Below are 57,671 nucleotides of genomic sequence, written 5' to 3'. Positions count from 1 at the left end.
TCAGCCATGCGTTCGCCGATCAGCGAGAAGAATTCGCGGGTGAGATAGGGCCGCCCCCATTTGCGGCTGCCGGTGTCCATGTAGAAGGCAAAGAAATCGTCCCAGGCCTTTTCGGTCAGGTCCTTGCCGGTCAGCCAGTCGATCGAGATGCCGTCGGCCAGCGCCTCGCGCCGCTCTTTCTTCATCGCCTTGCGCTTGCGCGAAGCCAGCGTGGCGAGAAAGTCGTCATAGGTCGAAAAGCCTTCGTTGAAGAAGTGGAACTGCTGGTCGGTACGGTGCAGGAATCCTGCCCCCTCCAGGGCTTCGACATCGCCCTCCGGCGCGAAGGTGACATGGGCGGAAGACACGCCGAGCTTTTCCGTCACCGCCTTCAGGCCGGTCGCCAGGCCGGCTTTGACGGTGCGGCTGTCCTCGCCCTTGCTGACCAGCAGGCGCGGGCCGGTAACCGGCGTGAACGGCACGGCGCATTGCAGCTTTGGATAATAGCGCCCGCCGGCGCGCTCGAATGCATCCGACCAGCCATGGTCGAACACATATTCGCCCTGGCTGTGCGATTTCAGATAGCAGGGCACCGCGCCGAGCAGCTTGCCGTGCGCCGTCTCCAGCCTGAGGTGATGGCCTTGCCAGCCGGTGCGCCGCGCGGCGCAGCCGGAATCTTCAAGCGCACTCAGAAAAGCGAATGAAACGAGAGGGTTGTAGCCGTTTTCTGTGTCACCGCGCGTGGTCCCGCCAAAACCATTCCATTCGTCGCAGGTAAAGGCGCCGATGCCCGCGGCGACGCGGATCGAATACTCTGCATCCACCGCTTGCCCGTCGCCTTCATCACCTTGATCCATGAGGCTTATTTAAGCTCCGCGCGGGTCCGTACAAGCCCGGCTTCAGGCAACTTTGACGTGATCGGGCTCGAAGCCCTCGAACGTCATCTGGTCGGCATATTTGAAGGTCAGGTCCACCGCCGGCTGGTCGTGCACGGTCCAGGTGATCACCGGCATCTTGAGCTTTTCGCGCACGAAGGAGACGAACTGGTTCGGCAAGTCGCCCGCCGCATAGGAGGTGAAGGCAATCTCGTTCGCCAGCATGGCGAAATGCGCCTCGATCAGCTTGACGTCCTTGCCATAGGCGGTCAGTCCGCCGGGGATGCCAGGCGCGTATTTGGGAAAATCGCGGATCAGCCAATGGTCGAACGACATGATCGCCGCCTTGCCCTTGTAGCGCTTGAGCAGCTTGCCGACGCTTGCCACCAGGCCTTCGTCGTGGCCGGCAACCCCTTTCAGCTCGACCACCATCGGCACGCGGCCATCGACCAGGTCGAGCGCCTCCTGCAGCGTCGGCAAATGATCTGATGTGCCGCCGACCTTGAGCGCCGTCATCTCCGCTGCCGTGCGCTGCCAGACGAAGCCGTCCTGGCCAGTCAGCCGCTGCAGATCGCCATCGTGGATGATGACCGGAATGCCGTCCGACGACAGGTGCACGTCGCACTCGATCGCGTAGCCGCGTTCGGCGGCCGCGGCAAAGGCCGAAAGCGTGTTCTCCCAGCGCGTCTTGTTCATGTCGTGAAAGCCGCGATGGGCGACGGGGCGGGCGGTGAGCCAGGAAAGGTCTGTCATGTCAGGCTCATTCGACTTCGAAGATCGCTTCGATTTCCACTGCGGCATTAAGCGGCAGCGAGGCGGTACCGACGGCGGAGCGGGCATGCTTGCCGCGGTCGCCGAGTGCGGTGACGAGAAAATCGGAGGCGCCGTTGGCAACCAGATGCTGCTCGACGAAATCGGTCGCCGAGGCCACGAAGACGGTGATCTTCACGAGGCGGCGGATTTTTTCGAGATCGCCAAGGGCCGCCTTGGCTTGCGCCAATATATTGATTGCGCAGTATTTTGCCGCTTCCTTGCCGCCCGCCGTGTCGACGTCGCGGCCGAGCAGGCCGCTCGCCTGCAGCTTGCCGTCCTTCAGCGGCAACTGTCCGGCGGTGAACAGCAGATTGCCGGTCCGGCAATAGGGCACATAGTTGGCGGCGGGCGCGGCGGCGACCGGAAGCGTCACGCCGAGATCGCTTAGCCGCTTTTCGATTGTTTCACTCATGGTATTTCCTTATTGCTTGATGACGCCGCTCAGGCCGGGCCGAAATTGCTATTTTTGCCTCGCTTCCGCCACGACTTTTTTTAAGCTGGACCATCTTTCCCTGCGGCCTGCCATCAGCCGCGATGATCGGAGCACCTCATGCGCGCAACGCGCCTCGCATTCCACGCCGTTCTGCTGCCTGCGGTTTTCTCGATGGCTCCCGCCTTCGCCGTGCCGGCGCTGCAGGCGCATCGCGCCGTCTATGATCTGACCCTCGACAAGGCATCCGATCGCTCCGGCATTACAGGCATTTCGGGCCGCATGGTCTATGAGTTCAACGGCTCGCCTTGTGAAGGCTATACGGTGAAATTCCGCTTCGTCACCCAGATCGCCACCAGTGACAACACAAGGCTGACCGACCAGCAGACGACCACTTTCGAGGACGCCGAAGGCAAGACCTTCTCTTTCGTGACAAAGTCCTTCGTCGACCAGAACCTCGACAAGGAGGTCAAGGGCATCGCCACGAAAGAGACCAAGGGGCTCAAGGTCGATATCGACAAGCCTGAGAAGAGCAGCCTTGAACTGGCGGCCACCCAGTTTCCGACCCAGCATCTGGTCGAATTGATCGGCAGGGCCGAAAAGGGCGAAAGCTTCTACGAAACCAACCTGTTCGACGGCTCGGAAGACGCCAACAAGGTGATGACCACCACCGTCGTCGTCGGCAAGAAGACGGATGCCGACAAGGCCGATCCGGAAGCGCCGGCGCTGGCCAAGCTCGCCGGCGACAAATACTGGCCGGTCGACATCGCCTATTTCGACGAAACCGACAAGTCAGGCGAAGAGGTGCCGGAATACCGGATCAGCTTCAAGTTGCACGAGAACGGCATCACGCGCGACCTCGTCATGGACTATGGCGACTTCTCGATGACCGGCAAGCTGGTCAACCTGTCGCTGTTCGATCAGTCGAAGCCCTGTCCGGCGAAATAGCGCCGCCAAGCCGTCATGGCGGTCTATGTCGACGCGGCGATCTGGAAATGGGTCGGGCATCGCTGGTGCCATCTGATGGCCGACGACACCGACGAACTGCATCGTTTCGCAGCGCAGCTTGGCGTCAAACGCTCGTCCTATCAGGGTCCGCCGAAGACATCGGCGCCGCACTATGACATAACCGGTTTTGAACGCGACCGCGCGGTACGGCTCGGCGCGATCCAATGCAGCCGCGAGGAGATCGTCGCGATTTTCCGGCGCGTGCGGGTGCCGAAAGGGAAGATACGGTCATGACATTGACGGCTTTTGTCGCCTATTGCATCGCGATCACGCTCGCCGCCGCCACGCCTGGCCCGGCGATGTTTGCCGTCATCACCAACGGCGTCTCGCGCGGCTTTGTCAGAGCTTTCATGGCCGGCCTCGGCGTCGCCGCCGGTGACGCGGTGCTGGTCACTTTGGCGCTGCTTGGCCTGGTGGCGCTGGCCCAGACCTTCGAATGGGTGTTTCTCGCCCTGAAATATGCAGGCGCCGCCTATCTGGTTTTTCTCGGTATCAGGATGTGGCGGTCGGCCGGCGCGCAATCGGATGGATCGCCAGCAGAGCAGGCAAGGCTGTCGCGATCGTTTTTCCTCGGCGCCTCGATAGCGCTGGGCAACCCCAAGGCGATCCTGTTCCACGCCTCCATCATGCCGCTGATCCTCGATCTCAACACCATCACCTTCGCTGACGGGCTGCTGGTGATTGCGGTGGTGATCAGCGTCAACATTGTCACCATGGGCGCCTATGCGGCACTTGCAGGCAGAGCCTCGGGCTGGTTCAGGACGCCGCGGCGCATGCGGCTGATGAACAGGTTTGCCGGCGGCGCCATGATCGGCACCGGTGCACTGATCGCCGCACGCTGAATGCTGAGGCGCCACAGCGCTTGCCTTTATCGCGCATCCCCTCTATATGCGCGCTCATTCCACACACGGACTTTGGTGTCTGCCCGGGAGAAATCCGGCTGAAACCTCCGGTGGCGTTCGAGGACAAAGTCCAAAAATGCCTGTGTCCGTGGAGGCTAACCGGAAAGGAACTAAGAATGGCACTGCCTGATTTCAGCATGCGCCAGCTTTTGGAAGCTGGCATTCACTTCGGCCACCAGACCCACCGCTGGAACCCGAAGATGGCGCCTTACATCTACGGCGCCCGCAACAACATCCACATCATCGACCTCTCGCAGACGGTGCCTTTGCTGCACCAGGCGCTGAAGCAGGTTTCCGACACCGTCGCCAAGGGCGGCCGCGTGCTGTTCGTCGGCACCAAGCGCCAGGCGTCCGACATCGTCGCCGATGCCGCACAGCGTTCGGCCCAGTATTATGTCAACTCCCGCTGGCTCGGCGGCATGATGACCAACTGGAAGACGATCTCGAATTCGATCTCGCGCCTGCGCAAGCTCGATGAGATGCTGGCTGGCGAGGCCCAGGGCCTCACCAAGAAGGAGCGCCTCAACCTCGATCGCGAGCGCGAGAAGCTCAACAAGGCGCTCGGCGGCATCAAGGACATGGGCTCGACGCCCGACCTGATGTTCGTCATCGACACCAACAAGGAAGCGATTGCCATCCTCGAGGCCAAGCGCCTCGGCATCCCGGTCGTCGCCATCATCGATTCCAACTGCGATCCGGACAAGATCGACTTCCCGATCCCGGGCAATGACGACGCGGCTCGCGCCATCCAGCTCTATTGCGACCTGATTGCCAAGGCGGCGCTTGACGGCATCGCCCGCCAGCAGGGCGCGCTCGGTGTCGACATCGGCGCCTCGGTCGAAGCTCCGGTCGAGCCGGCGCTCGATCCGGCTCCGGCATCGGAAGCCCCCGAGGCTTGATAATCGAAGGCCGGTCCCGGCCTTCATCTTTCTAATATTTTGGCACGCTAAACGGACGCACCATCGAGAACCGATGGTGCGTCGGTGCATTTAAACAAAGAGGCGACAATGAGCATTTCGGCTGCACAGGTCAAAGAACTCCGCGACTTGACCGGCGCGGGCATGATGGACTGCAAGGCGGCGTTGACCGAGACCAACGGCAACATGGAAGAAGCCGTCGACTGGCTGCGCAAGAAGGGCATTTCCAAGGCCGACAAGAAGGCCGGCCGCACCGCTGCCGAAGGCTTGATCGGCGTCGACAACGGCGTGCGTGAAGCCGCTGTCGTCGAGGTCAATTCCGAGACCGACTTCGTTGCCCGCAACGCCGCTTTCCAGGAAATCGTCGCCAACGTCGCCAAGGTGGCGCTCGCCTATGGCGCGACTGAGGCCGTTGCTGCCGCAAAGTATCCCGGTTCCGACAAGTCGGTTACCGACACCATCAAGGACGCTGTCGGCACCATTGGCGAGAATTTGGGCTTCCGCCGCTCGGCCAAGCTGACCGTCCCGCACGGCGCGGTTGCTACCTACGTCCACAACGCTGTTGCCGACGGTCTTGGCAAGCTCGGCGTTCTGGTCGCGATCGAAACCACTGGCAACGCACAGGCAGCCAACGCCTTTGGGCGCCAGGTCGCCATGCATGTCGCCGCCACCAACCCGCTGGCGCTGACCGCAGAGCAGATCGATCCGGCAGCCATCGAGCGCGAGATGGCGATCTTCTCCGACCAGGCGCGCCAGTCCGGCAAGCCGGAAGCGATCATCGAGAAGATGGTCGAGGGCCGTATGCGCAAGTTCTACGAAGAGGTTGTGCTCTTGAAGCAGGCTTTCGTGCTCAATCCCGACATCACCGTCGAGAAGGCGCTGAAGGATGCCGAGAAGGACATCGGCGCTCCGGCCAAGATCACCGCCTATCTGCGCTTCGCGCTCGGCGAGGGCATCGAGAAGGAAGAGACCGATTTCGCGGCGGAAGTCGCGGCTGCGGTGAAGAAATAATCCTTTAGAAACAGCCCTGAAAGGGGCTTCTCAGCTCAGGCAACTCGGTCGGGTGTCCGCAAGGATGTCCGGCCGATTTCTTGTGCGGTATCGATGAAGGCCCGCAGCTTCGGCGCCATCGCCGCCCGGCGCGGGAAGTAGAGGAACAGGCCGGGCTCCTCGATCGCCGTTTGCGGCAGGATCTGAACCAGCCGGCCGGCGGCCAGCTCCGCGCGCACCAGCGGCTCGAACACATAGGCAAGGCCGACACCTGCAAGTGCCAGGTCGATCGCGGCCAGCGAATCCGTGACGATGACCGTACCTTTCGTCTCCACGACGACATCCTTGCCGTCCTCGGTCAGGTCCCAGCGGTAGAGCGCACCGGAGCGGACGAGCCGGTAGCCGATGCAATTGTGGTTGGCGAGATCGGCCACATCGCGCGGACGGCCATGCCGGCCGATATAGGCGGGGCTGGCAACGATGACGGCGTGAAACGGCGGCGTCAGCCGGACCGTGACCATATCCTGCGCGATCATTTCGCCCAGCCGGATGCCGGCGTCGAAACCCTCGCCGACAATGTCGACCAGCCCCTGGTCGGTAAGCAATTCAACTGTCACATCCGGATAGCGCACCGCCATCGCCGCGATCACCGGCGTCACCGCCAGCGGAACAGCGATGTTGGGAACATTGAGCCTGAGCAGGCCCGAAGGCCGGCCCTTGATGGCACGGATCCGGTCCATCCGCTCGGTAATGTCCTGAAGGGCAGGGGCCGCCGTCTCAACCAGTGCCTTGCCGGCTTCCGTCAATGAGACGCTGCGCGTCGTGCGCGCGAACAGAGGCTGGCCAATGCGCTCCTCGACAAGGCGCACCGCATGGCTGACGGCGGATGGGCTCATGCCGAGTTCGGCCGCGGCAAGCGCAAAGCCGCCGCGCCGGGCAACGGCGATGACGACTGGCAGATGGTTGAGCAGGTCGCGACCCATTCATGAGCAATATCGCATAGTCACTACGAATAATGCAATCTTATCGCCACCTGCGCGTTGGCCCACATTGTCGCCAACACATCGGCAGTGGGCCGATGCGCAAAGGAGATGAGAGATGAATGCGTTGAAGGACGTTACCTCAGCGGCGAGCCTTGCGCTGGCGCCGTTCGATGCCGGCGGGGCCGAACCGTCTAAGGAAATGGCGCTCGCCGACGAGCGTGCCGTCATCAGCATCGCCGATGCCATCGATCGCGCCGTCGATGCCCAGGATTGGCGGCTCGCCCGCAGCTTTTTCGCCGACCGCGTCACCGTCGACTTCAGCAGCCTGAGCGGACAGCCTGCGGCCACCATCGCCTCGGACGACCTGATCGGAACCTGGGCAGCGAATCTCAGAGGCAGCAAGACCAGCCTGCATCTGCGCACCAACCATCAGGTCGTCATCGACGCCGAAGCTGCGACCGTCTTCTCCAACGCGTATGCCTGGAACCGGATGGAAGGCAATGGCGACCCGCTCTGGGAAGTCTGGGGCACATACGAACACCATCTGGTCCGTTCCGGCGCAGGCTGGAAGGTGGATGGCTTCACCTTCCGAATGACGCACGAGCGCGGCAACTCGTGGGTGAAGACGACTCCAGGACAGGATCGGCGCTGAACATCGGATCAGGATCGGAGCGACATCATGACCATGGCCTACTACACCCTTGGCAACAGCGGCCTCAGGGTCAGCCGGCTGGCGCTGGGCACGATGACCTTCGGCACCGAATGGGGCTGGGGCGCGGACAGAGAAACCGCGCGCGCCATGTTCGACGCCTATGTCGAGGCTGGCGGCAATTTCTTCGACACCGCGGACCTATACACCGGCGGCACCAGCGAGACCTGGCTGGGGGAATTCATCGCCGAGCGCGGTCTGCGCGACAGCGCGGTCATCGCCACCAAGTTCACCTTCAACACCGAGCCCGGCAACCCAAATGGCGGCGGCAACGGCCGCAAGAACATCTTGCGCGCCGTGGACGCCTCGCTGAAGCGGCTGGGCACCGATTATATCGACCTCTATCTCCTGCATGTCTGGGACAGGTTGACGCCGGCCGAGGAGGTCTTGCGCACGCTGGACGACCTGGTCCGCATGGGCAAGGTGCGCCATATCGGCCTGTCCGACGTGCCGGCCTGGTATGCCGGCCGGGCGCAGGCGATCGCCGAACTGCGCGGCTATGAGCCGATCTCGGCCCTGCAGCTCGAATACTCCCTCGCCGAGCGCACCATCGAGCATGAATTCGTGCCCTTCGGTACGCGCCATGGCGCCGGCATCATGGTGTGGAGCCCGCTGGCCAGCGGCCTGCTCAGCGGCAAATACCGACCGACGCAGGTCGGAAACGTTGGCCGGCTCGATGGTTTTCGCAACACCACCCATCCGGGGTTCCAGAAATTCAGCGAGCGCAACTGGGCGATCGTGGCCGAACTCGAAAAAGTCGCCGCCGAGCTCGGCCGCAGCATGCCCCAGGTCGCACTCAACTGGGTGGCGACGCAACCGGGCATCGCCTCCGTCATCTTGGGGGCAACGAAGCTTGCTCAGTTGCAGGACAATCTCGCGGCGCTGGACTTCTCGCTTCCCCCTGACCTTCGCGATCGGCTGGATGCGGTCAGCCGCGCTCCGGCGCCATTCCCCCATTCATATTTCGGTTCCGAGATACAGGCCAGGGTTAGCGGCGGCACCGTGACCGGCGACAAGCCTTCCGGCTATGCACCACCGGTGGTTGTCGAAGGTGAGGCGGTCAGCATCAGCAGCAACTGATCGGCTGCAAGCCAAACGGCTGGGAATTTGCGACAGGGCGCGGCGTGACATCGCCGCGCCCTTCGTGTATCGGGTCAACGCATCGTGACAGCACCGCCGGGCGAAGCGGGGTCGGTTTTGCCTCCCGAATTCCCGCGCCGAGATTTTCGAGGAACCAGATGACGGCCAAGCCTCTCTTTCGACGTGTCTTGCTGAAAGCATCAGGCGAAGCGTTGATGGGGGAACAGCATTTCGGCATCGACGTGTCGGTGGTCGATCGCATCGCCGCCGACATCGCCGAGGCCCGCGCTTTGGGCATCGAGGTCGGCGTCGTCATAGGCGGCGGCAACATCTTTCGCGGCGTGGCCGTAGCCTCCAAGGGTGGCGACCGCGTCACCGGCGACCACATGGGCATGCTCGCCACCGTCATCAACTCGCTGGCGCTGCGCACGTCGCTGAACAAGATCGGCGTCGACGCCGTGGTGCTGTCGGCAATCGCCATGCCCGAGCTTTGCGAGAGCTTTTCGCAACGCCAGGCGACCGCTTATATGAACCAGGGCAAGGTCGTCATTTTCGCCGGCGGCACCGGCAATCCGTTCTTCACCACCGATTCGGCCGCAGCCCTTCGCGCCGCGGAAATCGGCGCCGACGCACTGTTCAAGGGCACCCAGGTCGACGGTGTCTATTCGGCCGATCCCAAGAAGGATCCGCACGCGACGCGCTTCGAGCGCATCAGCCATGCCGAAGTGATCAACAAAGGCCTTTCCATCATGGATACCGCCGCGATTGCACTTGCGCGCGAAAACAACATTCCGATAATCGTCTATTCGATCCACGAAAAGGGTGGTTTTGGCGACATTCTGAGGGGCGGCGGCCGTTGTACGGTCGTTGCCGACGATTGATCCGGAGCACAATCCCGAAAACCGGGGTTTTCGGAGTGAGGCTCGAACACAAGTAGTGAACCCGGGCAAACGGGTCGAGGAGACAATGATGAGTGGTGAGTTCGACGATCTCAAGCGGCGCATGGATGGCGCGATCGCCGCATTCAGGCACGACCTGGCTTCGCTGCGCACCGGCCGCGCCTCTGGCAACCTGCTCGACGCCATCCAGGTCCAGGCTTACGGCACCACCATGCCGATCAATCAGGTGGCGAATGTGTCGGTGCCGGAGCCGCGCATGATCTCGGTTTCGGTCTGGGACAAGTCGATGGTCGGCGCCGTCGACCGTGCCATCCGCGAATCCAATCTCGGCTTCAACCCGATCGTCGACGGCACCAATCTCAGGATTCCACTGCCAGAGCTCAACGAGCAGCGCCGCAAGGAGCTGGTCAAGATCTCGCATGGTTATGCCGAGAATGCTCGCGTCGCCGTGCGCCACGTGCGCCGCGACGGCATGGATTTCCTGAAGAAGGCGGAAAAGGACGGCGACATCAGCGAGGACGATCATCGCAAGCGCTCCGATCAGGTCCAGAAGCTGACCGATGAGACGATCAGCACCATCGACCACCTGCTTTCCGATAAGGAAGCTGAAATCATGCAGGTTTAGGGTCTGGCCATCGGCTGGCCCGAAAGCGAGAACATGGCAACGCCCGCGCATGTCGCGATCATCATGGATGGAAACGGACGCTGGGCCAAGGCGCGCGGCATGCCGCGGCTCGCCGGTCATCGCGCCGGTGTCGAGGCGCTGCGCAAGACCGTACGCGCAGCACCCGGTCTCGGCATCTCCTTCCTGACCGTCTATGCCTTCTCGTCGGAAAACTGGTCGCGGCCGAAAGCCGAAGTCAGCGACCTGATGGGTCTGTTGAAGCTGTTCATCCGCCGCGACCTTGCCGAGCTGCACCAGAGCGGCGTGCGGGTGAGGATCATCGGTGACAGGGCAGGGCTGCAGCCCGACATCAGGGGCCTGCTCGAAGAGGCCGAATCGCTGACCGCTGGCAACGAGTCGCTGACCCTGGTCATCGCTTTCAACTATGGCGGACGCGACGAGATCGTGCGCGCGGCGCGCAAGCTCGCCGAGGCTGTGGCGCGCGGCGAAATCGCCAGCGAGGCGATATCAGCCGAATCCTTTGCCGGCTCCCTCGACACGCAAGGCATTCCCGATCCGGAGCTGGTCATCCGCACCAGCGGCGAGCTTCGGCTGTCGAACTTCCTTTTGTGGCAGGCAGCCTACAGCGAACTTGTCTTCCTGCCTTGCTACTGGCCTGACTTCAGTCGTGAGCATCTGGCTGATGCATTGCGCGATTTCGCCGGCCGCGAGCGCCGTTTTGGCGGACTTGCCGCCCAAGACGTCGCTTCGTGACCGGCGCCGGCATGAGCAATCTCCAGCTTCGAGTCGTCTCGGCAGTCGTTCTGGCTGTGATTGCCCTTGGCCTGACCTGGCTCGGCGGGTTGTCGTTCCGTTTGCTTTGCGCCGCCATGGCGGCGGTGATCTTCTATGAATGGACGCGCATGTCGCGTCCGGCCGCCGTTGCGGGCCTCGGCTTTCTGCCGGAAGCGCTGCTTCTGGTTTTCGTTGGCGCCTTGATCGCCGGCCTGCCGGCGTCTTGGCTGCTGCCTCTTGTCGCAGCCTTGGTTGTCGTCACGGCTGTCGCCGCACGGATTCGCGGAACAACCCAGTGGGATTCGTCCGGCATTGCCTACGCCGCTGTTTCCGGTCTTTCGCTGGCACTGTTGCGCGACGGCGACCATTCCGGCCTGGTGGCGATCCTGTTTCTGTTCGCGGTGGTATGGGCGACCGACATTTTTGCCTATTTCGTCGGCCGCGCTGTCGGCGGCCCGAAGCTGGCGCCGTCGATTTCACCTGGCAAGACGCAGAGCGGCGCGCTCGGCGGCGCTATCGGCGGCGTTGTTGCGGGGGTGCTTTTGGCTGCTGCGGCCGGTGCCGGCAATCTTGGTGTCCTTGGCCTGGTTGCGCTGGTGCTGTCGATCGTCGCCCAGGCCGGCGACCTTTTCGAATCATGGGTCAAGCGCCGCCACGGGCGCAAGGATTCCAGCGCGCTGATACCGGGCCATGGCGGCGTCATGGACAGGGTCGACGGGCTTGTCGCGGCGGCCTTCGCCCTGTACGTCATCGGCTGGATTTCGGCGACCGCCGATCATCCGGCGCAGGGGTTGTTTCCGGCTTGAGCAGCATTTTCAGGGCGAAGAATGGCGCGCGCCACGGATTCGCCCGCATTGATGTCACAGTCGCGGCGCGAGCTGCGCTGCGGATGAATTTGAGGGCATGACTTGAACGAGATTCTTCACGCGGTTTTCAGCACGCAGGGCTTTGTCCTCGGCACGTTGGTGCCTTTCCTGTTCGTGCTGACCGTGGTCGTGTTCGTCCACGAAATGGGCCACTACCTCGTCGGCCGCTGGTGCGGCATCGGCGTAAAAGCCTTTTCGATCGGCTTTGGCCCCGAACTTTTCGGCTTCAACGACAGCCACGGCACGCGCTGGAAACTCTGCGCCATACCGCTCGGCGGCTATGTCAAATTTGTCGGCGACATGAACGCCACGTCGAGCCAGCCCAGCGCGGAAGATCTGGAAACGCTGACCGATGCGGAACGCAAGATTGCTTTCCACACCCAGCCGATCTGGAAGCGCGCGGCCACCGTGGTGGCCGGGCCACTGTTCAATTTCCTGCTGACGATCGCCGTCTTCGCAGTGTTGTTTTCCGCCTACGGCCGCCCTGTGATGGAGCCGATGGTGGCGCAAGTCACTGCCGGCAGTCCGGCGGAGAGGGCCGGCATTCTGCCTGGCGACCGATTCGTTGCTGTCGACGGCAGCAAGGTCGAGAGCTTCGCCGACGTCCAGCGCCTGGTTTCAGGCCGCGCCGGCGATGCCATCACCTTCATCATGCTGCGAGACGGCAAGGAGGTCACCGTTACGGCGACGCCGGAACCGATGGAGCAGCAGGACGCGCTGGGCAACAAGGTCAAGGTGGCCGTCATTGGCGTCGTCAACAACAAGGAACTCGGCCAACCCAGGCTGATCACCTACAGCCCTGTCGGAGCGGTAGGCGCCGCGGTCGAGGAGACGGGGCACGTCATTCAGCGCACCGGCCAGTTCCTGCAGCGATTCGTCGTCGGCCGCGAAGACAAATGCCAGCTGGGCGGCCCGATTAAGATCGCGAAGATGTCGGGGCAGGCGGCAAAACTGGGCTTCCTGTGGCTGGTGCAACTCGTTGCCGGGCTGTCGGTCGGGATAGGGTTTCTCAACCTTCTGCCGATTCCCCCCCTCGACGGCGGCCATCTCTTGTTCTACGGCGTGGAGGCTGTCATCCGGCGGCCGGTGTCGGAACGGATGATGGAAATGGTCTACAGGGCCGGCCTGCTTCTGGTGCTCGGCTTCACGGTGTTCGTTTTCTGGAACGATCTGTTTGGGTGCTGAAATCATGAAGGAATTTGACTTCGGCACGACCAACGTTGAGACGCCGTTTACCATGCAGGGGGGTATGAGTGACGCGAAAGCCACGCACCAGGGTTAAGTAATTACAAATTAACCAGAAGCCTTGCGTGTAGGGAAAATCCGGTTAATACGGTAGGAGAAATTACCGCACGTCCGGTTTTCTCGCCGTGGGGACTTCGAGAAAAGGTACAAAAGCCCGATGAAGGCAGCATCCAAGTTTCTGAGCGCCGCGTCCGCGGTGGCCTTGTCCGCCGCTCTGGTTTTGCCAGGCGCGCTCGCAGTGCAGTTCGTTGCCACATCCGCGGCTGAGGCTGCTGTTGTCAGCAGAGTGGAAGTCAGCGGCAACCAGCGTGTCGACGCCGACACCATCCGCAACTACGTCACCATCAAGCCCGGCAAGGCCTTTTCCAGCGCCGATATCGATGAAGCGGTCAAGGCTCTGTTCGGCACCGGACTGTTCTCGGACGTCCAGATCAATCAGGTCGGTTCCACGCTGGTCATCAAGGTTTCCGAATACCAGGTCGTCAACCAGGTACTGTTCCAGGGCAACAAGAAGCTCAAGGACAACGCCCTGGCGGTCGCGGTCCAACTGAAGCCGCGCGGCACCTTCTCGCAAGCAGCGCTCGATGCCGACGTCGAGGCAGTCAAGGCTGCCTACAAGCGAATCGGCCGCGACGACGCCGCTGTCACCACGCAGATCATGGACCTCGGCGACAACCGCGTGAACGTGGTCTTCAACATCAATGAAGGCGGCCGCACCCAGATCGCTTCGATCAATTTCGTCGGCAACAGCGCCTATTCGAGCCGCCGTCTGTCCGATGTCATCGCCACCAAGCGCTCGACTTTCCTGTCGTTCGTGCTGCGTGACGACGTCTATGACGAGGACAAGCTGCGCGCCGACCAGGAATTGCTGCGTCGCTTCTACTACAATCACGGCTATGCCGACTTCCAGGTTGTTTCCGCCGTCGGCGAACTCGATGACACGACAAACAAGTACACGGTGACCATCACCGTGCAGGAAGGCGACCGCTACAATTTCGGTGACGTCAGCGTCGAGAGCACGATCCCCGAAGTCGACTCGAAGTCGCTGGAGTCGGTGGTTCAGACCCATAAGGGCGACGTCTACAACGCCAAGGATGTCGAGGACTCGATCATTGCGCTGACCGAGAAGGTCGCGGGTTCCGGTTATGCCTTTGCCCAGGTGACGCCGCGTGGCGATCGCAACTTCGAGAACCACACCATTTCGGTCGTCTACACGGTCGACCAGGGCACCAAGGCCTATATCGAGCGCATCGAGATCCGCGGCAACGATCGCACGCGTGACTATGTCATCCGTCGCGAATTCGACGTCAGCGAAGGCGACGCCTTCAACCAGGTTCTCATCCAGCGCGCGAAGAAGCGGCTGGAAAACCTCAATTACTTTGACAAAGTCGACATCTCGACGGTGCCCGGCTCCGAACCTGACCAGGTTGTGCTGGTGGTCGACGTGGTCGAGAAGTCGACGGGTGAGTTCTCGATCGGTGCCGGCTATTCGACCGGTGGCGACACGGCAGGCCCATCGGTCGAAGGATCGATCACCGAGCGCAACTTCCTCGGCCGCGGCCAGTTCATCAAGCTCTCGGCTGGTGGCGGCAAGAATTCGCGTGACTACAGCCTCTCCTTCACCGAGCCCTATTTCCTCGGACGGCGCATTGCCGCCGGCTTCGACATCTTCCAGCAGACCCGGAACTACGACCACTATGATAGCGAGACGTTGGGAGCGACGGTTCGCTTCGGCCTGCCGATCACCGACAGCATCTCGACCCAGCTGGCGTATAACATCGCGCAAGAAAAATACTCGATCGCAGACAATTGCTTGGATGCAGGTGGGGTTTACGATCCCAGCAAATGCACTATCTCCACCGCGATCCTGGATGGCGTGGCTCAAAGCCCATGGATCAAGTCGTCGGTCAGTCTGGGTCTGCTCTACAACACCATCGACGACATGAAGAATCCGCATGAAGGCATCTATGCCAATGTCACCACGGAAGTGGCCGGCCTTGGTGGTGACGCGAAATTCGTCAAGGTCACCGGTCGCACCAGTGTCTACCAGACCCTTTCGGAGCAACTGGATCTGGTGGGGCTTGTCTCAGGCGGTGCCGGCTATGTCTATGGCTACGGCGATGGCAATTTGCGCGTCTTCGATCATTTCCAGAGCAGCGACCGCATGATCCGCGGCTTTGCCTATGGCGGTATCGGCCCGGTGGCCCTGGGTACCAGCGGCGACCATCTCGGCGGCACCACCTATTTCAATGCCTCGGCCGAAGCCCAGTTTCCGCTGCCTGTGATCCCGGAAAGCTTCGGCCTGCGCGGCGCAGTCTTTGCTGATGCGGCGACGCTCTATGACAACAAGGTTACCGGTGTCGACCCAGCGTCAACCGGCATGAAGCTGCGCGCTTCGGTCGGTGTCGGTCTGATGTGGGCGTCGCCCTTTGGCCCGATCCGCATCGACTACGCGATCCCGGTCAAGAAGCAAGCGACCGACGACGTGCAGGAATTCAACTTCGGCATATCGACCCGCTTCTGATTCGCGGGTAACGATGCTTCCGGGCCGTTGGGGCCCGGAAGAGAGTGATCCGACCTAGCTGGATATTGCTTTTGGAATGACCGATCCGGTGTTCTTCGCGCCCTCACGCCGATATACGGCTGGCGAAGTCGCGAATCTGACCGGCGCTATGCTGGTCGATTCCGGCCAATCTCAAATATCGATCTCGGCCTTGGCACCGGCTAACGAGGGCGGCGAGGATGCGCTCGTCTTCGTCGACGGCAAGCGCAACTTTGCGCTGATGCAGTCCCTGAAGGCTGCGGCGGTTCTCTGTCCCGCCGAATTTGCCGTCAAGGCGCCGGCGGGCGTTGCGGTTCTGGTCCATCCGCGTCCGCAACAGGCTTTCGCAATGGTCGGACGCCTGCTTTTCCCGGCGGCTGCCACGCCGGGGCCGATGACCAGCGAAACCGGTGTCTCGGCGCATGCCCATGTCGACCCGACGGCACATGTCGAGGCCGGTGCGATCATCGAGGCCGGTGCCGTCATCGGACCTCGCGCTTCCATCGGCAGCGGAACCGTCGTTGCTCCCCATGCGGTGATCGGTCCTTCCTGCCAGATCGGCCGCGACGGCTATATCGGCCCGGGCACCAGCATCCAGTATGCGCTGATCGGCAACCGCGTCATCATCCATGGCGGCGCCCGCGTCGGACAGGATGGCTTTGGTTTCGTGGGTGGCGCCAAGGGGCCGGAGCGTGTCCCGCAGATCGGCCGTGTCATCATCCAGGACGATGTTGAGATCGGCTCGAACACAACGGTCGATCGCGGCGCCATGTCCGACACCATCATCGGCCAGGGCACCAAGATCGACAATCTGGTGCAGATCGCCCATAACGTTCGCATCGGCCGCAATTGCATTATAGCCGGGCTTTCGGGTATTTCCGGTTCCGTAACTGTAGGCGACAACGTCACTATGGGTGGCGGTGTCGGTCTTGCGGATCATTTGACCATAGGGGCAGGGGCCAAGCTTGCTGCGAGAAGTGGATTTATGAGCAACGTGCCTGCCGGCGAGATCTGGGGGGGCTATCCGGCCCAGCCGATGGCGGAAGCCATGCGCGAGATTGCCATGCTGCGCAAGCTGGCTAGGACGCGCAAGCAGGGCGACGGGGGGAATGGCTGAGATGACGGCGGCGACTACGCTGGAGGCGGTCGACATATTGGGGCTGATGAAGCTGCTGCCGCATCGCTATCCCTTTCTGATGATCGATCGCATAATCGACATCGATGGCGATGACTCCGCCGTCGGCATCAAGAACGTCACCATAAACGAGCCGCATTTCCAAGGTCATTTCCCGGACCAACCGGTGATGCCGGGTGTGCTGATCGTCGAGGCAATGGCGCAAACTGCCGGCGCCATCTGCATCCGCAGCCTCGCCGCCGAAAAACCATCCCTGGTCTATTTCCTGACCATCGACAATGCCAAATTCCGCAAGCCGGTCGTCCCCGGCGACCAGTTGAAAATCTATGTCAAGAAAATCAAGAAACGTGGCAATCTGCTCAAATTCGCCTGCGAAGCTCTCGTCGACGGCGCCAAGGCCGCTGAAGCCGAGATTTCGGCGATGATGGTCACCAGCGGCTGACGATCGAATGCTCATGAAAATCCAGACATCCATCCATCCCTCGTCGGTCATCGAGGAAGGCGCTCAAATCGGCGAAGGCGCCCGCATCGGGCCTTTCTGTCACATCAGTGCCGACGCCGTGATCGGTGATCGCGTTGAACTGGTCAGCCACGTCTCGGTGATGGGCGCGACCACCATCGGCGCCTCGACCAAGGTCTATCCGATGGCGGTGCTGGGCGGACCGCCGCAGAACACCAAGCACAAGGGCGGCCGCACCACCCTGATTGTCGGCGAGAACTGCACGATCCGCGAAGGCGTCACCATGCATCTCGGCACCGACTCCAGCCGTGGCGAGACGGCGGTCGGAAACAACGGCAATTTCCTTGCCTATGCCCACATTGCCCATGATTGCGTCGTCGGCAACAACGCCACCTTCGCCAATGGTGCGACGCTGGGCGGCCATTGCGAGGTGGGCGACAATGTCTATATCGGTGGCCTTACCGCCGTGCACCAGTTTGTCCGCATCGGCGACAACGCCTTTCTCGGCGGTTGCTCGGCAATCGTCGGCGACGTCATTCCCTACGCCATCGCCGTTGGCAATCGCGCCAGCCTGCGCGGCCTCAACATCATTGGCCTGAAGCGCGCCGGCCTGGCGCGCTCGGAAATCCATGTGCTGCGCAAGGCTTACCGGACGATCTTCGATCGCTCCCGTACCGTCGGCGAGAACATCGAATTCGCCAAGGCCGAGTTCGCCGCGTCGCCGACCGCCATGAAAATCATCGATTTCATCGCCAGTCGCGGCAAGCGGCACTACGCCGTCCCGTCGCTCAAGGGTGGCGACGGCGATACCGATGACGAAGACTGAGGTCAGCGGAACGAAGCTAGATCTCGCGCCAGGCTCCAGGGTCGGCATTATTGCCGGCGGCGGTAGCCTGCCGGTCGAAGTGGCCGTCGGCCTGGCGGAGCGGGGATATCCGCCTGTCATCATCCTGATGGAAGGCGAAGTCGACCGTATACCGGACCTCGCGAAGTACGAGCAGGAAACCCTTGCGCTGGAAGACATCGGCTCCCTTGTGCCGTTGCTGAAGCGACGCCGAATTACCCATCTGGTGCTCGCAGGAGAGATCAGGCGTCGGCCAAGGCTGACCAGTCTGCGACCAAGTCTCAGCCTGATCGCCGTGATTCCCGTGGTAATCAGGGCACTGGCCCGCGGTGACGACGGCCTGTTGAAGGTTGTGGCGCGAGGTCTGCAAGCGCGAGGCATCAAGCTTGTCGGCGCTCACGAGGTCGTCCCCGAATTGGCCGCGGCCGAGGGCTCGCTGACCAAGGCAGAGCCGCGAAAATCCGACTGGCGCGACATCGAGGCTGCCCGCGCGGCGGCAAAAGCCATCGGCGCCCTGGACATCGGCCAGGCCGCCGTCGCGATCGGTGGCCGGGTGATTGCCCTGGAAGGCATCGAGGGAACCAACGGGCTGCTTGAGCGAACGGCGCAATTGCGCGGTCATGGCAGGCTCGCCGGCAAGACCCGCGGTGTCCTAGTCAAATGCGCCAAGCCCGGTCAGGAACTGCGTGCCGACTTGCCATCCATCGGCCTGCAGACCGTCGCCGCAGCGCATGCCGCCGGGCTTGCCGGCATCGCCGTCGAGGCCGGGCGCTCGCTGGTTCTGGAAGGCCCCGCCACCATTGCCAGCGCCAATGCGCTGGGCCTGTTCATTGTCGGTTTGCCTGCGGCGGAGCTGGCGCATGGCCATTGAGAAACCGCTGAAGATCGCCATCGTCGCCGGAGAAGAATCCGGCGATTTGCTCGGCGCCGACATCGTACAGGGGCTCAGGCGCGCGACCGGCCGCGAAGTCCAACTGGTCGGCATTGGCGGCCGCCATTTGCAGGCTCTAGGGCTTAACTCCCTCTTCGACGGCAGTGAAATCGCGCTGATGGGGTTCAGCGCCATCCTGCGTGATCTGCCACGGCTGATCCGGCGGATCGGCCAGACGGCAAATGCCATCGCGGCTCAAAAACCCGACTGTCTCATCACCATCGACAGCCCGGATTTCTCGCTGCGTGTGGCCAAGAAGGTGCGCGCCGCCAATCCGGCGATCCCGATCGTCCACTATGTCTGCCCGAGCGTCTGGGCGTGGCGGCCGGGCAGGGCGGTGGCGATGAAGCCCTATGTCGACCACATCCTATGCATCCTGCCATTCGAGGTGAAGGCGCTCTCCCGCCTTGGCGGCCCGCCCGGCACCTATGTCGGGCATCGCCTCACCCATGATGCGGGCCTGGCAGGTGCTGCCAGGGCGCAAGGCCTGCCGCGCGACCTGTCCAATGACCGGGTGAAGACGCTGCTCGTGCTGCCCGGTTCGCGCCGTGGCGAAGTGCGCCGGCTGATCGAACCATTTGGCAAGACAGTGTCGGCACTGCGCGCGCGGGGGCATCGCTTGCGCCTGCTGTTGCCAACGGTGCCGCATGTCGCCGACCTGGTCAGGGCCTCGGTGGCGCGCTGGGACGAGACGCCGGAGATCATCCTCGACCCCGAACGCAAATGGCAGGCTTTCGGCAAGGCCGATGCGGCGCTGATCGCTTCGGGAACGGTGTCGCTGGAGCTGGCACTGTCCGGCGTTCCGATGGTGTCCTGCTACAAGCTCGACCCCATCGCGCGTCTGATCGCGCAGCATGTGATTGCCGTCTGGTCGGCGCTGTTGCCCAATTTGATCGCGGACCGCGCGCTGATTTCAGAGTTCTACGACCAGTATGTCAGGCCCGACAATTTGGCCCACCAGCTGGAAGCCCTTTTCGGCGAGACTGGCATGCGGGCCTGGCAAAAGGACGGATTCGCCGAAATCGCACGGCGCATGACGACCGACAAGCCGTCTGGCGACATCGCCGCCGACGTCGTGCTCCGCCACATCAAACCCGGCCACCACAAATAAAAAGCGCCCTTGCGGGCGCCTTTTGATGGTTCGGGTCCAGCGCTGCTCAGCGCTTGGCGATCGGCACGTAGTCGCGTTCCGGCGCACCCGTATAGAGCTGGCGCGGACGGCCGATCTTCTGGTGCGGATCCTCGATCATTTCCTTCCACTGCGCGATCCAGCCGACGGTGCGGGCGACCGCGAACAGCACTGTGAACATGGTGGTGGGGAAGCCCAGCGCCTTCAAGGTGATGCCCGAGTAGAAGTCGACGTTCGGATAGAGCTTCTTCTCGATGAAATAGGAATCGGTCAGCGCGATCTTTTCCAGCTCCATGGCGATATCGAGCAGCGGATCGTCCTTGATGCCAAGTTCGCCCAGCACCTCATGCGCGGTCTTCTGCATGATCTTGGCGCGCGGATCATAGTTCTTGTAAACGCGGTGGCCAAAGCCCATCAGCCGGAACGGGTCGTTCTTGTCCTTGGCACGGGCGATGAATTCCGGGATGTGGTCGACATGGCCGATTTCGCCCAGCATGTTCAGCGCCGCCTCATTGGCGCCGCCATGCGCGGGACCCCACAGGCAAGCGATGCCGGCGGCAATGCAAGCGAACGGATTGGCGCCCGACGAGCCGGCGAGGCGCACGGTCGAGGTCGAGGCGTTCTGCTCGTGATCGGCGTGCAGGATGAAGATACGCTCCATCGCGCGCGCCAGCACCGGGTTGATCTTGTATTCCTCGCACGGCACCGCAAAGCACATATGCAGGAAGTTGGCGGCGAAGTTCAGCTCGTTCTTCGGGTAAATGAAGGGCTGGCCGATATGGTATTTGTAGGCCATCGCCGCAATCGTCGGCATCTTGGCGATCAGCCGCATCGAGGCGACCATGCGCTGGTACGGGTCCGAGATGTCGGTGGAGTCGTGATAGAAGGCCGACAGCGCACCGACCACGCCGCACATCACCGCCATCGGGTGCGCGTCGCGGCGGAAGCCGGTGAAAAAGCGCGACATCTGCTCATGCACCATGGTGTGGCGCGTCACCCGGTAGTCGAAGTCGTCCTTCTGCGCCTTGGTCGGCAGTTCGCCGTAGAGCAGGAGATAGCAGACCTCGAGGAAGTCGCCATGTTCGGCCAGCTGGTCGATCGGGTAGCCGCGATGCAGCAGGATGCCGGCGTCGCCGTCGATGAAGGTGATTTCCGACTCGCAGCTTGCCGTCGAGGTGAAGCCGGGGTCATAGGTGAAGGCGCCGGTGGTGCTGTACAGCGAGCCGATGTCGATCACATCTGGCCCGACGGAGCCGCTTCGCACCTTGAATTCGTGCGTTTTGCCGCCGAGTTCCAGCGTTGCCGTCGACGTGTGCGGTTTGCCGCCAAATTCCAGTTTTGTCGCAGCTTCGGTCATTGCAAGCTCCTTTTGTTTCGTCATGCCGGCAAAGGCAAATATCTGCAACGCAACACGTCGAAGGCATCGGACTGCGCGCTGGCGCCCGCAGGGGGATTTCCGTGCCAGATTGGGCCAAGACCTAATGTTGCACTGCGAAACGTACCTTTCAATGCCAATCTTCTTGGGCCAGATCTCTCCTAATCGATTTGATCGGCGATGCGCGCCAGGCTTTCCTCGCGGCCAAGCACGGCAAGCACGTCGAAAACGCCGGGCGACGTGCTCTTGCCGGTCAGGGCTGCCCGCAGCGGCTGGGCCACGGCGCCGAGCTTGTGGCCACCGGCCAGCGCGTAGTCGCGGATAGCGGCTTCCGCATGGGCGGCCGTCCAGTCGCCTGAAACCGCCTGCAGCGCTGCGTGAGCGCCGCGCAGGACCGCGCGCGCTTCGGCATTGAGCACCAGCGATGCCTTCTCGTCGACCGGCAACGGCCGCTCGACGAACAGGAAAGCGGCGCCGTCGAGCAGCTCAACCAGCGTCTTGGCACGCTCCTTCAGGCCGGGCAGGGCGGCAAGCAACTGCGTCTTGCGCTTGTCGTCGAGACGCGCAGCCAGCGCCGGCCCGCCTTCGAGATAGGGCAGAGTGGCGATGAAGATGTCGAAGAGCGCCTTGTCGTCCATCTTGCGCATATGCGCGCCGTTGATCGACTCGAGCTTGGCGAAGTCGAAACGGGCCGCACCCTTGTTGACGTCGCCAATGTCGAACCAGGCAACCATATCCTTGATCGACATGATCTCGTCGTCGCCATGGCTCCAGCCGAGCCGCGCCAGGTAATTGAGCAATGCCTCGGGCAGGTAGCCCATGGCGCGATAGGCCTCGACGCCGAGCGCGCCGTGTCGCTTCGACAGTTTGGCGCCATCGGCACCATGGATCAGCGGGATGTGCGACATCGACGGCACGTCCCAGCCCATGGCGTTGTAGATCACCGTCTGGCGGGCGGCGTTGGTCAGGTGATCGTCGCCACGGATGATGTGGGTGACGCCCATGTCGTGATCGTCGACGACGACGGCATGCATATAGGTCGGGTTGCCGTCCGAGCGCAGGATGATGAAGTCGTCGAGATCCTTGTTGGGAAAGCGCACCTCGCCCTGCACGCGGTCGTGCACCACGGTCTCGCCCTCGGTCGGCGCCTTGATGCGGATGGCGCCCTTGACGCCCACAGGCGCCGCGGAGGGGTCGCGATCGCGCCACTGGCCGTTGTAGCGCGGCGGCAGGCCCTTGGCTCTAGCTGCCTCGCGCATCGCCTCCAGCTCGGCCGGCGTCTCGTAGCTGTAATAGGCCTTGCCCATGCGCACCAGCTCCTCGGCCACCTCGCGGTGGCGCGGCGCGCGCTCGAACTGCGATATGGCCTCGCCGTCCCAGGAAAGCCCGAGCCAGGTCAGCCCATCCAGAATGGCCTGGGTAGCCGCCTCGTTGAAGCGCTCGCGATCGGTGTCCTCGATGCGCAGCACCATCGTGCCGCCGGTGTGCTTGGCGTAGAGCCAATTGAACAGCGCCGTGCGCGCGCCACCGATGTGCAGGTAGCCGGTGGGCGAGGGGGCAAAACGGGTGACGACCTTGTCGGACATGGAACTCTCGGGGAACGTGGGAAGCGGGTGTGGTTTCGCGGACTTTCGCGCGTTGCGCGTTCATGTAGCATAGGAGGTCTAGGGCGCAAGGGGCAGACCCGATGGCAGGACGTGGCCGGGGCGCGGACGACAGCGAGGACGCGACCGCAAGCGTCAGCGAACGATCGCTGTTTGCCGATGGTCCCTATGCCGAGCCGCTGCCCGTCTCGCTGCCTGAGCTGCGACCCAGCATCCTGCCCGTGCCGCCGGATCAAGCCACGCCGATACCGGTCGCTACGCCCGGATCGGTCACCCGTCTGCGCAAACTCGTCCGCCGTTCGTCATGGCCGGCAATCCGCCGCAGCGTCGCTTCGGCCGCCGGCACGGAACTCGACCGCGGCGTTGCCTTCCTGCTGGTGCCGGTTTTCCTGGCCGCAGGCGTGACCTTCTACTTCTCGTTGGCCAATGAGCCGGGGTTTGCGCAGCCCATTGCCGTCGTGGTGCTGATGGCATTGTGTGCCGTTGTCTCACGGTCGTGGCCGAGGACGCATCTGTGTTTCATCGTGGTGATGCTGTGCGCGCTCGGCGTGCTTGCCGCCAAGGTCGAAACCTGGCGCGCGGGAACGCAGATGCTCGGTTCGGAAATCCAGACGCAACTGACCGGACGTGTCATTGGCCTCGATGAGATGTCGAATGGCCGCGTCAGGCTGACCATCGACGTGATCTCCACCGCCCGGCCAAAGCTGCGCTATGCGCCCGAGCGCGTCAGGCTTTCGGCACGGGAAATTCCCGCCGGGATGACCGCCGGCACGATAGCGACCGGCTATGTCCGGCTGTTGCCGCCAACCGGTCCTGTGCGGCCCGAAAGCTATGATTTCTCCTTTGACAGTTATTTCACCGGCATCGGCGCCAGCGGCTTCTTTCTCGGCAATCCGAAAATCGTAGCCTCCGGAGGCCCACCGCCGCTGAGCGCGCGCCTGTCTTCCTCCATCGAAAACGCGCGCGAGAGCATTGCAGACCACATTCGCGGCCAAATCGGCGGCGCCGAAGGCGAGATTGCCGCGGCATTGATTGTCGGCGTGCGCGCCGGCATCCCGGAAGAGATCAACGAGGCGATGCGGCGCACCGGCATTTACCACATCATCTCCATTTCCGGTCTGCACATGGCGCTGGTCGCGGGCACCATCATGGCGCTGCTGCGCGGCGCCTTTGCCCTGTTCCCGGATTTTTCCTCGCGCCGGCCGGTGAAGAAATATGCCGCGGCGGCGGCACTGTTTTCGATCGCGGCCTACCTCGTCTTTTCCGGCATCGTGGTCGCGGCCGAGCGCAGCTTCATCATGCTGGCGGTGATGCTGATCGCCGTGCTGTTCGACAGGGCGGCACTCACCATGCGCAATCTGGCGATCTCGGCCATCGCCGTCATCCTGGTGTCGCCGCACGAAGTGGTCGGCCCGAGTTTCCAGATGTCGTTTGCCGCCACCGCGGCCCTGGTCGGCGCCTATGCAGGCTGGTCCGACTACCGCGCGGGTAAGGCGACGTCGCCACCGCCGCGCCGCTCACCGCTTGCCTTCCTCAGCCGGAAATTCCTGTTGGCGACGGGCGGTCTGGCCATGACCTCGATTATCGCCGGCAGCGCCACAGCGCTGTTCGCCATCTGGCATTTCCAGCGTGTGTCGCCGCTCAGCCTGTTTGCCAATCTGGCCATCATGCCGATCGTCTCGCTGGTTGTCATGCCTTTCGCGGTTCTTAGTGCGTTGGCGATGCCGTTCGGCGCCGACGGGCCGTTCCTCTATGTCATGGGCAAGGGGCTGACAGCGATGATTGCCTTGTCGGCATGGATCTCGGAGCGCTCGCCGGTCGATGCGGTCGGGTTGATTTCGCTCAAGTCGGTGTTGTTGACAACCATCGCGCTGATCATCGCCACCATGGCAACGACATGGCTCAGGCTGGCTGCACTTCCTTTCGCGATCGCCGGACTGTTGACGATTTCCGACACACGCACGCCCGATGTGCTGATCTCGGAAGACGCCCGTCTGGTCGCGCTGCCGATCGGCGGCGGTGAGCTGGCCCTCAACCGGGCGCGTTCGAACGAATTCACGACCGACAATTGGAAGCGCGCCCTAAAATCCGAAACCATCGTCGAGCCCGAGACATTCGACGACAGCGGCGAGCAATTCGACATCGCCGACCCGGCTGAGCTGCCGCCGGGGTCGCCCTTCTATTGCAAGGCCGGGCTGTGCCTTGCACGGCATCCGTCCGGCGCCATCGTCGCCTATGTCGAAGACCGCAAGGAGGCGTGGAAAGCCTGTTCCTTTGCGACCCTGATCATCATCGACGACGCGACCGCCTACGACCCTTGCCGCAATCCGCTGGTCCTTGTCGTCAACAAGCGGCAGCTTGCCCGTCTGGGCAGCGCCGCAATCTTCTTCGACCCGCAATCGGCAACCAGGCCGCCGGAGATCGACTTTGCCGTCGACAAGCCATACCGCCTCTGGCATGTCCAACGAAAGTTCTCGCGCGAGGCGAGGGGCATGTCGCCCTACAAGAAGCCCGACAGATCAGCCGCCGAGCCGGCTCAGTAGCGCCGTATCAGCCCGACCAGCTTGCCTTGCACCTTGACCCGGTCCGGACCGAAAATGCGTGTTTCATAGGCCGGGTTGGCGGCTTCGAGGGCGATCGAGGCGCCCTTGCGGCGGAACCGCTTCAGTGTCGCTTCCTCGTCATCGACCAGCGCCACGATGATCTCGCCCGGGCTGGCGGTATTGGCATTGCGGATGATGACCGTGTCGCCGTCGAAAATGCCAGCCTCAATCATCGAATCGCCCTTGACCTCCAGCGCGTAGTGCTCGCCGCCCATGATCATGTCCGGCGGCACCGAGATCGAATGCGTCTGGTGCTGGATGGCGTCGATCGGCACACCGGCGGCGATGCGTCCCATCACCGGGATCGACACGGCGGCGACCACGTCGTCGTCATTGCCGGCCGAGGGCATACGGGACGGTCCTGGCTTGATTTGCCGCCCGAGGCCGCCGCCCTGGCCAAGACTGCCCTGGATAACGCTCGGCGAAAATTTACGGGCCGCATTGAGACCGGGCGCGATCGAGTCCGGCAAGCGCAGCACTTCCAGGGCGCGAGCGCGATTGGGTAGCCGACGAATGAAGCCGCGTTCTTCCAGCGCCGTGATCAGCCGGTGGATGCCGGATTTGGATGCGAGGTCGAGCGCTTCCTTCATCTCGTCGAATGAGGGCGGAATGCCGCTCTCCTTCAGCCGCTCATGGATGAACATCAGAAGTTCATGTTGCTTGCGCGTCAGCATGGCGGGCCCCCAGGGATTTCGAACCAGAATCGGAAAAACAAACCCAGAACAAACACTATCTGTTCCAGTTGTGTTCCGCAACCGTTTAAAGTTTAATGAATGTGTTAGGGCTCTGGAAATGATACCGCTGCGCCAGCGGCGCAGCCCCGCTTTCACCGGATCGCGCCTCATCGCCTTGATTCTGCTTTCGTTTGCCGCCTCTGGGTTACAACAAGGCGGCATTGGAATCGGCCGTCAGCCGGCAAAGAGGACACGGAACTGAAGCCATATCGACGGGGCGGTTTGGTTAGTGAACCGTGAACGAAACGAAGTCAAAACGCCAACCTTGGGTTGGCTTGGCTCCTGGTTTTCCACGTCTGGTCGGACAGCTTGTCATCGGTGGAACCTTGCCGCGCGATGCCAGGTGGTGGAAAAGCGCTCGTGACCGATGGATGCCGTCGTTCCAGCGTTGCGTCGAATCTTGGGGGAGCAGACAGACCATGACAGGAATTCCCGATCTCGTGGCCATCGAGGCGATGGATGCCGCGGATCCGTTGCGCGCCATGCGCGACCGCTTTGTGCTGCCGCAAGGGGTGATCTATCTCGACGGCAATTCTCTGGGGGCTGCCTCGCATGCCGCTTTCGATGAATTGCGCAAGGCAGCGACCGAGGAATGGGCGAACGACCTGATCCGCGCCTGGAACACGGCCGGCTGGTTCGATATGCCGCTCGAACTCGGCGACCAGCTCGGGCGCCTGATCGGCGCCTCGGCCGGCCAGACGGTGGTCTGCGACACGACCTCGGTCAACATCTACAAGCTTTTGCATGCCGCGATGGCGATGCGGCCGGAGCGGCCGGTCATCGTCGCCGAGGGCGACAGTTTTCCGACCGACCTCTACATGGCTGAAGGCGTGCTCTCGACAAGAAAAAACACTCAGCTACGCCTCTCGGGTTTCGACGCGCCTGATATCGAAGAGCTGATCGACGAACGCACCGCCGTGGTTCTGGTCAACCACGTCAACTACAAGTCCGGCGAGCTGCGCGACATGGCGGCGCTAACGCGCAAGGCCCAGGACGCCGGGGCGCTGATCGTCTGGGATCTTTGCCACACCGCCGGCGCGATGCCGGTCGAGCTCGACAAGGCAAACGCCGACTTCGCTGTCGGCTGTACCTACAAATATCTGAATGGCGGCCCGGGCGCCCCTGCCTTCATCTATGCGGCCGAGCGCCATCTTGCCGACATCCAGCAGCCGCTCACCGGCTGGTGGGGCCATGCCCGCCCCTTCGCCTTCGAGCCCGGTTATGCCGCGGGCATCGGCATCCGCCGGTTTTTGTGCGGCACGCAGCCGGTGCTGTCGATGCGCACGCTGAAGGGCGCGCTCGACATCTGGAACGATGTCGACATGACGGCAGTGCGAAGCAAGAGCATCGCGCTGGCCGACCTGTTCATCGAACTCGTCGAGGCCAAGTGCGGCGCTTACGGGCTGACGCTCGAAAGCACCCGCGACGGCGCCAAACGCGGCAGCCAGATTTCATTCATGCACGAACATGGCTACCAGATCATGCGGGCGCTGATCGAGTGTGGTGTGATCGGCGATTTCCGCGCGCCGTCGACCATGCGCTTCGGCTTCACGCCGCTCTATGTCGGCTACGCCGATGTCTGGCACGCGGTCGAAGTGCTCGAAGACATCTTGCGCAGCGGCGCCTGGAAGGATGCGCGCTTCGCCGTCAAGACAGCCGTCACTTGATCGGAAGCGCCGGTCTCGTCAAACGGTTTTCGGCGCGCGCAGCCGAAAACGCTGGATCTTGCCGGTCTGCGTCTTGGGCAGCGCGTCGACGAACTTGACCGACCGCGGGTATTTGTAGGGAGCGATTGTCGCCTTGACGTGGTCCTGCAGGCGTTTGACGGTTTCCTGGTTTGCCGCGACGCCTTGCACCAGCACGATATGGGCTTCGACGATCTGGCCGCGTTCGCTGTCCTCGGCGCCGATCACCGCGCATTCGGCGACGTCGGCATGCGAAAGCAGCGCCGCCTCGACCTCCGGCCCGGCAATGTTGTAGCCGGCGCTGACGATCATGTCGTCAGAGCGGGCGGCAAAGTGGAAGAAGCCGTCTTCGTCCTGCAGAAAAGTGTCGCCGGTGAGGTTCCAGCCGTCGCGGACATACTCCTTCTGCCTGACATCGGCCATGTAGCGGCAGCCTGTTGGGCCGCGCACCGCGAGCCTGCCCGTCGTGCCGCGCGGCACCTCGCGCATCTGGTCGTCGACGATGCGCGCTTCGTAGCCGCCCACCGGTTTGCCGGTCGACGCCGGCTTCATGTCATCAAAACGGTTGGAGATAAAAATGTGCAGCATTTCGGTGGCGCCGATGCCGTCGAGGATCGGCTTGCCAGTCTTTTTCGTCCATTCCTCGAAGACCGGCGCCGGCAATGTTTCGCCGGCCGAAACGGCAACGCGCAGCGATGACAGGTCGGCGCCTTCGTCCATCGCCTTCAGCATCGCCCGATAGGCGGTCGGCGCGGTGAACGAGATGGTCGCCCTGTAGGTCTCGATAATGTTGACCATGTTGGGCGGCGTCGCCTGTTCCAGCAAGGTCGCCGCGGCACCGAAGCGCAGTGGGAAGATGGCAAGACCACCGAGACCGAAGGTGAAGGCGAGCGGTGGTGAGCCGACAAAGATGTCGTCCGGCGTCACCTGGAGGATTTCGCGCGCATAGGCGTCGGCGATGATCAGCAGGTCGCGGTGAAAATGCATCGTCGCCTTCGGCATGCCGGTGGTGCCGGAAGTGAAGCCGAGCAGGGCGACGTCGTCGCGGCCGGTTTTCACCGCCGAAAAAACGACCGGCTTGTCGAGCGCCGCGCGATCGAGTTCGGCGTCATGATTGGCGGTGCCGTCGAAGCCCACGACCTGTTTGAGGAACTGGCTGTCGTTGGCGCAAGCCGCCATCTCGTCCATCAGCCTGACATCGCACAGCGCCAGCGTGATTTCCGCCTTGTCGACGATCTTGGCCAGTTCGCCGGCGCGCAGCATCGGCATGGTGTTGACGACGACCGCGCCCGCCTTGGTGGCGGCCAACCAGCAGGCGACCATTGCCGGATTGTTGGCCGAGCGGATCAACACGCGGTTGCCAGGTCTGACGCCGAAATTCTCGACCAGCGCATGCGCCAGCCGGTTCGTCCAGTCGGACAGTTCCTTGTAGGTGCGGCGGCGGCCATTGCCGATCAGCGCCGTATGGTCGCCAAAGCCTTTTTCGACCAGCCTGTCGGTCAGTTCGACCCCGGCATTGAGAAAATCGGGATAGGCAAAGCCGTCGAGCAGGAAGTCAGGCCATTGGTCCTGCGGCGGAAGATTGTCGCGCGTGAAGGTGTCGGTATGGGCTGTCGGTCCAAGCATTTCGCGGCTCTGTCCCCACCTGCTTTGTGACCATGGCATGCGTTGCCTGGACAGGTGACAACATCGCATCTGGCGAAAATTGTTTCAAGCCTAAAGGTTTTCGCCTCGAAGCATTGACGGTACCGCCCGCCATGCTCATTGCTACGCTGCAAAAGCCACATCGCCAGCGGGAGGGCGCCGGGTGCTCGAACATCACATTGCCGACTGGGACAACGCCTATGCCAACGGCGTCAACATCGCCTGCAGCGATCGATGGCCGGCGGCGTGGGATGAGCCAGCCCAGGCTGTTCGCGATGCTCTGTCGGCCAAGGGCAGGGCACAGCTCGACATTGTCTATGGCGCTTACCCACGCAACCGGCTCGATCTTTTCTTGCCGGCCGCCAAGGCCAAGGGGCTCGTTGTGTTCATCCATGGCGGCTACTGGATGGAGTCCGACAAGAGCACCTGGTCGCATCTTGCCGCTGGCGCTGTTGGTCATGGCTATGCCGTGGCGATGCCATCCTACACGCTCTGTCCTGATATACGCATCGCCGGCATCGTCAGGGAAATCGGGGTGGCGATTGGCAAAGCGGCGGCGATGGTCGACGGGCCGCTGATGTTGACCGGGCATTCCGCCGGTGGACATCTGGCCAGCCGCATGGCGACGACAACCACGCCTCTGGCGGCCGATGTCGCGCGGCGCATCCGCCATGTCGTGTCGATCTCGGGCGTGCACGATCTGCGGCCGATCATGCGCACCGGCATGAACGAGACGCTGGCAATCGATGAGGCCGAGGCGCTGACGGAAAGCCCGGCGCTGCTGCGCCCGATGGACAAGGCCCGCGTGACCTGTTGGGTCGGCGGCGGCGAGCGCGCCGAGTTCCTGCGCCAGAGCGCGCTGCTGGCCAACATCTGGACAGGCCTCGGCGCCACGACCAACTCGGTGGTCGAGCCGGACCGGCATCATTTCGACGTCATCGACGGTTTGACCGATCCCGACCATCCACTGACCAGGACCCTGATCGGCGAGTAGAGAACGTTCAGCGCAGCATCAGCACGCTGCAGGCGGCGCCCATAGCCGCGGCGGGGGCGAACGGTTCGCGCACGATCAGCCCGTTGGCGTCCGCCAGCATTCGCAGCATCGAGGAATCCTGGATGCCGAACGGCGTCGCCACCAGCGCACCGGCATCTTCCCTCATGACGGCCCGCACATAGTCCTGCCTGAGATCGTTGGCCGGCATCGCCGCGCCAAGTTTTGCCTGGCGCATGTCCTGCCGGTGGCTGCGGCCGCCGAGCCGCGCCAAAAGCGGCTTCAGGAACAGCTGCGAGCAGACTAGGCTCGCCACCGGATTGCCGGGCAGGCCGATGCACCTGATATCCCCCAGCCGCCCTGACATCAGTGGCTTGCCCGGGCGCATGGCGATCTTCCAGAAATCCAGCGACATGCCTTCGCCGGTCAGCACGTCATGGACTAGGTCGTGGTCGCCGACCGAGGCGCCGCCCAGCGTGACGATGACGTCCGCGCCGGCCGCGACCGCCTTTTTCACCAGCGCCGCGATGGCTTCCTTACGGTCAGCCGCAATGCCGAGATCGAGCGCGCGGGCGCCAACCGACTGGGCGGCGGCGGCGACACCGTAGGCGTTGGACGAGATGATCTGGTCAGGGCCGAGTTCGCTGCCTGGCGGCAAGAGTTCGTCGCCGGTGGCGATGATGGCAACCAGCGGCCGCTTGACCACGCTGACGCGTGGATGGTTGGCCGATGCCGCCAGCGAGAGCGCCGCGGGATCGAGCAGGCGGCCTTTTTCCAGCAGTATGTCGCCCTTGGAAAAATCGAGGCCGAGCCGGCGGATGTTGCGCTCCGCCGCTGTCGGCTCGGTCACCTCGATGCTGTCGTCACCGAGATCCCGGACATTTTCCTGGATGACGATGGTGTCGGCGCCTTCAGGCAACGGCGCGCCGGTGAAGATGCGCACTGCTTGCTTCGGCCCGACAATGCCGTCAAAGCCGCGTCCGGCCGGCGCCACGCCGATCACCGAAAGCCGCGCCGGGACGGAACCGACATCCACAGCCCGCGCGGCATAGCCATCCATGGCGGAAGCGTTGAAGGGGGGCTGGGTGCGCAGTGCGACGACCGGCTCCGCCAGCACCCGGTCGGCGGCGTCCAGCAGCGCGACGCTTTCACTGCCTGAGGGCTGAGCACCTTCCAGCAGGCGCTCCAGCGCCTCTGCAACCGGAACCAGTGCCATTATTGACCCGCCTTGTAGTCGCCGGACTTGCCGCCGGTCTTTTCAACCAGCCTGATGCCGGAGATCACCATGGCGCGGTCGACCGCCTTGGCCATGTCATAGATGGTCAGGCACGCGACCGAGGCGGCAGTCAGCGCTTCCATCTCGACACCGGTCTTGCCGGTGACGCGGGCGAGTGCCGTGACCCTGAGGCCGGGCAGCGCTGCATCGGGCTCGATATCGACGGAGACCTTGGTCAACAGCAGCGGATGGCAAAGCGGGATCAGCTCATGCGCCTTCTTCGCCGCCATGATGCCGGCGATGCGCGCTGTGCCGAGCACATCGCCCTTCTTGGCGTTTCCCGCCAGGATCATCTTCAGCGTTTCGGGCTGCATCGAAACAAAGCCTTCGGCGATCGCCGTACGCGTCGTCTCCGCCTTGTCACCGACATCGACCATATTGGCTTCGCCCTGCGCGCCAAGATGGGTGAGGGCGGCTGTCATCGTCAGATGGCCTCGGCGGGCGCCTTGCCCGTCAACAACAGGCGTGTTGCGGCCGCCACGTCCTGTTGCCGCATCAGGCTTTCGCCGACGAGGAAGGTGCTGATGCCGGTCTTTTGCATCCTGAGGCAATCGTCATGGGTGAAAATGCCGCTCTCGCTGACCAGCAGGTGGCCTCCGGGCACCATCGGTGCCAACCGTTCCGAGGTTTCAAGGCTGGTTTCGAACGTTCTCAGATTGCGGTTGTTGATGCCGATCAGCTGCGACGACAGGTTTAGCGCGCGCTCCGTTTCAGCCTCGTCATGCACTTCGACCAGCGCATCCATGCCGAGTTCGAATGCCGTCGCTTCCAGTTCGCTCGCCAAGGCATCATCGACACTGGCCATGATGATCAAGATGGCATCGGCGCCCCAGGCGCGGGCTTCGAACACCTGATAGGGATCGAACAAAAAGTCCTTGCGCAGCGCGGGCAGGGACACCGCCTGGCGGGCATTGGTGAGAAATTCCGGCGCGCCCTGGAAGGACGGCGCATCGGTCAGCACCGAAAGACAGGCGGCGCCGCCTTTCTCATAGGCTCGCGCCAGTGCCGGTGGGTCGAAGTCGGCACGGATCAGGCCCTTGGACGGGCTTGCCTTCTTGATTTCGGCAATCAGGGCGAAGCCGCCCGATCTGTGCTTGGCCTCGAGCGCTGCGAGAAAGCCGCGCGGCGCGTCGGCATCCTTTGCCCGTGCCTTGATCTCGGCAAGCGGCACCCGCTGCTTGGCCGCCGCGATCTCGTCGCGCTTGTAGGCTTCGATCTTGCGCAGGATGTCGGCCATCGCACTATCCGTTCGAAGTTTCGACCAGCCTGTCGAGCACTTGCAGCGCCCGGCCGCTGTCGATGGCTTGCGCAGCTGCCGCCATGCCGTCGGACAGCGTCGTTGCCTTGCCCGCCACCACCAGTCCGGCGCCGGCATTCATCAGCACCGTGTCGCGGTAGGCACCGGCGGCACCGCCCAGCATGTCGCGCATCGCCTTGGCGTTGTAGGCGGCGTCGCCGCCGCGCAACTCGTCCTTGGTATGGCGCTTCAGCCCGACCGCTTCAGGGGTCAGCGTGAAGTGGCGGATTTCGCCGCCGACGAGTTCAGCTACCTGCGTCTCGCCGGTGGTGGTGATTTCGTCATAGCCGTCGCCATGGACGACCCAGGCGTGGTCGGTGCCCAGTGCCTTCAATGTTTCGGCCACCGGCATGATCCATTCCGGCAGGAACACGCCGACCATCTGCCTGCTGACGCTGGCCGGGTTGGACAGCGGTCCGAGCAGGTTGAAGATGGTGCGGGTGCCGAGCTCGACGCGGGTCGGGCCGACATGCTTCATCGCCGGGTGATGTGCCGGCGCGAACATGAAGCCGACGCCAGCGTCATGGATGCAGCGGCCGATGGTTTCCGGCGGGATGTCGATCTTGACGCCGAGCGCGATCAGCACGTCGGCGGCCCCGGTCAGCGACGACAGCCCGCGATTGCCGTGCTTGGCGACCGGCACACCTGCGCCGGCGATGACGAAGGCGGATGCCGTCGAGATGTTGACCGAGTGCGAATTGTCGCCGCCAGTGCCGACGATGTCGATGGCGCCTTCGGGGGCGACGACGCGCAGCATCTTGGCGCGCATGGTGGCGACGGCGCCGGAAATCTCGCTCACCGTCTCGCCGCGCACGCGCAGCGCCATCAGGAAGCCGCCGATCTGGCCCGGTGTCGCATCGCCCGACATGATGATGTCGAAGGCTTCACGCGCTTCCTCGAAGGAGAGAGCGGCCCCGGTGGCGACCTTGGCGATGTGGGTCTTCAGCGCGCTCATCTGTTCAGGGCTTGGGCAACGGCGGCCTGATCGATGCGAACGTCGTACTGCGTCTGCAACTGCGCTACCAACTGGTCGAGCAGATCGTCGGACATGCCGGAGGTGAAGGATTTCTGCGCATCGGCCGGCACCGAGCTGGCATCGGCTCCGGCCGGCTCGAACACTTCCGCGACCTTGAACAGGATCTGTCCGTCGCCGGTGGGCGAGGGGATCAGTCCGGTCCCGCCTTCGCCGACGCCGAACATCGCGGCCGCCCCTTCTTTGCCGAAATCGACGTCGTCGGCCTCGCGCTTGACGCCGCGCTTGGTCTGCTTCTCGAGCTTGAGCTCACCGGCGATCACGTCGAGCGTGGTGCCGGCCTTGAGACGCTTTTCGAGCTCGTCGGCCTTTGCGATCAGCCGCTTGGCCGTTTCCGCTGCCGTCCAGTCGGCCACCACCTTCTGGCGAACTTCATCCAGCGTGCGGTCGCGTGCCGGCGTGATCGACTCGACCTCGTAGAAGACGAAGCCATTGTCGGTCGTGGTCAGCGCCTCATTCTCGGTCTTGGGTTCGGCAGCGAACACCGCCTTGATCAGGTCCGGAGACACCGGCAGGTCCTTGATGATCGTCCCGTCCGGCGATTGGCCGGTGCGATCGATCGCCTCGATGGTTACGTCCTTCAGCTTCAGCTTGGCGGCCGTCTCGGCCAGCGTGCTGCCGGAGGCGCGGGTGTCTTCATAATTGTCGTGCACGTCCAGCAGGATGCGGCTTGCCTCGCCCAGCGCCAGATCCTTGCGGATCTCGTCGGACACCTCGGCCAGCGGCTTCACCACTTCGGGCTTGATCTCGGTGACGCGCAGCAGCACCGGACCAAAGGCGCCCTGCACGACCGGGCTGACTTCGTTGACGGCGAGCGCGAAGGCGGCATCGGCCACCGCCTTGTCGGCGATCTTGTCCCTGGCCAGCGTGCCAAGCAGCGTATCGGCTGGCGTCTTGCCCTCGGCGGTGACGATCTTGTCGAAAGTGGCGCCGGTCTTCAGCGAATCAAGCGCTGCCTTCGCCGCATCCGGCGTCTTGAACACCAGCTGTTCGATGGTGCGCAGCTCCGGCGTCGTGTAGCGGCCCTTGTTCTTGTTGTAGTCGTCACTGACCTGTTGGTCGGTCACCGCGCTGACATCCATGATGTCTTGCGGCTCGAGCCGGACATAGGAGAATTTGCGGTATTCGGGCGCCGCATAGGTTTTCTTGTTGGCATCGAAATAGGTCTGGAGCGCGCTGTCGGCGGGTGCCTCGATCGGCTCGACCAGTTTTTTCGGCAAGGAGAGGTAATCGACGGTGCGGTCCTCGCCGCGGTAGAGCGCGACCGCCTTGAAGAAAGTGTCCGGAGCCTTGAGGCCATCCGAGACCGCCTCGACGATCTGTTGGCGCACCGCCACCTGGGCGCGATTCCTAAGATAGTCTTCCGGCCGCATGCCGACCTGTTGCAGCATATATTCGAATGTCTTGCGGTCGAACTGACCGCTGGGACCCTTGAAGGCCGGATCTTCGCGGGTGAGTTCGGCCAGCCGGTCCTTGGACAGGCCGAGCCCGAGCGTCCGCGCCTGTTCGTCGAGGACGGCGCCCGACACGAGCTGCGCCAGCACCTGGTTGTCGATGCCGAGCGCGGTTGCCTGCTCGCGCGAAATGCGCTGGCCGAACTGCTGCGACATCACGCTGATCTGGCGATCGTAGGCCAGCCGATATTCAGTGATCGAAACGGTCGTGCCGCCGGCGGTGATGACCGAATGATGGCCTGCCAGAACCCCACCCACCATCTTGGTGGTGGCGCCCCAGGCCAGAAAGCTCAACACCAGCAGGGACAGCAGTGCTTTCGCGACCCAGGTGCCCGCCGCGTTTCTCAAAATACCAAGCATGGTTACTTCCGATTTTTGCGCATTTTCGCGTGCGCCGAGTCTGAAACAAGCGCAATAGCGCCCTTCCGGCCCACTGTCGATTGCTTTGTGGCCTGATTTTGGTAGTGAGGGCGACAGCTTGATAGAGCCCAATGTCGCCCGGAGAAACAACCCAATGACGCCTGGAATTCGCCCGCTCGTTGCCGGCAACTGGAAAATGAACGGCACCAGCGCCTCGCTCAACGAGCTCAGGATGATCGGCAACGGCTTCATGAGCGGGCTCGACGCCGAGACCGAAGCGCTGGTCTGCGTGCCCGCGACCTTGCTGGCGCACGCCGCGGAAATTCTCTCGCGCACCCCGGTCAGGGCCGGCGGCGAGGATTGCCACGCCAAGGAAAGCGGCGCCTACACCGGCTGCATTTCGGCCGAGATGCTGAAGGACGCCGGCGCCAGCCACGTCATCGTCGGCCATTCCGAGCGCCGTGAGCAAAGCAACGAAGACGACGCGACGGTCCAGGCCAAGGCGTCCGCCGCCTGGCGGGCAGGCCTCATAGCCATCGTCTGCATTGGCGAGACCAAGCAGGAGCGTGAAGCGGGCGCCACGCTCGATGTGCTGTCACGCCAGGTCGCCGGCTCGGTGCCGCCGAATGCCACGCCGGCCAACACCGTCATCGCCTATGAGCCGGTGTGGGCGATCGGCACCGGGTTGACGCCGACCGCCGACGACGTCGCCGAAGCGCACGCGCATATTCGCGAAAAACTGGCGGAATTGCTCGGCACGGCCGCGGCAGCCAAGATGCGCATCCTCTATGGCGGCTCGGTCAAGCCGTCCAATGCGGTCGAACTGCTTGGCGTGAAGAATGTCGACGGCGCACTGGTTGGCGGCGCCAGCCTGAAAGCGGCGGACTTTCTTGGCATCGCCGAAGCCTATCTAAATATTGGGTAGTCTTGAGCCCGCTCGGGCGGTTGGGCAGGCCTGCGCCGGGGCCGAAATCGTTGCAAAGGGCGCATTGATTCCCATATTCCGGCCACGGGCTTGGAAATGCCATCAAAGCATTGTATTGAGCCGCCTCCAAATCACCGGCCGTAATCGCGGCCGCGCAAGGCCTTGCCAGGATAATTTATGGAAACCGTACTGATCGTCGTTCACCTCATGGTCGTCCTCGCGCTTGTCGGCGTGGTGCTGCTGCAGCGCTCCGAAGGCGGCGGCCTCGGCATTGGCGGCGGCTCCGGCTTCATGACCGCTCGCGGCGCGGCCAACGCGCTGACGCGGGCAACGGCGATCCTGGCGGCGGCTTTCTTCGTGACGTCGCTGACCTTGTCCATCGTCGCCCGCTATGGCGAAAAGCCGATCGACATCCTCGATCGCGTCCCCGGCACTTCGGGCGGCGTGCTCAACCAGCTGCCCGGCACCACACCGCCGGCGCCCCCCTCCGGCAACACGGCGCCAACCCCGCCATCGGGCAATGATGCCGCAGTGACGCCTCCGGCAACGGCTCCCGCGGCGGCGCCCGCCACGCCGCCGGCTACTGATTCGGCGACCCCGCCGACGGCGAATGGCGTCACCTTGCCGGTCACGCCGCAGGTCCCCAACCAGTAACCGACGGGCGTCTTACGCCGCGATCTGTGGTTGTTTGAACACAGTCCCGGCAAATGCCGCATGAACGCGGGCATTCGACCGTTCGCCACGCTTGAGAGCGCTCCTTCAGTTCGATTATAGATTGCGCGCGGCACTTTCGGCGTCCTTGGGGGACGCCGGGCGACGCCGTGGGCAACAAGCATTGAACGATCGGATTTTCGCCATGCAGCTTCGCAGCTTCATTTTCGCCGGCCTGTGTGCCGTGCTCGGCCTGAGCGCACCCGCTTATGCGGCCATGCCAGCGGGCAATTCGGCCCACAAGGCCGCAGTAACAACCGACATTATCAACGTCGCCGCCAAGAGCGATGCGGCGCAGCTGAAGCTTCTCAAGAAGAAGAAAAACCCGACGTCGGACGACCTTGCCCAGATCAGCAAGCTCGAAGCCAAGATCGTCGCCGACAAGGAAGCCGCCCGCGCCAAGGCGCTCGAGGCCCGCAAGCTGGCGATGCGCGACGCGGCCAAAGCCAAAGCCGACGCCGAACGCCAGGCCTTCCTGGCCAAAAAGGGTCAATCCGCGACGCTGGTGGCCGACGCCAAGCCGGCCACGAAGAAGACCAAGATCATCGAGCCGATCGAGCCGATCCAGTCGGCCGAGCCGATCCCCGCCGAGGCGATGAATGTCGCGCTGACCGGCAACAATGGTGAATTGCGCAGCGAGCCGATCGGACAGAAGCCGCAGACCGGCGGGCTTTTCGCCGGCCTGTTCGGCGGGACATCTTCTTCTTCGATGTCCTTGCTGCCCGAGACGCGTGCTCTCGACCAGGCGCTCGAAAAGCGGCAAGCCAAGAAGCAGTTCAAGGTGAAGCCTGAGTTCGTGCCGCAGGAAGTCGAATTCACAGGCTATAGCGCCGGCACCATCGTCATCGACACCAGCGCCCGCCGCCTCTACCTCGTCGAATCGGCCTTCACTGCACGCCGCTACGCCATCGCCGTCGGCCGCGAGGGCCTGCAGTTCAAGGGCACGGTCGCCGTCGGTGACAAGCAGGAGTGGCCGCGCTGGATCCCGACGCTCGACATGCAGAAGCGCGAGCCGAAGCACTATGGCCAGTACAAGGACGGCATGCCCGGCGGCGGTCAAAATCCGCTCGGCGCCCGCGCCATCTACCTCTATGACGGCAAGAAAGACACCCATCTGCGCATTCACGGCACCATCGCGCCGCAGTCGATCGGAACCAGCGCCTCCAATGGCTGCTTCCGCATGATCAACGAGCACGTGATGGATCTCTACAGCCGGGTGAAAGTGGGCACCAAGGTCGTCATCATCTGACGCCTCCATCCAGTCTGCCGAAAGGGCCGGCCTAGCCGGCCCTTTTGTTTTGGCATGTATACGATCAAGAGCGCCTTCTTGGGAAAAAGCCTTCGCGGCGGTTTTTTCTCTGGCGGAATCAATTCGGCCGCGTTAAGCGATGACTCCCATGGCGCGATATGTATTCATCACAGGCGGCGTGGTTTCCTCACTTGGAAAAGGCATCGCTGCAGCGGCCCTTGGGGCTCTCTTGCAGGCGCGAGGTTATCGCGCACGCATCAAAAAGCTCGATCCCTATCTCAATGTCGATCCCGGCACGATGTCGCCATACCAGCATGGCGAAGTCTTCGTCACCGATGACGGCGCCGAGACCGATCTTGACCTCGGCCACTACGAACGCTTCACCGGCCGCTCTGCCAACCAGCAGGACAACATCACCACCGGCCGCATCTACAAGAACATCATCGAGCGCGAGCGCCGCGGCGACTATCTCGGCGCCACCGTGCAGGTCATTCCGCACGTCACCGACGAGATCAAGAATTTCGTCCTCAACGGCAATGACGACTATGATTTCGTGCTCTGCGAAATCGGCGGCACTGTCGGCGACATCGAGGCGATGCCGTTCCTGGAGGCGATCCGCCAGCTCGGCAACGACCTGCCGCGCAACAACGCCGTCTACGTGCATCTGACGCTGATGCCCTACATCCCGACCGCCGGCGAATTGAAGACCAAGCCGACCCAGCATTCGGTCAAGGAATTGCGCGGCATCGGCATCGCACCCGACATCCTGCTGGTCCGCGCCGATCGCGACATTCCCAAGGAAGAGCGCAGAAAGCTGTCGCTGTTCTGCAATGTCAGGGAAAGCGCGGTCATCCAGGCGCTCGATGTGCCGCACATCTACGACGTGCCAATGGCCTATCACAAGGAAGGGCTCGATTCGGAAGTGCTGGCCGCCTTCGGCATCGACCCGGCGCCGAAGCCGCGCATGGAGCCCTGGCAGAAGGTCTCCAACCGCATCCACAATCCGGAAGGCGAGGTGACCATCGCCGTCGTCGGCAAATACACCGGCCTCAAGGATGCCTACAAATCGCTGATCGAAGCGCTGTCGCATGGCGGCATGGCCAATCGCGTCAAGGTCAAGCTCGACTGGATCGAAAGCGAGATTTTCGAAAAGGAAGACCCGACGCCGTGGCTGGAAAAGGTGCATGGCATCCTCGTCCCCGGCGGCTTTGGAGAGCGTGGTTCGGAAGGCAAGATCCTGGCGGCAAAGTTCGCGCGTGAGCGAAAAGTGCCGTATTTCGGCATCTGCTTCGGCATGCAGATGGCCTGCATCGAGGCGGCGCGTTCGCTGGCCGGCGTCGAGCATGCCTCATCGACCGAGTTCGGCCCGACCAAGGAACCGGTCGTCGGCCTGATGACCGAATGGCTGAAGGGCAACATGCTGGAGAAGCGCCGGGAAACCGGCGACCTCGGCGGCACGATGCGGCTCGGCGCCTATCAGGCCGAGCTCACAAAGGGCTCGAAGATCGCCGAGATCTACGGCGACACGCAGATTTCCGAGCGCCACCGTCACCGCTACGAAGTCAATGTCGACTACAAGGAGCGGCTCGAGGATTGCGGCCTGGTGTTTGCCGGCATGTCGCCCGACGGCGTGCTGCCGGAAACGGTCGAATACCCTGACCATCCCTGGTTCATCGGCGTCCAGTACCATCCGGAATTGAAGAGCCGGCCGCTCGAGCCGCATCCGTTGTTTGCCAGCTTCATCGAGGCGGCAGTGGAGCAGAGCCGGCTGGTATAGGCGTTGGCGCCGATGCAGACCTATGTCGCGCTGCTTTACAGCATCGTCCTGGGTGAGGGGCGGCGCGTCGTCATGGCCGATCTCAAGGCGATGGCGGAAGGCCTTGGGCTGAAAAACCCGCGCACGCTGGTGGCGACCGGCAATCTGGTCTTTGAGGCGCGGGCGACCGATATCGCCAGGCTGGAGCAGCGGCTGGAAACGGCCTTCGAAAAAACCTTCGGCCGCCATGTCGACATCATCGTGCGCAGCGCCGAGGACTGGCTGGCGCTCGCCGCCGGCAATCCGTTTCCCGCCGAATCGGCCGAAACTGGGGATCAGGTGGCGGTGCGGGTGATGCGAAAGCCTGCGCCCGTGGATGGCGTGGCAGCGCTGCAGGCTTATGCCGCCGAAGACGAGAAGGTGCTTTCGGTGGGCGGCGACATCTGGGTCGTCTTTTCACGCGACAGGCCAACGTCGCGCCTGCTCGCGGCAATGAACCACAAGCGTCTCGGCATCGGCACTTCGCGCAACTGGAACACGGTGCGCAAATTGGCCGAGATGGTGGAAAATTGGGAATAGGGAATAGGGAATAGGGAATAGGGAATAGGGAATAGAAGGTCCTATTCTCTACTGACTACTCCCTAATCCCTGCTGCCTCATTCTACGCCTTTGCCGTCTTCGCTCCAGCGCCAAGCGCCATGCTGCGCAGCACGTAGTAGATGGCGCCGGCGATCGCCACGCCGAAGAACCAGCCATAAACGCCCCACCACGACGGCAGCACGCTGGTGAAGTTGGGCAGGATCGACGAGAAGATGGCGCCGATGCCGGCGGCGATGAAGGCATTGACATGCCAGCCGCCCTGGAAGCGGAACTCGCCGTCCTCCCTGTAGAGCGCCTCGACGTCGACCTCGCCCTTCCGGATCAGATAGTAGTCGACCATCATCACCCCGAAGATCGGTCCCATCGTCGCGCCGATGACGTTGACGAAGGAGGCCGCACTGCCTTCCCAAGGCGCGAAGGGATAGAGCACCAGAGCGATCACGGCCGCGATATAGCCGCCCTTCTTGAAGTCGATCTGCCTGGGAAAGACGTTGGAGAAGTCGAAGGCCGGCGAGACGAAGTTCGCCACCACGTTGATGCCGAGCGTTGCCACGGCGAAGGTCAGCGCCGCCAGCGCGGCCAGGAACCAGCTGTCGAATTTCGCCGAGATCTGGTCGGGGTGCAGCAGCACTTCGCCATAGACGTCGAAGGCAGCAATTGTGGTGACGCCGGCGACCAGCGAGAACAGGATCAGGTTGATCGGCAGGCCCCAGATGTTGCCCTTGCGCAGCGCCGCCTTATCAGGCGCATAGCGGGCGAAATCACAGAAATTGAGATAGAGCGCCGAGAAATAGGTCACCCAGATCGCCGCCACCGCAAACAGCGATGTCCACGACCCCGGCGTGCCGGGCACACCCGCATCCTTGGTCTTGTCGAGCAGCACATCCATCGGGATGTCGCTGGTGAAGGCAAATCTCCCTGACTTGACGCAGAGATAGATCGCCAGGATCAGCATCATCACCCACACCGCCGGGCCGGCCCAGTCCTGGAAGCGGCGCACCGTTTCCATGCCGTTCTGGATGATCAGCAGTTGCAGCGCCCAGATGACCACGAAGCAGATCACCTCCAGGCCGGTATGGCCGAGGAAATGCGTGTTGGCGTTGAAGTCGGCGAACCATTGCGAGCGGATCAGCAGCGCCACGATGGCACCCGATGCCGCGGCCGTCTGCGCGCCGTACCAGAAGCAGGCGACGATGGCGCGTACCAGCGCCGGTATGTTGGCGCCCCAGATGCCGAAGGAGGCGCGGGCAAGCACGGGGTAGGGCACGCCGGTCTTCACGCCGGCATAGCCGACCATGTTCATCAGCGCATAGATGATCAGCGAACCGATGCCAATGGCGATGATGAAGTTGACGAAGCCGCCGCAGAACAAGAACAGGCTTGCCGCCAGATAATAGCCCCACAGGCTGTGGACGTCCGACGTCCAGACGTTGAAGATTGAAAACGGTCCCCAGTTTCGAACTGTCGCCGGCGCGAGATCCTCATTGTACAGGTCAGGCGATGCGCCTTGTATGGTCACTGTGAAATCCTCCCCTTTTTGCCGAACGCACCACCATGCGTTGGCTGCGCAGGTCAGGCCTGACGCAGGGGAACCGGCAAGCAACCCATTTGCCGGCTTTGACCTTAAAGATATTCAATGCAAATCGCGCTTATCAAGACAGGCCAAACGTTGGTCAGCTAATCTCATTGGCTTTGCTGGCGATTCGAATGCCACCTACTTTGCCCCCAACATTTTTTAGCGGTCGGCTCTTTTTTCTGGAACCAAATGCCCATCCGGGAGTTTAATGGGGTTCGATCAAGCGGAGGCGATCGAGCGGGAGGAGACCATGGATCGCTTGCATTTCTTTTCGCCGGTGCGGATTTTGCGCGGGCACGGACATCCTGTGGAAGAAGTCGATAGCGTTGCCGAGGCGATGGTGTTTTTGCAGAAATGGCCAGCGGGGCGGCGCGGACCTGTCTACCAATGCGCGTTGAATTGCTGCTCAGCGGCCCTTTCGGGCCGGATGTCGGCGGAGGAAGCCCGAAAGGCTTTTACGGGCTTTGCCCGCATAACCCGCCTGCTTGACGACGACATGGCACTGCCGATGGGCGGCGGAAACATGGACGGCGTATACGCGCTGAGGCGATAGGGTTATTTTTTGTGATTTCGACGCCGCGCCCTGGCGGGTGCCGGCGAAGCTTTGTTTATCGCATCAATTCGAGGCCGCGGCCTGTTCGATCGCACGTCACCTCATATACTGTGACGCAATCGTGCGACGCTTGGCGTAGCGACATCGCCACCGGCCGGAGAACGACAATGCCCAAATGGCTCAAAACGGTTTTGGGAACGGCCGGCGCCATCGCCATTGCCATCGTCTGGGCGGTTGTCGCCACTTTGATGGGCGCTCCCTCCATTTTGATCACCGTTGGAGCCGTCGCCATAGGCACGGGCATCTATACCTATCTCAACCGGAATTCAGACTGAGCCACCATCGAGCAGGATTTTGTGCGATGCAGCCCGGGAAATACGTCAACATCAAACCCCTGCTCACCTTTCTTGAGCGGTCGATCTACGCGGATACGCAATGGGTTGTGTTTGAGCCGAACGATGAAGCGCTCTGGGAGCGGGTGAGGGATACGATCCGCCAGTTCCTACGAACACAATGGCGGGCAGGCAAGCTCAAGGGGCTGGCCGAAGAACAGGCCTTCACTATCGTCTGCGACCGTTCGACGATGACGCAAGCCGACATTCTCAACGGCCGCCTCATCTGCGAGATCGGTGTCGCTCCGCTTCGTCCGGCCGAGTTCGTGATCATCCGGCTCTTCCACAACACCGCCAAGGCTGATGCGGACAAGGACTAGAGCATGATCCCGAAAAGTGGAATCCGGTTTTCGGAGAAGATCATGCTCAAACAAAGAGCTAGAGCCCCATCCCGATTCGATCGGGATGGAACAGGCTCTAGCCAGTCGCCTGGGGAATTTCGATGAATTGGCGGCGGTTCACCTTCGCGTGAGAAGCAAGATACACCCAGAAAAAGTCTTGATAAGAAAACCGCGGGCAGCCCTCCTGGTCGAGGCAAGCGAGCGCGTCTCCACCGGCGCGGAATGCTGAACGAGACAGGGCATTTCCTTCGTATATGCCGGTAATATCGGCAAAATGTCACGTTTTCGCAAAAGTACCCCAGTAGTGTCGTAGTACAGTCGGGCACTCGCCGGGTTTCGCCACGCTACAATCCTCGTTGAGTCCACTTCAGCGGTGCCATTGACAGAAACTTGACTATGGGTCACCCAGAGTCGGTGATGGGGACGGGTCGAATGCGGATGACCCGGGGGGCCGCGACAATGGCGAAGATCAAGACGGCCAACGAGCCGAAGTTCGGCCGTGGACGCGCATTGCGCGCCGATCGTTTCGGTCCGGGTGCGGTCGCCGCCGTCGCAGCGTCGTTCCTGTTGTTTGCCCCGAATCCGGCGCTGGCCGCCGTCGTCGTGGGCAGCCAGATACACAACCCCGACACCAACGCGCTGGAAACGGTGGTCAAGGACCTCGGTTCGGGTTGGGCGCTCACCGCGGTCACCGTCGGTTCGGTCGTCCATTACAATGCGATCCTGGTCGACGCGCCGGCCGCAGTGGGCAGCACCTATGTCTCCGGGGGCATCACCTACAAGGTCATCAGCTACACGCTGGACCCCGACACCAATCTGATCGTCGACATCAAAGTCGAAAACCAGACCGACAGCAATCATCCACAGACGGTCATCGACGCCTACAAGCCCGATATCTTCGATAATAGCGGCACGGGCGGGTCAGGCCCCGGCAGCGGCACTTCGACCACCGGAAATGGCAGCGTCTTCATCGATCGGAAGACCGGCACGAACGGCGCCGGCGGCAGCAGTGGCTATGGCGTCCATATCGATCTCGGCCTCCTCGGCTCCGTCGACATCGGCTATCCAGGCTCCAATGGCGATCCCGGCGGAACCGGCCCGACCGTCAGCCACACGCTGGTCGCCGGGACCGACGGCCCCTACCACTCGAGCGCGGCGGAGCCCAACACGCCCGGCATCACCGTCGTCTCCATCGGCGGCAATGGCGGCAGCGGCGGCAATTCCTATGGCGGCATCGGCCCCTATGACGGCGGCGGCGCGGGTGCCGGCGGCACTGTCACGCTGATCACCTCGGTCACCATCACCACCGATGGCGACGGCTCGCACGGCATCTTTGCGCTCAGCAAGGGCGGCCAGGGCGGCATGGGCGGCGACAGCTATATCTTCGGCTCGGGCGGCGGCGGCGGTCCGGCGACGACCGGCGGCACCGTTTCGGTCACCAATAGCGGCGCCATCACAACGACCGGCGCCAAGGCCATGGGCATCCTTGCCCAGTCGATCGGCGGCGGCGGCGGTTCGGCCGGCGACAGTTTTGGCGTTGTCGGCGTCCCAGGATCAGCGACGGGGGGCGGCAATGGCGGGCTGGTGACGGTCATCAATAGCGGCGCCATCGAGACCAGCGGCAAAGAATCCCACGGCATCTGGGCCCAGTCGGTTGGCGGCAGCGGCGGCAATGCGGGCGATGCCGGGGGCATCGTCGCGCTCGGCGGCAAGCTTGGCGGCGGCGGCGGGACCGGGACCACGGTTACGGTCAACAACAATGCCGGCGGCAACATCACCACCCATGGCATCGGCGCCTACGGCATTCTCGCCCAGTCGATCGGCGGCGGCGGCGGCGCGGCGGGCGACGTCGGCGGGCTCGTTGCCATCGGCGGCTCGGGCAGCGCTGGCGGTGCGGCCGGCAACGTCGTCGTCACCAATGCCGCCACCATCATCACTTATGGCGGCATCAATCCCGACGCGAACGACACCGGCGCGGATGCGATCGTCGCGCAATCGATCGGCGGCGGCGGCGGCAATGGCTCCAGCGGTGGTGGCCTGGTCGCGATCGGTGGCGAGGGCGCCTCGGGCGGCAAGGGCGGCACGGTCTCAGTCACCAACAACGGCACGCTGATCACCATCGGCGAGCGGGCGCGGGGTATCTTCGCCCAGTCGATCGGTGGTGGCGGCGGCAATGGCGGCGACAGCGGCGGCCTCGTCGCGATCGGTGGCAAGGGCAGCGTCACCAGCAATGGCGACACCGTCACAGTCAACAACACCGGCACGATCACCACCACGGGCACCGCAATCCAGGCGGAGTCGATCGGCGGCGGTGGCGGCGATGGCGGCTCCAGCGTCGGGCTCTTCACCATCGGCGGCAACGGCGGCGGCGGCGGCGATGCGGCCAAGGTCACCGTGAACTCTTCGGGAAAGTTGACCGTAACAGGCACGAATTCGATCGGCATCCTCGCCCAGTCGATCGGCGGCGGCGGCGGCAATGGCGGCGGCTCCTATACGGTCGGAACCGGGGTCGCGATCTCCATCGGTGGCGATGGCGGAAAGGGCGGCGCGGCCGGTGAGGTCGAGGTCAACCACGTTGCGACGGCCGGCGACCTCAGCGGACTCATCGCTTCCGACATCGAGACCTTCGGCAACAAGGGCTATGGCATCCTCGCCCAGTCGATCGGCGGCGGCGGCGGCAAAGGTGGCCTTGCGGTGTCGGTTGCGGTCGGCGTCAACAGTCCGGCCAATCTCAGCATCGCGCTGGGCGGCAATGGCGGCGCCGGCAATGTCGGCGACGACGTGCTCGTCAACTACAAGGGCGACATCACCACCCACGGCATTGGCGCCACCGGCATCTTTGCCCAGAGCATCGGCGGTGGCGGCGGTGATGGCGGCGGCGCGGTTTCGGTCAGCGGTGGCGGCGCAGTCAATCTCAGCTTCAGCATGGGTGGCAAGGGCGGCACCGCGGGCGATTCCCAGACGGTGACCGTCAACACCCAGGGCAAGATCGAGACTTGGGGCCTGCAGTCGCACGGTATCCTCGCCCAGAGCATTGGCGGTGGCGGCGGCAATGGCGGCTTTGCCGGCACCGGCGCGGTCGGCGCGATTTCGCTCGGCGTCAGCCTTGGCGGCGGGGCGGGCATTGGCGGCAAGTCGCAGGCGGTGACCGTCAACAACCACGCGACCATCATCACCCATTCGGACGGCTCGATCGGCATCAACGCACAGTCGATCGGCGGTGGCGGCGGCAATGGCGGCTTTGCCATCGCCGGCACGATCGGTGTCGGCGCGCTCTCGGCGGCGATCGGTGGCGCGGGCGCCGGCGGCAGCACCGGCTCGACCGTCACTGTGGACAATCAGGGCGACATCACCACCTGGGGCATCAAGTCTTTCGGCATCTTCGCGCAATCGGTCGGCGGTGGCGGCGGCAATGGCGGGTCGGCGGTCGCTTTCTCGGCGACGGCTTCGCCCGATCCCGCGGAAATCCCGACGGTCGCGATTTCGGTCGCTGTCGGCGGTGGTGGCGGCGATGGCAGCTATGCCGACACCGTCCACGTCACCAATGGCGGTAACATCATCACCCATGGCGCGGACGCCCATGGCATCTGGGCGCAGAGCGTTGGCGGCGGCGGTGGTGCCGGCGGCTACGCCGCGGCGGGGTCCATCGCGATCGGTCCCGGCGGCACGGTGACCGTCGCGGTCGGTGGCACAGGCGGCAAGGGCGGGACGGGCGGCGCCGTCATCGTCGACGCGGGCAAGGACAGCCTCGGCAACGTCATCGCCGGTTCCAAGATCACCACCTACGGTCTTGGCGCGACGGGCGTGCGGGCGCAGAGCATTGGCGGCGGCGGCGGCGATGGCGGCTTTGCCGTCGGCGTCAATGTCGGCATCAACAACAGCGAAGCGCTGAACATGAACATCGGCGTGACTGTTGGCGGCAGCGGTGGCGCTGCCGGCAACGGCGGTGCCGCCACGGTCAACAACTGGGCCGGAATCCAGACCTTTGCCGACAACGCCGCAGGCGTCTTCGCGCAGAGCGCGGGCGGCGGCGGCGGCGACGGCGGCAATGCCATCACGGGCGTCGCCAGCTGGGCAAATGCGACCAGTTCGAGCGCGCAGAGCGTCAACGTCTCGGTTGCAATCGGTGGCAAGGGCGGAGCGGCGGGCGACGGCAGCGACGTCACCGTCCACAATCACGGCAACATCCAGACCGGTCTTATCCCCACCATCGATCCGAATGCGCCGCTGCCGCTTGGTGGTGAGGCCATCGTCACCGGCAACAGCTCCTATGGCATCTTCGCCCAGTCGATCGGCGGCGGCGGCGGTATTGGCGGCCGCGCCAACTCGATCAACGTGCTGGTCGGCAAGGGCGACGCGCCGCCGGACGCCCAGGTGAACGTGAAGATGTCGGTCGCCGTCGGCGGCAATGGCGGCGGCGCCGGCAATGGCGGCCATGTCGTCGTTACCAACGACGGCTCGATCATCACCAATGGTTCGCTGGCGGATGGCATCTACGCCCAGTCGGTGGGCGGCGGCGGCGGCGCCGGCGGCAACGGCCTGCTCGGCACCGGTGAGCTGATCCCGGTCCCGGCAGCGCTGATCGCAAACGTGCTGTTCGGCAAGACCAAGATGTACAGCGATCTCGGTGTCGCCGTCGGCGGCAATGGCGGCAGCACCGGCATTGGCGGCCTCGTCGAGGTCACCAACACTGGCAACATCACCACGAAGGGCAGCAATTCCAACGGCATCTTCGCCCAGTCGATCGGCGGTGGCGGCGGCGTCGGCGGCAAGGCCAATATCGGCGCCACCGGCACTGTCGGCGTCGGCGGCAAAGGGACCAGCGGCGGCGACGGCGGCATCGTCCATGTCATCAACAACGGCAATGGCAAGATCGAGACCTTCGGCGCCGCCTCCAACGGCATCTTCGCGCAGTCGGTTGGCGGCGGCGGCGGCGTGGCGGGCAATGTCGACCGCGTGCTCGAGCAGGCGATGGGGCCGATCCCGGCGCTCAATCTGGGCATCGGCCTGGCCTTCGGCCAGGGCGGCGGCAATGGCGGCTCGGGCAAGAACGTCACTGTCGAGGGCAACGGGGCGATCATCACCCATGGCTCGTCTTCGGCCGGCATCTTCGCCCAGTCGATCGGCGGCGGCGGCGGCATCCTCGGCACGCTCGGCAACGAGATACCGGTGCTGGGGACGATCACCAACTGGGCCGTCGGCAGCAATGGTGACGCCGGCGACTCAGGCATCGTCCATGTCAACTATGCCGGTACCATCGATACCTATGGCAGCGGCGCCATCGGCATCTTCGCGCAGAGCAATGGCGGCAAGAAGGATGCGACGCAGAACTATCTCGGCAAGGCCGGCAACGTCACCGTCGACCTTGCGGGCTCGGTCGTCACCCATGCGGCTGGCACCAGCGCCATCGTCGCGCAGAGCAAGGCGGTGGAGGGCAATGGCGACGTTGCCATCAACCTCACCAGCACGACAGGCCTGGTGAAGGGTGGCGCCACCGACGCAAATCATATCGGCGTCGGCGTCTGGGTGCTTGACGGCAACAACAACACCATCGGCAACAAGGGCACCATCACCACCGCGAGCGGCACGGCTGGCGGCTGGGCGATCCTTTCCGGCGCCGGCAAGGAGACCGTCACCAATTACGGCACGGTCACCGGCTCCTTCGATCTCGGCGGCGGCGTCAACAGCTTCACCAACATGGCTGGCGCCATCTTCAATGCGGGCGCCGACGCCAAGCTGGGCTTGGGTTATCTCTTTGCCGATAGCGGCTATTTCTCGCCGGGCGGCGACAACAATGTGATGACGACAAACCTCGTCGGCAATTGGAACCAGTCCTCGACCGGCGCCTACAAGCTTGACGTCGACCTCGACCCGGAAGCCGACCTCATCAACGTCACGGGCACGGCGGTCCTTGCTGGCGCTGTCGATCTCAACATCATGGACGCGGCCGCGGCGAAGCCCGGGAGCCAAACGTTCCACATCCTGCATGCCGATGGTGGTGTCACCCACACCGGACTGGAACTCAGTTCGGTCGCAAGCGCGGTCGCGCAATATCAGCTGCAATATCAAGACCCTAACGATGTCTATCTCGGTGTCGACATCACCTTCGCCCCGACAGGTCTGACCGGGAACCAGCTCCCGGTTGCGAACGCTGTCAACGCCATTCAGAGCGACCAGAGCTCGCCGAGTTTCAAGAAGATCGCCGAGGCGCTGTTCTACATCCCGACGGTCGAACAACTCGGCGCCGTCTACGATTCGATCTCGGGCGAGGGGGTTTCCGGGTTCGAGCAACCGCAATTCGGCGCCTATGACAGCTTCTTTGCCTCGATGGGCCGCCAGGCCGATTTCTGGCGCACCGGCCTCGGCACCGACCCGACGGATCACACGGTCACGCCGCAGGGTTATGACGAGCCGGCGAAACCCAAGAAAGATCCGTTCAAGGCGATGCAGCCCGACCAGCGGCGCTGGAGCTATTGGGCGACCGCCGGCGGCAATGGCGGCGAGATCGGCGGCGACACAGCCGTGGGCAGTGCCGGCACCGCCTACAGGGGCGGCAGCCTCGCGGCGGGCATGGAGTCCGCCGGCGATCCCGACATGCTGATGGGCTTCGCGCTGGGTGGCTCGGCGGGTTCATTTGCCGTCGACGACCGCCAGACGTCGGGCAATATCGTCGGCGCCCAGGCCGGCGCTTATGTCGCGCGCAAATGGGACCAGTTCTATATCGACGGCTCGCTTGCCTTCGGCCTCTACAACAACAACATACACCGCGCCGCGGCGGTGCCGGGCTCGAACGCGCCAATTGATCCGGTGGCAGGCATTACGGCTGAAAACTGGCGCAGCAATTTCCTGAGCGCCGGCTTTGGCACCAACATCGAGGCCGGCTGGCGCCAGCAGGTTGGCGAGGGGGCCATCACGCCTTTCGCCGGGCTGCAGTTCGCTTTCCTGTCGATGGACTCTTTCGATGAAACGTCGCTCGGCGGCGGCGGTTTGGGCCTAAGCTTCGACAAACGCATCATCACCTCGCTGCCGGTGTCGCTCGGCCTGCAGCTCGACACCACAATCAACCTCGGCGACAGCGGCAACTCGCTCCAGGCCTGGGGCCGCGCGGCCTGGGTGCACGAATTCCAGCCCGACCGCTCGGTCAAGCCGAGCTTCCAGGCGGCGCCCGGCTATCCGTTCGTGATCGAAGGCGCCGCTGCCGCTGAAGACGCCGTCGCCGTCAATGCCGGCCTGAAGGTGAACTGGAGCAACAAGACCTCGATGTTCGCCGCCTTCGACGGCAAGTTCGGCGAGCGCGTGCAGACCTTTGGCGGCAATGTCGGGTTCAAGGTGGACTGGTAGGGATTGGAAAAGGCGCCGGATCGAGGCCCGCGTGGCGTAAGGCGTAAATGCGCGTTGGTATCGGCTGTTAAGGAAGCTAAGCCGAGGAAGCGTTCCAGTTCCGCGCCCGCTCCTCCCTCGCAACCCGACGCAGCCGGTGTCAGATCGGGAGGCCGACGGTTCTAACCCGTCAAGAGCGCCATTTTCGCGCTCTTGCCCATTTGTAAAAGCCAACCACGCTTTCGAAATAGCGGTGGAAATACTTTTACGATTTCCGCGCGGACTATCTTTAAACCTGTTGGCGCGATACCTACGTCATTACTTGTAGTGTCTATCAAGGCAACACAGATGTGAGATAAGTCACGGCCACGCCGCCCCCACTGGGGACTCGGGACGCGCGGTCATTTTCCCATACAATGAGCAGCCCAAACGTTCGGCACGCCGTTGAGTGCGTCGAGCGCATCGGCGCGCGATCTCCCCGCCTCATCAATTAACACCAACCGGGTAGCCCTCGGGTGAACGAACCCGCGCGCCCCTACAGGAGAGAAGAGATGGACGCCCTACAATATCTCGGCCCGATCGAATGGACGGCGATCGAGGTCGCCGTAACAGTCATCGTGCTGGCAATTCTGCTCCGGTGGAGCGGCGTGGTCCGCTACATCCCCAACGACAGGCTCGGCATCCTGGAAAAACTATGGAGTTTTCGCGGCTCCATCAGCAATGGCTTCATTGCACTCAACCGTGAGGCAGGCTACCAGCCGGAAGTCGTGCGCGGTGGCCTGCATTTCTTTATGCCGTTCCAATATTCGATGCATCGCGCCAATCTTGTCACCATCCCGCAGGGGCAGATCGGCTATGTCTTTGCCCGTGATGGCAAGCCGCTGCCTCCGACGCAGACACTTGCTTCTAACACCGAAGCCGATGATTTCCAGGATGTGCGCGGCTTTCTCGAAAAAGGCGGGCAGAAAGGACCGCAACGCAAGATCTTGCGTGAAGGCACCTATGCCATCAATCTCGCACAATTCATCGTGCTGACTGCCCAGTCGATCTATTCCGTCAATCTGGGTTCGTCGGAACAAAGCCTTTTTTCCAATATGTCCAGCATGATCGCGGAGCGGGGCGGCTTTGAGCCGGTCGTCATCCATAATGCCGATGACATGATCGGTATCGTCACCATCCATGACGGTCCGGCCCTGCCGGACGGCGAGATCATCGCACCGACCGTCGCCAACGATCCGAACGACCCGAACTTCCACAACAATTTTCAGGACCCGGAGAAGTTTCTAAATGCCGGTGGCTACCGTGGCCGGCAGTTGCAGGTGCTGGCCGACGGCAGCTACTTCCTCAATCGCATTTTCGCGACCGTCGAACTGGTCGAGAAGACCATCATCGACGTTGGCACGGTGGGTGTCGTCGTCTCCTATAACGGCCGCCACGGCACGGATATATCCGGGCAGGCATATCGTCACGGCGAGCTGGTCGAAATCGGCGCACGCGGCGTCTGGTCGACGCCGCTACTGCCAGGCAAGTATGCGTTCAACACCTTTGCTGGCAAAATCATCATCGTGCCGACCACCAACTTTGTGCTCAAATGGACGAAGGAGCAGTTTGGCGAACACAGGCTGGACGAGAACCTGTCTGAAGTGTCGTTGATCACCAAGGATGCGTTCGAGCCTGTGCTGCCGCTCTCCGTCGTCGTGCATATCGACTATATGAAGGCGCCGCTCGTGGTGCAGCGTTTCGGCGACATCAAGCGCCTGGTCGAACAAACGCTCGATCCGATGGTTTCTGCCTACTTCAAGAATATCGCCCAGACAAAGACGCTGATCCAGCTTTTGCAGGAGCGCAGCGATATCCAGCGCAAATCGGGCGAGGAGATGCGCGAAAAATTCAACACCTACAGCCTCGAGCTGCAGGAAGTGCTGATTGGCACGCCCCGCGCTGCCGATGGCCAGAACAGCATAGAGCAGATCCTGATCCAGCTGCGCGATCGCCAGATCGCAGTCGAAAAGGTCGAGACTTATAAATTGCAGGAGAAGGCGGCCATTCAGGAACGCACGTTGCGTGAGAAGGAGGCGCTCGCCGAACAGCAAGCCAAGATCACGACGTCGGCACTTACCATCGAGATCAGTGAGAACGAAGGCAAGGCGCAACTCGCCCGCACCCGCCAGGAGGCGGAAACCATTCAGGTCAACGCCAAGGCAGAGGCCGAGAAGGTGCGCCTCGGCGGCCAGGGCGAGGCCGACATGATCAAGGCTATCGCGCTTGCCGATGCCGAACGCATCAAGGCGACCGGTTTTGCGGAAGCCGAGAAGGTGCGCGCCATCGGCCTGGCGGAGGCCGAGGCCACCGAGAAGAAGGTCGCGGCTTTCGGCGGCCCGGACTATCAGCTCAACGCGCAGGTTCTCATGCGCTTCGCCGAGGCGATCGAGAATGGCAGGCTACCGATCGTGCCGCAGATCCAGATCGGCGCCACCGGTGGCGAGAAGGGAGCTGCCAACGGCCTTGTCGAAATGATGCTTTCGATGCTCGTTGCCGACCGGGTTGGACCGCAAATCGTACCGGATGAGATCCCGGCACCCGTTGAGGAGGAATCCGTTGCGGAGGATTGATTGAAAATGGGCCGGTTGTACCGGCCCATTTCCTTTCCATTTTCGTTCACACTAAGGACCGGCCCACGTCGCCCTCACGCTATTTGCCGACGGCGTTGATGCCCGCTGCTGCCGATTGGCGAACTTCTGAATCTTAGGCTAGGCTATAATAGAGGGCGACTAGTAGGGTCGAGTAGACTGCAAGAAGAGGGGAAGCGCTTGGGTCGCATTTTAGTAACGGTCATCGCAGCAATCTGCTTCACGATTTCGGCTGCTTCGGCCGGGCAGGAAGAGAAAAACATCGATTACTTGGCGCGTATGGCGGATGGCAAATTGCATCGGGCTGCAGCGATTTCAGGCAACATCTATGGCGTGTTGAAAAGGTGCCCGGCGCTGAGCCCAAGCCCAAGTGGAAAAGCCATGATGGCTGTCTCCATCCTTTTGTATCACGGGCTAGACAAACACCTGGCACCTAATCCAGCTAAATTCGAAAGGGCTATCCGCGTGTTTGAAGACGCTTACCGCAAGGCTGCTTTGGGTAAGGTTGATTGCAGGGCCGAGAAGGCCAAGGACCGAGATAGTTACCGGTAGATGTGTCATCGATCCAACACCATGGGGAGCTGTTGCCATAGGCGCGGGCATCTACACCTATCTCAACCGGAATTCAGACTGAGCCACCCGGTGCCTGGGTTGATCTATAGCCTCGAAAGCGACCCTGGGATTTAAGCGGTGCCGAAACTGTTCCGAAAACTTCCGAAACGTCTAGTATGCCCACATGCAGGGGACTCGCATCGCTTTTGGTCCGTTCGTGCTCGATGCCGACATCGGGACGCTCCTTAGAGAGGAGATCCCGATCGCTGTTGGGCATCGTGGGCTGACGCTGCTTGCTGCGCTTACGGCACGGCCCGGTGAGATCCTGACCAAGGCCGAGCTGATGGACGCTGCCTGGCCGGGCACCGCCGTTGAGGAAGGCAACCTTACCGTCCAAATCGCGACACTAAGAAAGGCGCTCGGTCCGGCTGACAACGGCGGCGAGTGGATCGCCACGGTGCCTCGCGTCGGCTACCGCTTCACCGGGACTGTCGAGCCGGTGGCGAGCGCATCCCGCAGACCGACACCACCGTCCGGCAAGCCGTCTATTGCGGTGCTGCCTTTTGCCAACTTGAGCGGCGATCAGGACCAGCAGTATCTCAGCGACGGCATAACCGAGGACATAATTACGGAGCTGGCCAGGTTCCGCTCCCTCCTCGTCATCGCGCGCAATTCAGCTTTTCAATTTCGCCATCCGGCATTGGACATTGCCGAAGTCCATCGCAAACTCGGAGTTCGCTACCTCGTCGAAGGCAGCATACGAAAGCTCGGTGATCGCATTCGGATCACCACACAGTTGATTGACGCCGCCACCGGTACCCACCTGTGGGCGCAACGGTACGACCGGGCCCTGGATGACATCTTCGCATTGCAAGACGAGGTTGCGGCTCTTATCGCCTCGATGGTCGAAGGCCAGGCGGAAGCCGATTCGGCGAGCCGGACCAGACGCAAGCCTCCGGCCGATTGGGATGCATACGACTACTACCTGCAGGGGCGCGCGCACTTCTACCGGTATGAACTGGACAAATCCGAGCCCCTGTTCGTCCGGTGTGTCGAGCTCGATACGACGTTCGCCCAAGGTCACGCCTTCCTTGCGCAGGCCCTCGTCGGCAGATTTTGGTACGACCACGATCCGCGGACGCTACAGAAGGCCTGGGACTCGGCGCGGACGGCGCTCGTTCTCGACAGGAGCGATGGCGTCTGTCACCAGAGCATGGGGCTGGTGCTTACGCATATGCGCCAGCACAGCGATGCGGGCGTGCATTTTGAGCAAGCGCGCTCGTTGAACCCGCTGGACGTGAACATAGCCGGGGACTACGCAAGCTGGCTCAACTACGGCGGACGGGCTGAGACGGCGCTGGACGTGCTCGAAATCGCGCTCCTGCGCGACCCGTTACCTCCGATATGGTTCTGGGAGGTGAAGGGCAGCTCCCTCTTCCTGCTTGGAAGGTACTCGGAAGCCGTCGGTTCGTATCAGAAGGCCGGCGACCAATTCTTTATTCATACCTTCCTCGCAGCGTCATACGCACATTTGGGCGAGACGGAGAAAGCGCGCGCTGAGGTCGAGGAAGCACTGAAGAGGAAACGCGACCTGACTGTCCGGCTGATGTCAGGTCTCCCCTTCGCCGACCAAGTTGCCCTTGAGCTTTTCACGTCAGGCTTCAGAAAGGCCGGCTTTCCCGCGTGAAGGCAGGGTCCAAGGCCAGCTGTGGCTAGGAAAATCGCGCGAAATCACCTAAGTCAGCGAAAAGCCGCAAGGATCGAGGCCGCGGGAGTTCCCGGAAATGCAAGACAAGACAAGCGATTACAAAAGATTCCGGCTTTCCGTTGCCCCCATGATGGACTGGACCGACCGGCATTGCCGGTTCTTTCATCGCCAGCTGACGCGCCGGGCGCTGCTCTACACCGAGATGGTGGTGGCGGACGCCGTCATCCATGGTTCGCGCGAGCGGCTGCTTGGCTTCGACGATGCCGAACACCCCGTCGCCTTGCAGCTCGGCGGTTCCGATCCGCAAAAGCTTGCCGAGGCGGCGCGCATTGGCGAGGCCTTCGGCTATGACGAGATCAACCTCAATGTCGGCTGCCCGTCCGACCGCGTCCAGTCGGGCACGTTCGGCGCCTGCCTGATGAGGGTGCCGGTTCTCGTCGCCGACTGCGTTGCGGCCATGAAGGCCGCGGTGAACATTCCGGTCACGGTCAAATGCCGGATCGGCGTCGACGAGCAGGACCCCGAACCGGCGCTCGACGCGCTGGCGGACGGTGTCTTCGCGGCCGGTGCCGACGCGCTTTGGGTGCATGCCCGCAAGGCCTGGCTGGAAGGCTTGAGCCCGAAGGAAAATCGCGACATCCCGCCGCTCGACTATGACAGGGTCTATCGCCTGAAGGCCAAAAAGCCGAACCAGTTCATCGGCATCAATGGCGGTATTCATTCGCTAGAAGAAGCCCTTCGCCACCTCGACCACGTCGATGGCGCCATGCTTGGCCGCGCCGCCTATCATACGCCCGGCATCCTGGCCGGTGTCGACGCTGCGTTCTATGGCGGCGAACCCGGGGCCTTCGATTTTGCCGCCCCGATCGATGCGATGGCCGACTATGCGGCGCGCCATATCGAGCAGGGCGGCCGGCTCGGTCATGTCACTCGGCACATGGTCGGCCTGTTCCATGGCCTGTCTGGTGCGCGCCGCTACCGACAGATCCTGTCGACCGACGCGACCAGACCCGGCGCGGGACCGGATGTGCTGAAGGCGGCCTTCGCCGCGGTTGATTTCGGCCGCATCGAACAGGCCGCCTGACGAAGTCAGTCGCGCAAAATCATCCGGTCGCCGCGCACGTCGAAGCCCGACAGCGAGCCGATGAAGTTCATGCCGAGCAGGC

Annotated in this window: 49 protein-coding genes (2 of these 49 running past the window's edge); 34 read left to right on the top strand and 15 right to left on the bottom strand. The window is 63.1% G+C overall.

Annotated elements, in window-relative coordinates:
- The 3 genes in view from AC1DX6_RS16400 to AC1DX6_RS16390 are tightly spaced (at most 42 nt apart) and all read right to left on the bottom strand, a layout consistent with a single transcriptional unit that may run on beyond the window.
- A protein-coding gene (locus AC1DX6_RS16400; RefSeq protein WP_477315030.1) for a GNAT family N-acetyltransferase crosses the window boundary here: on the bottom strand, positions 1-836 show its 5' portion. 379 nt of this gene lie to the left of the window's left edge; only the first 836 of its 1,215 coding nucleotides appear in the window; the start codon lies at positions 834-836; the stop codon falls past the left edge of the window.
- A gap of 42 nt (positions 837-878) precedes the next feature.
- Positions 879-1,607, bottom strand: a complete 729-nt coding sequence (locus AC1DX6_RS16395; protein ID WP_477315028.1) for a glycerophosphodiester phosphodiesterase — start codon at positions 1,605-1,607, stop codon at positions 879-881.
- A 7-nt stretch (positions 1,608-1,614) separates the two neighbouring features.
- Positions 1,615-2,079: a RidA family protein gene (locus AC1DX6_RS16390; RefSeq protein ID WP_477315026.1), complete on the bottom strand. Its 465-nt coding sequence runs from the start codon at positions 2,077-2,079 to the stop codon at positions 1,615-1,617.
- A gap of 138 nt (positions 2,080-2,217) precedes the next feature.
- Between AC1DX6_RS16390 and AC1DX6_RS16385 the strand changes: the two genes are divergently transcribed.
- The 5 genes from AC1DX6_RS16385 (at position 2,218) to tsf (ending at position 5,935) form a co-directional block, all read left to right on the top strand.
- A complete protein-coding gene (locus AC1DX6_RS16385; protein ID WP_477315024.1) occupies positions 2,218-3,045 on the top strand; it encodes a cell envelope integrity EipB family protein in 828 nt (275 codons plus the stop codon).
- A 15-nt stretch (positions 3,046-3,060) separates the two neighbouring features.
- Positions 3,061-3,339 (top strand): DUF4031 domain-containing protein, encoded by a 279-nt coding sequence (locus AC1DX6_RS16380; RefSeq protein WP_477315022.1) that lies wholly within the window; start codon positions 3,061-3,063, stop codon positions 3,337-3,339.
- A complete protein-coding gene (locus AC1DX6_RS16375) occupies positions 3,336-3,947 on the top strand; it encodes a LysE family translocator (RefSeq protein ID WP_477315020.1) in 612 nt (203 codons plus the stop codon). The genes AC1DX6_RS16380 and AC1DX6_RS16375 overlap by 4 nt, the downstream gene beginning before the upstream one ends.
- Before the next feature lie 176 nt (positions 3,948-4,123).
- Positions 4,124-4,906: a 30S ribosomal protein S2 gene (rpsB, locus tag AC1DX6_RS16370; protein ID WP_477315018.1), complete on the top strand. Its 783-nt coding sequence runs from the start codon at positions 4,124-4,126 to the stop codon at positions 4,904-4,906.
- A 108-nt stretch (positions 4,907-5,014) separates the two neighbouring features.
- The gene (tsf, locus tag AC1DX6_RS16365; protein ID WP_477315016.1) at positions 5,015-5,935 is read left to right on the top strand and encodes a translation elongation factor Ts; all 921 of its coding nucleotides are present in this window, start codon (positions 5,015-5,017) and stop codon (positions 5,933-5,935) included.
- A gap of 35 nt (positions 5,936-5,970) precedes the next feature.
- Here tsf and AC1DX6_RS16360 read toward each other — a convergent pair whose 3' ends face one another.
- On the bottom strand, positions 5,971-6,897 hold the full coding sequence (locus AC1DX6_RS16360) for a LysR family transcriptional regulator (RefSeq protein ID WP_477315014.1): 927 nt from the start codon (positions 6,895-6,897) through the stop codon (positions 5,971-5,973).
- Between the two features lie 115 nt (positions 6,898-7,012).
- Between AC1DX6_RS16360 and AC1DX6_RS16355 the strand changes: the two genes are divergently transcribed.
- From AC1DX6_RS16355 to lpxB, 13 genes are all read left to right on the top strand, one after another.
- Complete coding sequence (locus tag AC1DX6_RS16355) at positions 7,013-7,549, top strand: nuclear transport factor 2 family protein (RefSeq protein ID WP_477315012.1); 537 nt, start codon at positions 7,013-7,015, stop codon at positions 7,547-7,549.
- Between the two features lie 27 nt (positions 7,550-7,576).
- The gene (locus tag AC1DX6_RS16350; RefSeq protein WP_477315010.1) at positions 7,577-8,686 is read left to right on the top strand and encodes an aldo/keto reductase; all 1,110 of its coding nucleotides are present in this window, start codon (positions 7,577-7,579) and stop codon (positions 8,684-8,686) included.
- Between the two features lie 158 nt (positions 8,687-8,844).
- Positions 8,845-9,567, top strand: a complete 723-nt coding sequence (pyrH, locus tag AC1DX6_RS16345) for a UMP kinase (RefSeq protein WP_477247113.1) — start codon at positions 8,845-8,847, stop codon at positions 9,565-9,567.
- An 88-nt stretch (positions 9,568-9,655) separates the two neighbouring features.
- Entirely contained in the window at positions 9,656-10,210 is a 555-nt protein-coding gene (gene frr, locus AC1DX6_RS16340) for a ribosome recycling factor (protein ID WP_477315008.1), read from the top strand.
- A 33-nt stretch (positions 10,211-10,243) separates the two neighbouring features.
- Positions 10,244-10,963, top strand: a complete 720-nt coding sequence (locus AC1DX6_RS16335; protein WP_477315006.1) for an isoprenyl transferase — start codon at positions 10,244-10,246, stop codon at positions 10,961-10,963.
- A gap of 11 nt (positions 10,964-10,974) precedes the next feature.
- A complete protein-coding gene (locus tag AC1DX6_RS16330; protein WP_477315004.1) occupies positions 10,975-11,790 on the top strand; it encodes a phosphatidate cytidylyltransferase in 816 nt (271 codons plus the stop codon).
- A 102-nt stretch (positions 11,791-11,892) separates the two neighbouring features.
- Positions 11,893-13,035, top strand: a complete 1,143-nt coding sequence (gene rseP, locus AC1DX6_RS16325) for an RIP metalloprotease RseP (RefSeq protein ID WP_477315002.1) — start codon at positions 11,893-11,895, stop codon at positions 13,033-13,035.
- A gap of 217 nt (positions 13,036-13,252) precedes the next feature.
- Entirely contained in the window at positions 13,253-15,619 is a 2,367-nt protein-coding gene (gene bamA, locus AC1DX6_RS16320; RefSeq protein ID WP_477315000.1) for an outer membrane protein assembly factor BamA, read from the top strand.
- A gap of 76 nt (positions 15,620-15,695) precedes the next feature.
- The gene (gene lpxD, locus AC1DX6_RS16315; RefSeq protein WP_477314998.1) at positions 15,696-16,754 is read left to right on the top strand and encodes a UDP-3-O-(3-hydroxymyristoyl)glucosamine N-acyltransferase; all 1,059 of its coding nucleotides are present in this window, start codon (positions 15,696-15,698) and stop codon (positions 16,752-16,754) included.
- Positions 16,747-17,214: a 3-hydroxyacyl-ACP dehydratase FabZ gene (gene fabZ, locus AC1DX6_RS16310; RefSeq protein ID WP_477314996.1), complete on the top strand. Its 468-nt coding sequence runs from the start codon at positions 16,747-16,749 to the stop codon at positions 17,212-17,214. The genes lpxD and fabZ overlap by 8 nt, the downstream gene beginning before the upstream one ends.
- A 13-nt stretch (positions 17,215-17,227) precedes the next feature.
- On the top strand, positions 17,228-18,058 hold the full coding sequence (gene lpxA / locus AC1DX6_RS16305; protein ID WP_477314994.1) for an acyl-ACP--UDP-N-acetylglucosamine O-acyltransferase: 831 nt from the start codon (positions 17,228-17,230) through the stop codon (positions 18,056-18,058).
- Entirely contained in the window at positions 18,045-18,947 is a 903-nt protein-coding gene (locus AC1DX6_RS16300) for an LpxI family protein (protein ID WP_477314992.1), read from the top strand. Before lpxA ends, AC1DX6_RS16300 begins: the two co-directional genes overlap by 14 nt.
- A complete protein-coding gene (lpxB, locus tag AC1DX6_RS16295; RefSeq protein ID WP_477314990.1) occupies positions 18,937-20,118 on the top strand; it encodes a lipid-A-disaccharide synthase in 1,182 nt (393 codons plus the stop codon). The genes AC1DX6_RS16300 and lpxB overlap by 11 nt, the downstream gene beginning before the upstream one ends.
- A 46-nt stretch (positions 20,119-20,164) precedes the next feature.
- Here lpxB and gltA read toward each other — a convergent pair whose 3' ends face one another.
- Positions 20,165-21,493, bottom strand: coding sequence for a citrate synthase (gltA, locus tag AC1DX6_RS16290; protein WP_477247095.1), 1,329 nt, complete (start codon positions 21,491-21,493; stop codon positions 20,165-20,167).
- Positions 21,494-21,672: 179 nt separating this feature from the next.
- The gene (gene gltX / locus AC1DX6_RS16285) at positions 21,673-23,097 is read right to left on the bottom strand and encodes a glutamate--tRNA ligase (protein ID WP_477314988.1); all 1,425 of its coding nucleotides are present in this window, start codon (positions 23,095-23,097) and stop codon (positions 21,673-21,675) included.
- 101 nt (positions 23,098-23,198) lie between these two features.
- Between gltX and AC1DX6_RS16280 the strand changes: the two genes are divergently transcribed.
- Positions 23,199-25,658 (top strand): ComEC/Rec2 family competence protein, encoded by a 2,460-nt coding sequence (locus AC1DX6_RS16280; protein WP_477314986.1) that lies wholly within the window; start codon positions 23,199-23,201, stop codon positions 25,656-25,658.
- Here the strand turns inward: AC1DX6_RS16280 and lexA are convergent.
- Complete coding sequence (gene lexA, locus AC1DX6_RS16275; protein WP_477314984.1) at positions 25,652-26,392, bottom strand: transcriptional repressor LexA; 741 nt, start codon at positions 26,390-26,392, stop codon at positions 25,652-25,654. The genes AC1DX6_RS16280 and lexA overlap by 7 nt on opposite strands.
- Before the next feature lie 479 nt (positions 26,393-26,871).
- Between lexA and kynU the strand changes: the two genes are divergently transcribed.
- Positions 26,872-28,119, top strand: coding sequence for a kynureninase (gene kynU / locus AC1DX6_RS16270; protein WP_477314982.1), 1,248 nt, complete (start codon positions 26,872-26,874; stop codon positions 28,117-28,119).
- A gap of 18 nt (positions 28,120-28,137) precedes the next feature.
- On the opposite strand, the gene AC1DX6_RS16265 is transcribed toward kynU, so the two are convergent.
- Positions 28,138-29,763, bottom strand: coding sequence for a benzoate-CoA ligase family protein (locus AC1DX6_RS16265; RefSeq protein ID WP_477314980.1), 1,626 nt, complete (start codon positions 29,761-29,763; stop codon positions 28,138-28,140).
- A gap of 181 nt (positions 29,764-29,944) precedes the next feature.
- Here AC1DX6_RS16265 and AC1DX6_RS16260 point away from each other — a divergent pair, with 181 nt between their 5' ends.
- Complete coding sequence (locus AC1DX6_RS16260) at positions 29,945-30,775, top strand: alpha/beta hydrolase (RefSeq protein ID WP_477314978.1); 831 nt, start codon at positions 29,945-29,947, stop codon at positions 30,773-30,775.
- Between the two features lie 7 nt (positions 30,776-30,782).
- Here AC1DX6_RS16260 and AC1DX6_RS16255 read toward each other — a convergent pair whose 3' ends face one another.
- From AC1DX6_RS16255 to AC1DX6_RS16235, 5 genes are read right to left on the bottom strand one after another with little or no spacing between them, the layout of a single operon-like run.
- Positions 30,783-31,988, bottom strand: a complete 1,206-nt coding sequence (locus tag AC1DX6_RS16255; protein WP_477314976.1) for a molybdopterin molybdotransferase MoeA — start codon at positions 31,986-31,988, stop codon at positions 30,783-30,785.
- On the bottom strand, positions 31,988-32,470 hold the full coding sequence (gene moaC / locus AC1DX6_RS16250) for a cyclic pyranopterin monophosphate synthase MoaC (RefSeq protein WP_477314974.1): 483 nt from the start codon (positions 32,468-32,470) through the stop codon (positions 31,988-31,990). The genes AC1DX6_RS16255 and moaC overlap by 1 nt, the downstream gene beginning before the upstream one ends.
- Before the next feature lie 2 nt (positions 32,471-32,472).
- Positions 32,473-33,285, bottom strand: coding sequence for an indole-3-glycerol phosphate synthase TrpC (gene trpC, locus AC1DX6_RS16245; protein ID WP_477314972.1), 813 nt, complete (start codon positions 33,283-33,285; stop codon positions 32,473-32,475).
- 4 nt (positions 33,286-33,289) lie between these two features.
- Entirely contained in the window at positions 33,290-34,300 is a 1,011-nt protein-coding gene (trpD, locus tag AC1DX6_RS16240) for an anthranilate phosphoribosyltransferase (RefSeq protein ID WP_477314970.1), read from the bottom strand.
- Positions 34,297-36,192, bottom strand: coding sequence for a peptidyl-prolyl cis-trans isomerase (locus AC1DX6_RS16235; protein ID WP_477314968.1), 1,896 nt, complete (start codon positions 36,190-36,192; stop codon positions 34,297-34,299). Before AC1DX6_RS16235 ends, trpD begins: the two co-directional genes overlap by 4 nt.
- A 154-nt stretch (positions 36,193-36,346) precedes the next feature.
- On the opposite strand from AC1DX6_RS16235, the gene tpiA reads away from it, so the two are divergent.
- The 5 genes from tpiA (at position 36,347) to AC1DX6_RS16210 (ending at position 41,412) form a co-directional block, all read left to right on the top strand.
- A complete protein-coding gene (gene tpiA, locus AC1DX6_RS16230) occupies positions 36,347-37,117 on the top strand; it encodes a triose-phosphate isomerase (RefSeq protein WP_477314966.1) in 771 nt (256 codons plus the stop codon).
- Between the two features lie 177 nt (positions 37,118-37,294).
- Positions 37,295-37,771: a preprotein translocase subunit SecG gene (secG, locus tag AC1DX6_RS16225; protein WP_477314964.1), complete on the top strand. Its 477-nt coding sequence runs from the start codon at positions 37,295-37,297 to the stop codon at positions 37,769-37,771.
- Between the two features lie 202 nt (positions 37,772-37,973).
- Complete coding sequence (locus AC1DX6_RS16220; RefSeq protein ID WP_477314962.1) at positions 37,974-39,077, top strand: L,D-transpeptidase; 1,104 nt, start codon at positions 37,974-37,976, stop codon at positions 39,075-39,077.
- A 139-nt stretch (positions 39,078-39,216) separates the two neighbouring features.
- Positions 39,217-40,854, top strand: coding sequence for a CTP synthase (locus tag AC1DX6_RS16215; protein ID WP_477314960.1), 1,638 nt, complete (start codon positions 39,217-39,219; stop codon positions 40,852-40,854).
- Positions 40,855-40,866: 12 nt separating this feature from the next.
- The gene (locus AC1DX6_RS16210; protein WP_477314958.1) at positions 40,867-41,412 is read left to right on the top strand and encodes a DUF1697 domain-containing protein; all 546 of its coding nucleotides are present in this window, start codon (positions 40,867-40,869) and stop codon (positions 41,410-41,412) included.
- An 82-nt stretch (positions 41,413-41,494) separates the two neighbouring features.
- Here AC1DX6_RS16210 and AC1DX6_RS16205 read toward each other — a convergent pair whose 3' ends face one another.
- Positions 41,495-42,952, bottom strand: coding sequence for an NCS1 family nucleobase:cation symporter-1 (locus AC1DX6_RS16205; RefSeq protein WP_477314956.1), 1,458 nt, complete (start codon positions 42,950-42,952; stop codon positions 41,495-41,497).
- A gap of 307 nt (positions 42,953-43,259) precedes the next feature.
- Here AC1DX6_RS16205 and AC1DX6_RS16200 point away from each other — a divergent pair, with 307 nt between their 5' ends.
- The 8 genes from AC1DX6_RS16200 to dusA all read left to right on the top strand — a co-directional run bounded on the left by AC1DX6_RS16200 (position 43,260) and on the right by dusA (position 57,589).
- Complete coding sequence (locus tag AC1DX6_RS16200) at positions 43,260-43,562, top strand: DUF982 domain-containing protein (protein ID WP_477315135.1); 303 nt, start codon at positions 43,260-43,262, stop codon at positions 43,560-43,562.
- 167 nt (positions 43,563-43,729) lie between these two features.
- A complete protein-coding gene (locus tag AC1DX6_RS16195; protein WP_477314954.1) occupies positions 43,730-43,897 on the top strand; it encodes a hypothetical protein in 168 nt (55 codons plus the stop codon).
- 26 nt (positions 43,898-43,923) lie between these two features.
- Positions 43,924-44,274 (top strand): phage tail sheath C-terminal domain-containing protein, encoded by a 351-nt coding sequence (locus AC1DX6_RS16190; protein WP_477314952.1) that lies wholly within the window; start codon positions 43,924-43,926, stop codon positions 44,272-44,274.
- 480 nt (positions 44,275-44,754) lie between these two features.
- Positions 44,755-51,636, top strand: coding sequence for a hypothetical protein (locus AC1DX6_RS16185; protein ID WP_477314950.1), 6,882 nt, complete (start codon positions 44,755-44,757; stop codon positions 51,634-51,636).
- Positions 51,637-52,166: 530 nt separating this feature from the next.
- Positions 52,167-54,227, top strand: a complete 2,061-nt coding sequence (locus tag AC1DX6_RS16180) for an SPFH domain-containing protein (protein ID WP_477314948.1) — start codon at positions 52,167-52,169, stop codon at positions 54,225-54,227.
- 198 nt (positions 54,228-54,425) lie between these two features.
- Entirely contained in the window at positions 54,426-54,797 is a 372-nt protein-coding gene (locus AC1DX6_RS16175; protein WP_477269715.1) for a hypothetical protein, read from the top strand.
- A gap of 184 nt (positions 54,798-54,981) precedes the next feature.
- Entirely contained in the window at positions 54,982-56,484 is a 1,503-nt protein-coding gene (locus tag AC1DX6_RS16170; protein ID WP_477314946.1) for a winged helix-turn-helix domain-containing tetratricopeptide repeat protein, read from the top strand.
- Positions 56,485-56,581: 97 nt separating this feature from the next.
- Positions 56,582-57,589 (top strand): tRNA dihydrouridine(20/20a) synthase DusA, encoded by a 1,008-nt coding sequence (gene dusA / locus AC1DX6_RS16165; protein WP_477314944.1) that lies wholly within the window; start codon positions 56,582-56,584, stop codon positions 57,587-57,589.
- A 5-nt stretch (positions 57,590-57,594) separates the two neighbouring features.
- Here the strand turns inward: dusA and AC1DX6_RS16160 are convergent, their stop codons facing one another.
- Positions 57,595-57,671: the final stretch of a TIGR02281 family clan AA aspartic protease gene (locus AC1DX6_RS16160; RefSeq protein ID WP_477314942.1), read on the bottom strand. 628 nt of this gene lie beyond the right edge of the window; only the last 77 of its 705 coding nucleotides appear in the window; its start codon lies beyond the right edge, outside the window — the gene reads right to left on this strand; it ends in the stop codon at positions 57,595-57,597.

The sequence above is a fragment of the Mesorhizobium sp. P2_C4 genome, from assembly GCF_056404575.1.
This window is presented reverse-complemented; position numbering and strand designations above follow the sequence as displayed.

Coding starts and splice junctions, on each gene's coding strand:
- rpsB (WP_477315018.1), top strand. CDS start 4,124: ATGGCACTGCCTGATTTCAGCATGCGCCAGCTTTTGGAAGCTGGCATT.
- AC1DX6_RS16390 (WP_477315026.1), bottom strand. CDS start 2,079: ATGAGTGAAACAATCGAAAAGCGGCTAAGCGATCTCGGCGTGACGCTT.
- AC1DX6_RS16170 (WP_477314946.1), top strand. CDS start 54,982: ATGCAGGGGACTCGCATCGCTTTTGGTCCGTTCGTGCTCGATGCCGAC.
- AC1DX6_RS16235 (WP_477314968.1), bottom strand. CDS start 36,192: ATGCTTGGTATTTTGAGAAACGCGGCGGGCACCTGGGTCGCGAAAGCA.
- AC1DX6_RS16375 (WP_477315020.1), top strand. CDS start 3,336: ATGACATTGACGGCTTTTGTCGCCTATTGCATCGCGATCACGCTCGCC.
- AC1DX6_RS16180 (WP_477314948.1), top strand. CDS start 52,167: ATGGACGCCCTACAATATCTCGGCCCGATCGAATGGACGGCGATCGAG.
- AC1DX6_RS16385 (WP_477315024.1), top strand. CDS start 2,218: ATGCGCGCAACGCGCCTCGCATTCCACGCCGTTCTGCTGCCTGCGGTT.
- AC1DX6_RS16195 (WP_477314954.1), top strand. CDS start 43,730: ATGCCCAAATGGCTCAAAACGGTTTTGGGAACGGCCGGCGCCATCGCC.
- lexA (WP_477314984.1), bottom strand. CDS start 26,392: ATGCTGACGCGCAAGCAACATGAACTTCTGATGTTCATCCATGAGCGG.
- AC1DX6_RS16220 (WP_477314962.1), top strand. CDS start 37,974: ATGCAGCTTCGCAGCTTCATTTTCGCCGGCCTGTGTGCCGTGCTCGGC.
- frr (WP_477315008.1), top strand. CDS start 9,656: ATGAGTGGTGAGTTCGACGATCTCAAGCGGCGCATGGATGGCGCGATC.
- AC1DX6_RS16190 (WP_477314952.1), top strand. CDS start 43,924: ATGCAGCCCGGGAAATACGTCAACATCAAACCCCTGCTCACCTTTCTT.
- AC1DX6_RS16355 (WP_477315012.1), top strand. CDS start 7,013: ATGAATGCGTTGAAGGACGTTACCTCAGCGGCGAGCCTTGCGCTGGCG.
- gltA (WP_477247095.1), bottom strand. CDS start 21,493: ATGACCGAAGCTGCGACAAAACTGGAATTTGGCGGCAAACCGCACACG.
- lpxD (WP_477314998.1), top strand. CDS start 15,696: ATGACCGATCCGGTGTTCTTCGCGCCCTCACGCCGATATACGGCTGGC.
- tpiA (WP_477314966.1), top strand. CDS start 36,347: ATGACGCCTGGAATTCGCCCGCTCGTTGCCGGCAACTGGAAAATGAAC.
- AC1DX6_RS16280 (WP_477314986.1), top strand. CDS start 23,199: ATGGCAGGACGTGGCCGGGGCGCGGACGACAGCGAGGACGCGACCGCA.
- fabZ (WP_477314996.1), top strand. CDS start 16,747: ATGGCTGAGATGACGGCGGCGACTACGCTGGAGGCGGTCGACATATTG.
- dusA (WP_477314944.1), top strand. CDS start 56,582: ATGCAAGACAAGACAAGCGATTACAAAAGATTCCGGCTTTCCGTTGCC.
- bamA (WP_477315000.1), top strand. CDS start 13,253: ATGAAGGCAGCATCCAAGTTTCTGAGCGCCGCGTCCGCGGTGGCCTTG.
- AC1DX6_RS16255 (WP_477314976.1), bottom strand. CDS start 31,988: ATGGCACTGGTTCCGGTTGCAGAGGCGCTGGAGCGCCTGCTGGAAGGT.
- AC1DX6_RS16300 (WP_477314992.1), top strand. CDS start 18,045: ATGACGAAGACTGAGGTCAGCGGAACGAAGCTAGATCTCGCGCCAGGC.
- trpD (WP_477314970.1), bottom strand. CDS start 34,300: ATGAGCGCGCTGAAGACCCACATCGCCAAGGTCGCCACCGGGGCCGCT.
- AC1DX6_RS16360 (WP_477315014.1), bottom strand. CDS start 6,897: ATGGGTCGCGACCTGCTCAACCATCTGCCAGTCGTCATCGCCGTTGCC.
- lpxB (WP_477314990.1), top strand. CDS start 18,937: ATGGCCATTGAGAAACCGCTGAAGATCGCCATCGTCGCCGGAGAAGAA.
- AC1DX6_RS16395 (WP_477315028.1), bottom strand. CDS start 1,607: ATGACAGACCTTTCCTGGCTCACCGCCCGCCCCGTCGCCCATCGCGGC.
- pyrH (WP_477247113.1), top strand. CDS start 8,845: ATGACGGCCAAGCCTCTCTTTCGACGTGTCTTGCTGAAAGCATCAGGC.
- moaC (WP_477314974.1), bottom strand. CDS start 32,470: ATGACAGCCGCCCTCACCCATCTTGGCGCGCAGGGCGAAGCCAATATG.
- lpxA (WP_477314994.1), top strand. CDS start 17,228: ATGAAAATCCAGACATCCATCCATCCCTCGTCGGTCATCGAGGAAGGC.
- AC1DX6_RS16335 (WP_477315006.1), top strand. CDS start 10,244: ATGGCAACGCCCGCGCATGTCGCGATCATCATGGATGGAAACGGACGC.
- trpC (WP_477314972.1), bottom strand. CDS start 33,285: ATGGCCGACATCCTGCGCAAGATCGAAGCCTACAAGCGCGACGAGATC.
- gltX (WP_477314988.1), bottom strand. CDS start 23,097: ATGTCCGACAAGGTCGTCACCCGTTTTGCCCCCTCGCCCACCGGCTAC.
- kynU (WP_477314982.1), top strand. CDS start 26,872: ATGACAGGAATTCCCGATCTCGTGGCCATCGAGGCGATGGATGCCGCG.
- AC1DX6_RS16210 (WP_477314958.1), top strand. CDS start 40,867: ATGCAGACCTATGTCGCGCTGCTTTACAGCATCGTCCTGGGTGAGGGG.
- AC1DX6_RS16265 (WP_477314980.1), bottom strand. CDS start 29,763: ATGCTTGGACCGACAGCCCATACCGACACCTTCACGCGCGACAATCTT.
- AC1DX6_RS16380 (WP_477315022.1), top strand. CDS start 3,061: ATGGCGGTCTATGTCGACGCGGCGATCTGGAAATGGGTCGGGCATCGC.
- secG (WP_477314964.1), top strand. CDS start 37,295: ATGGAAACCGTACTGATCGTCGTTCACCTCATGGTCGTCCTCGCGCTT.
- AC1DX6_RS16200 (WP_477315135.1), top strand. CDS start 43,260: ATGGATCGCTTGCATTTCTTTTCGCCGGTGCGGATTTTGCGCGGGCAC.
- AC1DX6_RS16185 (WP_477314950.1), top strand. CDS start 44,755: ATGGCGAAGATCAAGACGGCCAACGAGCCGAAGTTCGGCCGTGGACGC.
- tsf (WP_477315016.1), top strand. CDS start 5,015: ATGAGCATTTCGGCTGCACAGGTCAAAGAACTCCGCGACTTGACCGGC.
- AC1DX6_RS16330 (WP_477315004.1), top strand. CDS start 10,975: ATGAGCAATCTCCAGCTTCGAGTCGTCTCGGCAGTCGTTCTGGCTGTG.
- AC1DX6_RS16350 (WP_477315010.1), top strand. CDS start 7,577: ATGACCATGGCCTACTACACCCTTGGCAACAGCGGCCTCAGGGTCAGC.
- AC1DX6_RS16215 (WP_477314960.1), top strand. CDS start 39,217: ATGACTCCCATGGCGCGATATGTATTCATCACAGGCGGCGTGGTTTCC.